The sequence below is a fragment of the Collinsella sp. CLA-SR-H006 genome (genome assembly GCF_040097075.1).
GTDB lineage: Bacteria > Actinomycetota > Coriobacteriia > Coriobacteriales > Coriobacteriaceae > Collinsella.
The window spans coordinates 1-57,671 of the sequence record NZ_JBBNPD010000015.1 but is presented as its reverse complement, the minus strand read 5'-3'; the positions used below and the strand labels follow the sequence as shown (position 1 = coordinate 57,671).

The 57,671-nt window shown below is 60.2% G+C and carries 48 protein-coding genes, 7 tRNA genes and 1 riboswitch (1 of these 56 running past the window's edge); of the genes, 10 read left to right on the top strand and 45 right to left on the bottom strand.

The window, feature by feature from the left end; all coding sequences use genetic code 11:
* From AAA069_RS08750 to AAA069_RS08740, 3 genes are all read left to right on the top strand, one after another.
* Window positions 1-686, top strand: partial view of a mechanosensitive ion channel domain-containing protein gene (locus AAA069_RS08750; protein ID WP_195239368.1) — the 3' portion only. It extends 82 nt beyond the left edge of the window; 686 of the gene's 768 nt are visible here — the last part of the coding sequence; its start codon lies off the left edge, out of view; its stop codon occupies window positions 684-686.
* Window positions 687-778: 92 nt separating this feature from the next.
* Complete coding sequence (locus tag AAA069_RS08745) at window positions 779-2,695, top strand: BMP family ABC transporter substrate-binding protein (RefSeq protein ID WP_349128132.1); 1,917 nt, start codon at window positions 779-781, stop codon at window positions 2,693-2,695.
* Entirely contained in the window at window positions 2,692-3,402 is a 711-nt protein-coding gene (locus AAA069_RS08740; protein ID WP_349128131.1) for a metallophosphoesterase, read from the top strand. The genes AAA069_RS08745 and AAA069_RS08740 overlap by 4 nt, the downstream gene beginning before the upstream one ends.
* Window positions 3,403-3,527: 125 nt before the next feature.
* Here the strand turns inward: AAA069_RS08740 and rplA are convergent, their stop codons facing one another.
* From rplA to AAA069_RS08685, 11 genes are all read right to left on the bottom strand, one after another.
* On the bottom strand, window positions 3,528-4,235 hold the full coding sequence (rplA, locus tag AAA069_RS08735) for a 50S ribosomal protein L1 (RefSeq protein ID WP_022093892.1): 708 nt from the start codon (window positions 4,233-4,235) through the stop codon (window positions 3,528-3,530).
* Between the two features lie 117 nt (window positions 4,236-4,352).
* The gene (gene rplK / locus AAA069_RS08730) at window positions 4,353-4,781 is read right to left on the bottom strand and encodes a 50S ribosomal protein L11 (RefSeq protein ID WP_022093893.1); all 429 of its coding nucleotides are present in this window, start codon (window positions 4,779-4,781) and stop codon (window positions 4,353-4,355) included.
* A 120-nt stretch (window positions 4,782-4,901) separates the two neighbouring features.
* Window positions 4,902-5,438 (bottom strand): transcription termination/antitermination protein NusG, encoded by a 537-nt coding sequence (gene nusG / locus AAA069_RS08725; protein WP_099432095.1) that lies wholly within the window; start codon window positions 5,436-5,438, stop codon window positions 4,902-4,904.
* 3 nt (window positions 5,439-5,441) lie between these two features.
* Complete coding sequence (gene secE, locus AAA069_RS08720) at window positions 5,442-5,780, bottom strand: preprotein translocase subunit SecE (RefSeq protein ID WP_022093894.1); 339 nt, start codon at window positions 5,778-5,780, stop codon at window positions 5,442-5,444.
* A 76-nt stretch (window positions 5,781-5,856) separates the two neighbouring features.
* A tRNA-Trp gene (locus AAA069_RS08715) sits at window positions 5,857-5,932 on the bottom strand.
* Window positions 5,933-5,945: 13 nt separating this feature from the next.
* Window positions 5,946-6,095, bottom strand: coding sequence for a 50S ribosomal protein L33 (gene rpmG / locus AAA069_RS08710; protein WP_022093895.1), 150 nt, complete (start codon window positions 6,093-6,095; stop codon window positions 5,946-5,948).
* Window positions 6,096-6,374: 279 nt separating this feature from the next.
* Window positions 6,375-7,565 (bottom strand): elongation factor Tu, encoded by a 1,191-nt coding sequence (gene tuf / locus AAA069_RS08705; protein WP_035137538.1) that lies wholly within the window; start codon window positions 7,563-7,565, stop codon window positions 6,375-6,377.
* A 96-nt stretch (window positions 7,566-7,661) separates the two neighbouring features.
* Window positions 7,662-7,738: transfer RNA gene (locus tag AAA069_RS08700), tRNA-Met, on the bottom strand.
* Between the two features lie 3 nt (window positions 7,739-7,741).
* Window positions 7,742-7,817 (bottom strand) — tRNA-Thr (locus AAA069_RS08695).
* A gap of 10 nt (window positions 7,818-7,827) precedes the next feature.
* Window positions 7,828-7,909, bottom strand: a tRNA-Tyr gene (locus AAA069_RS08690).
* Window positions 7,910-8,722: 813 nt separating this feature from the next.
* Window positions 8,723-8,797 (bottom strand) — tRNA-Thr (locus tag AAA069_RS08685).
* 162 nt (window positions 8,798-8,959) lie between these two features.
* On the opposite strand from AAA069_RS08685, the gene AAA069_RS08680 reads away from it, so the two are divergent.
* Window positions 8,960-10,300, top strand: coding sequence for a DNA-binding protein (locus tag AAA069_RS08680; RefSeq protein WP_349128130.1), 1,341 nt, complete (start codon window positions 8,960-8,962; stop codon window positions 10,298-10,300).
* Window positions 10,301-10,327: 27 nt separating this feature from the next.
* Here AAA069_RS08680 and AAA069_RS08675 read toward each other — a convergent pair whose 3' ends face one another.
* The 6 genes from AAA069_RS08675 to disA form a co-directional block, all read right to left on the bottom strand.
* Window positions 10,328-11,005, bottom strand: coding sequence for an NYN domain-containing protein (locus AAA069_RS08675; protein ID WP_349128129.1), 678 nt, complete (start codon window positions 11,003-11,005; stop codon window positions 10,328-10,330).
* 3 nt (window positions 11,006-11,008) lie between these two features.
* Window positions 11,009-11,923 (bottom strand): 23S rRNA (guanosine(2251)-2'-O)-methyltransferase RlmB, encoded by a 915-nt coding sequence (gene rlmB / locus AAA069_RS08670; protein WP_349128128.1) that lies wholly within the window; start codon window positions 11,921-11,923, stop codon window positions 11,009-11,011.
* Window positions 11,924-12,109: 186 nt separating this feature from the next.
* Window positions 12,110-13,576, bottom strand: coding sequence for a cysteine--tRNA ligase (gene cysS, locus AAA069_RS08665; protein ID WP_227790774.1), 1,467 nt, complete (start codon window positions 13,574-13,576; stop codon window positions 12,110-12,112).
* A 3-nt stretch (window positions 13,577-13,579) separates the two neighbouring features.
* A complete protein-coding gene (ispF, locus tag AAA069_RS08660) occupies window positions 13,580-14,074 on the bottom strand; it encodes a 2-C-methyl-D-erythritol 2,4-cyclodiphosphate synthase (RefSeq protein ID WP_006234975.1) in 495 nt (164 codons plus the stop codon).
* A complete protein-coding gene (ispD, locus tag AAA069_RS08655; RefSeq protein ID WP_349128127.1) occupies window positions 14,064-14,792 on the bottom strand; it encodes a 2-C-methyl-D-erythritol 4-phosphate cytidylyltransferase in 729 nt (242 codons plus the stop codon). Before ispD ends, ispF begins: the two co-directional genes overlap by 11 nt.
* Entirely contained in the window at window positions 14,792-15,859 is a 1,068-nt protein-coding gene (gene disA, locus AAA069_RS08650) for a DNA integrity scanning diadenylate cyclase DisA (protein WP_040359001.1), read from the bottom strand. The genes ispD and disA overlap by 1 nt, the downstream gene beginning before the upstream one ends.
* Window positions 15,860-16,080: 221 nt before the next feature.
* On the opposite strand from disA, the gene AAA069_RS08645 reads away from it, so the two are divergent.
* The 3 genes from AAA069_RS08645 to AAA069_RS08635 all read left to right on the top strand — a co-directional run bounded on the left by AAA069_RS08645 (window position 16,081) and on the right by AAA069_RS08635 (window position 18,524).
* A complete protein-coding gene (locus AAA069_RS08645) occupies window positions 16,081-16,659 on the top strand; it encodes a manganese efflux pump MntP family protein (RefSeq protein ID WP_349128126.1) in 579 nt (192 codons plus the stop codon).
* A 128-nt stretch (window positions 16,660-16,787) separates the two neighbouring features.
* Entirely contained in the window at window positions 16,788-17,219 is a 432-nt protein-coding gene (locus AAA069_RS08640; RefSeq protein WP_347479544.1) for a helix-turn-helix domain-containing protein, read from the top strand.
* Window positions 17,220-18,524, top strand: a complete 1,305-nt coding sequence (locus tag AAA069_RS08635) for a type II toxin-antitoxin system HipA family toxin (protein WP_349128125.1) — start codon at window positions 17,220-17,222, stop codon at window positions 18,522-18,524.
* Window positions 18,525-18,651: 127 nt separating this feature from the next.
* Here AAA069_RS08635 and AAA069_RS08630 read toward each other — a convergent pair whose 3' ends face one another.
* From AAA069_RS08630 to AAA069_RS08545, 18 genes are all read right to left on the bottom strand, one after another.
* Window positions 18,652-20,109: an aminoacyl-histidine dipeptidase gene (locus AAA069_RS08630; RefSeq protein ID WP_349128124.1), complete on the bottom strand. Its 1,458-nt coding sequence runs from the start codon at window positions 20,107-20,109 to the stop codon at window positions 18,652-18,654.
* A 213-nt stretch (window positions 20,110-20,322) separates the two neighbouring features.
* Entirely contained in the window at window positions 20,323-22,965 is a 2,643-nt protein-coding gene (locus AAA069_RS08625) for an ATP-dependent Clp protease ATP-binding subunit (RefSeq protein ID WP_195625121.1), read from the bottom strand.
* A gap of 192 nt (window positions 22,966-23,157) precedes the next feature.
* The gene (locus AAA069_RS08620; protein ID WP_349128123.1) at window positions 23,158-23,847 is read right to left on the bottom strand and encodes a TetR/AcrR family transcriptional regulator; all 690 of its coding nucleotides are present in this window, start codon (window positions 23,845-23,847) and stop codon (window positions 23,158-23,160) included.
* Complete coding sequence (locus tag AAA069_RS08615) at window positions 23,831-28,270, bottom strand: acyl-CoA dehydratase activase (RefSeq protein ID WP_349128122.1); 4,440 nt, start codon at window positions 28,268-28,270, stop codon at window positions 23,831-23,833. Before AAA069_RS08615 ends, AAA069_RS08620 begins: the two co-directional genes overlap by 17 nt.
* Before the next feature lie 281 nt (window positions 28,271-28,551).
* Window positions 28,552-29,100, bottom strand: a complete 549-nt coding sequence (locus AAA069_RS08610; RefSeq protein ID WP_055285230.1) for a hypothetical protein — start codon at window positions 29,098-29,100, stop codon at window positions 28,552-28,554.
* 313 nt (window positions 29,101-29,413) lie between these two features.
* Window positions 29,414-30,982: a threonine/serine exporter family protein gene (locus AAA069_RS08605; RefSeq protein WP_349128121.1), complete on the bottom strand. Its 1,569-nt coding sequence runs from the start codon at window positions 30,980-30,982 to the stop codon at window positions 29,414-29,416.
* 331 nt (window positions 30,983-31,313) lie between these two features.
* Complete coding sequence (gene lysS / locus AAA069_RS08600) at window positions 31,314-33,278, bottom strand: lysine--tRNA ligase (protein WP_349128120.1); 1,965 nt, start codon at window positions 33,276-33,278, stop codon at window positions 31,314-31,316.
* A gap of 79 nt (window positions 33,279-33,357) precedes the next feature.
* Window positions 33,358-33,828: a transcription elongation factor GreA gene (greA, locus tag AAA069_RS08595; RefSeq protein ID WP_006234960.1), complete on the bottom strand. Its 471-nt coding sequence runs from the start codon at window positions 33,826-33,828 to the stop codon at window positions 33,358-33,360.
* Window positions 33,829-33,935: 107 nt separating this feature from the next.
* On the bottom strand, window positions 33,936-34,211 hold the full coding sequence (gene tatA / locus AAA069_RS08590; RefSeq protein WP_349128119.1) for a twin-arginine translocase TatA/TatE family subunit: 276 nt from the start codon (window positions 34,209-34,211) through the stop codon (window positions 33,936-33,938).
* A gap of 112 nt (window positions 34,212-34,323) precedes the next feature.
* A tRNA-Pro gene (locus AAA069_RS08585) sits at window positions 34,324-34,400 on the bottom strand.
* Between the two features lie 49 nt (window positions 34,401-34,449).
* Window positions 34,450-35,346, bottom strand: coding sequence for a 4-(cytidine 5'-diphospho)-2-C-methyl-D-erythritol kinase (gene ispE, locus AAA069_RS08580; RefSeq protein ID WP_349128118.1), 897 nt, complete (start codon window positions 35,344-35,346; stop codon window positions 34,450-34,452).
* Window positions 35,347-35,348: 2 nt separating this feature from the next.
* On the bottom strand, window positions 35,349-35,645 hold the full coding sequence (locus tag AAA069_RS08575) for a Veg family protein (RefSeq protein WP_006234957.1): 297 nt from the start codon (window positions 35,643-35,645) through the stop codon (window positions 35,349-35,351).
* Between the two features lie 129 nt (window positions 35,646-35,774).
* The gene (dtd, locus tag AAA069_RS08570; RefSeq protein ID WP_117848025.1) at window positions 35,775-36,221 is read right to left on the bottom strand and encodes a D-aminoacyl-tRNA deacylase; all 447 of its coding nucleotides are present in this window, start codon (window positions 36,219-36,221) and stop codon (window positions 35,775-35,777) included.
* A 3-nt stretch (window positions 36,222-36,224) separates the two neighbouring features.
* The gene (gene rdgB, locus AAA069_RS08565) at window positions 36,225-36,866 is read right to left on the bottom strand and encodes an RdgB/HAM1 family non-canonical purine NTP pyrophosphatase (RefSeq protein WP_089572533.1); all 642 of its coding nucleotides are present in this window, start codon (window positions 36,864-36,866) and stop codon (window positions 36,225-36,227) included.
* A 143-nt stretch (window positions 36,867-37,009) separates the two neighbouring features.
* Window positions 37,010-37,735, bottom strand: a complete 726-nt coding sequence (gene rph, locus AAA069_RS08560) for a ribonuclease PH (protein ID WP_195232425.1) — start codon at window positions 37,733-37,735, stop codon at window positions 37,010-37,012.
* 54 nt (window positions 37,736-37,789) lie between these two features.
* A complete protein-coding gene (gene murI / locus AAA069_RS08555) occupies window positions 37,790-38,674 on the bottom strand; it encodes a glutamate racemase (protein ID WP_035137557.1) in 885 nt (294 codons plus the stop codon).
* 51 nt (window positions 38,675-38,725) lie between these two features.
* Complete coding sequence (locus tag AAA069_RS08550) at window positions 38,726-39,637, bottom strand: HAD-IIB family hydrolase (RefSeq protein WP_349128117.1); 912 nt, start codon at window positions 39,635-39,637, stop codon at window positions 38,726-38,728.
* 33 nt (window positions 39,638-39,670) lie between these two features.
* Entirely contained in the window at window positions 39,671-41,155 is a 1,485-nt protein-coding gene (locus AAA069_RS08545) for a UDP-N-acetylmuramoyl-L-alanyl-D-glutamate--2,6-diaminopimelate ligase (RefSeq protein WP_349128116.1), read from the bottom strand.
* Window positions 41,156-41,472: 317 nt separating this feature from the next.
* On the opposite strand from AAA069_RS08545, the gene AAA069_RS08540 reads away from it, so the two are divergent.
* The 3 genes from AAA069_RS08540 to AAA069_RS08530 all read left to right on the top strand — a co-directional run bounded on the left by AAA069_RS08540 (window position 41,473) and on the right by AAA069_RS08530 (window position 45,714).
* Window positions 41,473-43,521, top strand: a complete 2,049-nt coding sequence (locus AAA069_RS08540; protein ID WP_349128115.1) for an ABC transporter permease subunit — start codon at window positions 41,473-41,475, stop codon at window positions 43,519-43,521.
* A gap of 191 nt (window positions 43,522-43,712) precedes the next feature.
* Complete coding sequence (gene asnB / locus AAA069_RS08535; RefSeq protein WP_349128114.1) at window positions 43,713-45,581, top strand: asparagine synthase (glutamine-hydrolyzing); 1,869 nt, start codon at window positions 43,713-43,715, stop codon at window positions 45,579-45,581.
* Between the two features lie 57 nt (window positions 45,582-45,638).
* A tRNA-Val gene (locus AAA069_RS08530) sits at window positions 45,639-45,714 on the top strand.
* A 267-nt stretch (window positions 45,715-45,981) separates the two neighbouring features.
* On the opposite strand, the gene AAA069_RS08525 is transcribed toward AAA069_RS08530, so the two are convergent.
* The 10 genes from AAA069_RS08525 to AAA069_RS08480 all read right to left on the bottom strand — a co-directional run bounded on the left by AAA069_RS08525 (window position 45,982) and on the right by AAA069_RS08480 (window position 57,052).
* On the bottom strand, window positions 45,982-47,301 hold the full coding sequence (locus AAA069_RS08525) for an IS256 family transposase (RefSeq protein WP_349128113.1): 1,320 nt from the start codon (window positions 47,299-47,301) through the stop codon (window positions 45,982-45,984).
* Window positions 47,302-47,672: 371 nt separating this feature from the next.
* A complete protein-coding gene (locus AAA069_RS08520; protein WP_349128112.1) occupies window positions 47,673-48,956 on the bottom strand; it encodes an aminotransferase class III-fold pyridoxal phosphate-dependent enzyme in 1,284 nt (427 codons plus the stop codon).
* A 64-nt stretch (window positions 48,957-49,020) separates the two neighbouring features.
* Entirely contained in the window at window positions 49,021-50,001 is a 981-nt protein-coding gene (argB, locus tag AAA069_RS08515; RefSeq protein ID WP_349128111.1) for an acetylglutamate kinase, read from the bottom strand.
* Window positions 50,002-50,082: 81 nt separating this feature from the next.
* Window positions 50,083-51,348, bottom strand: a complete 1,266-nt coding sequence (gene argJ, locus AAA069_RS08510; protein WP_349128110.1) for a bifunctional glutamate N-acetyltransferase/amino-acid acetyltransferase ArgJ — start codon at window positions 51,346-51,348, stop codon at window positions 50,083-50,085.
* Between the two features lie 134 nt (window positions 51,349-51,482).
* The gene (gene argC, locus AAA069_RS08505) at window positions 51,483-52,553 is read right to left on the bottom strand and encodes an N-acetyl-gamma-glutamyl-phosphate reductase (protein ID WP_349128109.1); all 1,071 of its coding nucleotides are present in this window, start codon (window positions 52,551-52,553) and stop codon (window positions 51,483-51,485) included.
* Between the two features lie 265 nt (window positions 52,554-52,818).
* Window positions 52,819-53,229, bottom strand: coding sequence for a pyridoxamine 5'-phosphate oxidase family protein (locus AAA069_RS08500; RefSeq protein WP_349128108.1), 411 nt, complete (start codon window positions 53,227-53,229; stop codon window positions 52,819-52,821).
* Between the two features lie 54 nt (window positions 53,230-53,283).
* Window positions 53,284-53,730, bottom strand: a complete 447-nt coding sequence (locus AAA069_RS08495; RefSeq protein ID WP_349128107.1) for a pyridoxamine 5'-phosphate oxidase family protein — start codon at window positions 53,728-53,730, stop codon at window positions 53,284-53,286.
* 30 nt (window positions 53,731-53,760) lie between these two features.
* The gene (locus AAA069_RS08490; RefSeq protein WP_349128106.1) at window positions 53,761-54,561 is read right to left on the bottom strand and encodes an energy-coupling factor transporter transmembrane component T; all 801 of its coding nucleotides are present in this window, start codon (window positions 54,559-54,561) and stop codon (window positions 53,761-53,763) included.
* Window positions 54,561-56,465: an energy-coupling factor transporter ATPase gene (locus AAA069_RS08485; RefSeq protein ID WP_349128105.1), complete on the bottom strand. Its 1,905-nt coding sequence runs from the start codon at window positions 56,463-56,465 to the stop codon at window positions 54,561-54,563. Before AAA069_RS08485 ends, AAA069_RS08490 begins: the two co-directional genes overlap by 1 nt.
* The gene (locus AAA069_RS08480) at window positions 56,462-57,052 is read right to left on the bottom strand and encodes an ECF transporter S component (RefSeq protein WP_349128104.1); all 591 of its coding nucleotides are present in this window, start codon (window positions 57,050-57,052) and stop codon (window positions 56,462-56,464) included. The genes AAA069_RS08485 and AAA069_RS08480 overlap by 4 nt, the downstream gene beginning before the upstream one ends.
* Before the next feature lie 5 nt (window positions 57,053-57,057).
* Window positions 57,058-57,250, bottom strand: a riboswitch (FMN riboswitch).
* Window positions 57,251-57,671 lie beyond the last annotated feature (421 nt).

Here is a 57,671-nt window from a genome sequence, read left to right as displayed (position 1 = left end):
GCACCGCCGTCGCCGCCAAGGTCGTATCCAAGACCCTGAACCATCTGCTTAACCGAGACGATAACCCGCTACCGGCATCGAGTATCTTCATCAACATCGCGCGCGCCGTCATCTGGATGATCGGCGGCAGCTTTATCCTCGACAACTGTTTTGGCATTAATGCAAACGCCCTCGTCGCCGCTCTTGGCGTCGGCGGCATCGCCATCTCGCTCGGCTTTCAGGACACGCTGTCAAACCTTATCGGCGGCATGCAAGTGACCTTTATGGGCATCATCAAACCCGGCGACAATATCGAGGTCGGCGGCGTATCCGGCGTGGTCCAAGACATCACTTGGCGTCATACAACGATTGAGGATGCCTGTGGACAGACCATCATTGTGCCCAACTCCAACATCTCCAAGAACACGCTCGTGCATTTGATGCCCTTTGGACGCGTGGCCGTGCCCGTTGCCGTAAAGGACACGTCTAAGTGGGCTTCCCTTGACGTGCTGGCAGACGAGCTCACGAGCGCAACCAAAACGGCCGTCTCGCCCATCTCGGGCTTTGACAAAGAGCCCTACGTGCTCTTTAGCGAAATCGGCGACTTTGGCATCAAAGGAAAGATCATCTTTATCGTCAGCGACGACAGCACCACTTTCACCGCTGCCGACGCCTGCATCCGCGCCATCGCCCCCATCATCGCCTAAACCACCGCAAAGGGGTCAGGCATCTTTGTAGTGGTTTTCATTCGTGGTACCATGGTTCATATAGTTGTTTAAACGACTAAGGGAGCAACATTATGGAAGAGGCCTATCGTCAAGCACGCAAGCGCGGCGAGCAAGGACGTCGACGCGCCATTAGCCAAAGCGAGCATCCATACCTTACGGACCTCGATAGCTTGGTTGCTCAGCTCCCCTTAGGTCAGCGAGAGAATGTCGGCCTGCGGGATATTCCGCTCGAAATGGTCGTCGGCACGGTCACCAAGGGCCGTCAGTCCGCCTTTTCGTGTAACTTTATGCCCCTGCTTCCGTTTAGCACCGAGTTCGCCCGCAAGTGGTCCAACCTCTACGACATCCAGGTGACCGAGGGCTATCGCGACCCCGTCATCGTCACCGAGTTCATGCATCGGTTCTATGTCCAAGAAGGCAACAAACGCGTCAGTGTCCTCAAATTCCTAGACGCCCCGACGGTTTCGGCCAAGGTCACCCGTCTCTACCCCGGCACATGGGATTCCGTCGAAAGCCGCCTGTACGGCGAGTTCTGCGCGTTTTGGCGCGTCTGCCCCCTATACGAGATCGAGTTCTCGCGTGAGGGAAGCTACGAAACGCTCGCGAAGATGCTCGGTCAGAACCTTATCGAAAAATGGCCGCAGAAAAAGGTCGACTACCTGCGCCACACTTTCCTGCTCTTTAAGCGTGCCTACCTTCGCGCAGGCGGCGATCACCTGGACATTACGCCCGCCGACGCCATGCTCGTCTACCTCAATGTGTACAACCAGGACCGCCTGCTGGATACGCCAACGGATATCGTCGTAAACCGCCTGTGCAAGATCTGGCGCGAGCTGGTCATTGCCGGCAAAAATGACGAGGACAAGGTCGATCTTGTCGAAGCACCGAGCGTCGACGAGGAGGAGACGCCCGCCAAGTCCACCTCTGGCGTGCTCAACTTCTTTATGGGCAAGACCGTCTACTCGACGGCCAACCCCCTGCGCATCGCCTTTATCCATGAGTTCCCCTGTGCGACGTCGAGCTGGGACAGCCTGCACGACCAAGGGCGTCAGTATCTCGATGAGAACTTTGGCGGTATCGTGCGCACCGAGGCGTTCGAGGACTGTCACGATCCGGATGTGTTCTACGCCGCCGTGGAAACGGCTGTCAAACATGGAGCAAACGTCATCTTCTCGACCTCGCACCGCCTGATGGAATACACGCTCAGGGCTGCCGTTGAGTATCCCCGGGTTCGGTTCCTCAACTGCTCTATCGGCCTTCCCCATCAAAGCGTCCGTTCGTACTTTGGCAAGATGTACGAGGCCAAGTTTCTGCTGGGCGCCCTTGCGGCCAGCATGGCGGACAACCACCGCATCGGTTACCACGCGTCGGTCTTCGCCTCGGGCGCGCTCAGCGAGATCAACGCCTTTGCGATTGGCGCCTCGCTGCTCGACCCGCGCGCTCAGGTCATCCTCACCTGGGGCGATGTGCCCGCCGGTGGTCTTGCCGAAGCCATGTGCCGCGAAGGCGTAAGCGTCATGACCGGCGCTGACATGTCAAAGTCGCTCGAAGACCCAACGGCCTACGGGCTTCACCGCTTGGTCGACGGCAAAGTCACCGGCATCGCCATGCCCGTATGGAACTGGGGCCGTTACTACGAGCTCATCGTTCGCAGCCTTCTGCACGGCACGTGGGACGAGACCAGCGACGACAATCAAGTGCGTGCCGTCAACTACTGGTACGGCATGAGCTCCGGCGTTATCGACATCCGTTACGCTCCGGGCCTACCCTACCAGACGCGCAAACTCGTGCAGTTGCTCCGCAACGGCATTGTTGAGGGATCCATCAACCCCTTTGGCGGCGAGCTCCATAGCCAGAACGGCGTGGTACAGATCGAAGGCTTCCCTCCGCTGCCGAGCACGCAGATTGTCGAGATGAATTGGCTGGCGGACAACGTGGTAGGCACCATTCCGCAGCTCGACGATGAGCCGAAAGTCCCTGCCCTATGAAAATTCTTGCCATAGCCGATACCGAAGAACGATGCCTTTGGGAGTGCTTTCGCAAGGAACGCTTTGAGGGAGTCGACCTGATTTTGTCCGCCGGCGATCTGGACCCGGACTATCTTGAGTTTTTGGTTACGGTCATCAACAAACCGCTCATCTACGTGCGCGGCAATCACGATGACCGCTACGCACGTCATGCACCGGGTGGATGTATCTGCGTAGAGGACAGCGTGTACACGTACCAAGGGATTCGCATTGCGGGCCTTGGCGGGTCCATGCGTTATCGCGACGGCGCCAACATGTACACCGAACGCGAGATGTCCAAGCGCATGCGTAAGCTGTCGCGTAAGGTTAGGATGGTCGGCGGGTGCGACATTCTGCTTACCCATGCACCCGCCGCCGGTATGGGTGATCTGGACGATCTGCCGCATCGAGGATTCGAGTGCTTTAACACAGCACTCGAATCCTGGAATCCCGACTACATGGTGCACGGGCATGTGCACCAAAGCTACGGTTGCGATTTTCAGCGCGAACGGCAGCATGCGTGTGGAACGACGATCATCAACGCCTGCGGCTATACGCAGTTTGAGCTCGACCAGACGCGCTACCCCATCCGCGGCTGGCAGGCAGCCTGGCTCAATTCGCAAACCATGCGCCGCGAGCTCAAACGCCACGATGCCATCGAGTCCTCAACCGCCAGAACACCCTGGTAACCACCACAAAGGGGACACTGTCCCCTTTGTGGTGCTTTTGACGCGATAGCAAGAAACCCGGTCCTGCACAAGGCAGAACCGGGTTTCTTTAGCAATGCTTGCTGTACTCAGGCAGTAACTAGCAGTTACTCAGCCAGGAAGTCACGCTGGACAGCGGGATCAACCTTGACGCCAGGGCCCATGGTGGAAGACACGGAGATGGACTTGACGTACTTGCCCTTAGCAGAAGAGGGCTTGACGCGCAGAATCTCGGTGTACAGGGCAGCGTAGTTCTCGACGAGCTGCTGCTCAGAGAAGGACTTCTTGCCCAGGGGCACGTGGCAGATGCCGTAGCGGTCGGCGCGGTACTCAACGCGGCCAGCCTTGAGCTCGGAGACCATCTTGGCGACGTCCATGGTCACGGTGCCGAGCTTGGGGTTCGGCATGAGGCCACGGGGACCAAGGATCTTACCGATGCGGCCAACCTTGGCCATCATGTTCGGCGTAGCGATAGCGGCGTCGAAGTTGATCTCGCCCTTCTGAATCTGGGCGACGAGCTCGTCGGAACCGATGATATCGGCGCCGGCAGCCTCGGCCTCGCGGGCCTTCTCGCCCTCGGCGAAGACGGCAACACGAACGGTCTTGCCGGTGCCGTGGGGCAGGGAGATGGAACCACGGATGTTCTGGTCAGCCTTACGAGTATCGATGCCCAGACGGAAGTGGGCCTCGACGGTCTCGTCGAACTTGGCGGTGTCGAGCTCCTTGATGAGCTTGGCAGCCTGAAGGGGGGTGTAGAGCGTGGCGCGGTCGATCTTCTCGGCAGCGGCGTTATAGCTCTTACCATGCTTAGCCATGTGCATTACCTCCTGTGGTTAAACGGGCGTGAGCCCTCCCACATCGTATCGTGTGCCCTATTGCACACATTTAACGGGCGCCCCGGTCGGAGCACCCGTCGTTACCATAAGAAATCGCTACTCAGCGATGGTGACGCCCATGGAACGGGCGGTACCGGCGATGATCTTCTTGGCGGCGTCAATGTCGTTGGCATTGAGGTCCGGCATCTTGATCTCGGCGATCTTGGTGAGCTGCTCCTGGGAGAGCTGACCAACCTTGTCAGCCTGGGGCTTAGCGGAACCAGACTTGAGGTTCAGCTCCTTCTTGATAAGGTGAGCCGCCGGCGGGGTCTTGGTGATGAAGGAGAAGGACTTGTCCTCGTAGACAGAGATCTCAACGGGGATGATGTCACCCTTCTTGTCCTGCGTCTCGGCGTTAAAGGCCTGGCAGAACTGCATGATGTTCACGCCAGCAGCGCCCAGGGCGGGGCCGACGGGAGGAGCGGGGTTTGCTGCACCAGCAGGAATCTGGAGCTTAATGACGTTGGCAACCTTCTTCTCAGCCATGGTCATTCCTTTCGAATCACGAGTGTGAAGTACTTGCTATATCGTAAGCACGCACGTGTTAGAAGCACTCCTGAGATGAGCAGTCACAGAAGAAGCACGCTCGCGCGAACGGACGAAAACTTAAGCGATGACAGCGACCTGGTTAAAGTCGAGCTCGACCGGCGTCTCGCGGCCAAAGATCATCAGCGTGACCTTGAGCTTGCCAGCCTCGGTGTTAACCTCGGAGACCTTGCCATCAAAGTCGGTAAGCGGGCCATCGGTGACGCGGACGGACGTACCGACCTCAATATCAACCGAGGTGCGCTTGGGCGAATCGCCCTTACCGGGACGACGAGTCATCTTGTTGTACTCGTCGCGGGAAAGCGGAGCGGGCTTGCCGTTGCCGCCTAGGAAACCGGTGACGCCAGGCGTGTTACGAACACACGTCCAAGCATCGTCATCCATCTCCATGCGGACCAGGACATAACCCGGGAAGATCTTGGAATCCTTGGTCTCACGCTTGCCACCCTCTTTAATCTCGGTGACGCGCTCCATAGGAATCTCGATATCAAAGATACGGTCCTGCATGCCCATAGTCTCGATGCGATGCTCGAGATCGGACTTAACGCGGTTCTCGTATCCAGAGTAAGTGTGAACGACGTACCAACGCTTAGACATGGTTTAGCCCCTCAATCCAGAGAACAGAGCAAGAGCCTCGCCAAAGCCAGCATCGAGCAGAGCGATGACGACGCCGACGACGACCAGAGAAGCGCAAACGACGACCGAGTAGTTCACGAGTTCCTTCTTATCGGGCCACGTGACACGCTTCATCTCGGACTTGACCGAAGCGAAATACTTCTTGGTGCGGGCGAAGAAACCAGGCTTCTCGTTCTTCTTGGACTTCGCAGCCTTCTCGTTCTTCTTGGCAACGGCCTTCTTGGCCTCAACCTTGGAGTTGGCGGCAGCGCTGTTGGCAGGTGCCGGCTGCTGAGCCTTCTTCTTGTTCTTCTTGTTGGCCATTTGGGTTACCTCCGCGCAATGCGCTTATACATGAGTAAACCGTAAGCCCCCAAGTGGGAGCTTACGGAATAATGACTGGCACGCCAGGAAGGACTCGAACCCTCAACACTCGGTTTTGGAGACCGATGCTCTACCAATTGAACTACTGGCGTATGTGACTAGAGACTAGCGAGTCTCTTTGTGCAGCGTGTGGTGACGGCACCAGGGGCAATACTTCTTGATCTCCATACGATCAGGCATGGTCGACTTGTTCTTGGTGGTCGTATAGTTGCGGCGCTTGCACTCAGTGCACGCAAGAGTAACTAGAGTACGCATGTATCCTGAACCTTTCATTTCCGCCCCGTACGGGCACGAGTTGTTACTTTATCAGCTCCACGTAAGTGCTGTCAATGAAAACCTCGAGTCAATTGGTTCTCGGTGGATCCATTCATATTTGGAACACATCAATGAAGCCATCGAGAGCTAATCGACGGTGCATCCAGGACCATTATCGATCCTCTCGACACCAGCAACGGCTCAATATCCATTGCAGAAAAGAACCCGGCACCCATATAAGTGCCGGGTTCTCTAAGTCAGCTATATCAAAGAGCTAATTTACTCAATGATCGTGGAGACGATGCCCGAACCGACGGTGTGGCCACCCTCGCGGATAGCGAAGCGCAGGCCCTCCTCCATGGCGATCGGGTGGATGAGGTCGCCCTCGATGGTGATGTGGTCACCAGGCATAGCCATCTCGGTGCCCTCGGGGAGCTTGACCGTACCGGTAACGTCGGTGGTACGGAAGTAGAACTGAGGACGATAACCATCGAAGAACGGGGTGTGACGGCCGCCCTCCTCCTTGGTCAGAACGTAGATCTCGCCGGTGAACTTGGTGTGCGGGGTAACCGAACCGGGCTTGCAGAGAACCTGGCCGCGCTCGATGTCCTCACGCTTGATGCCGCGGAGCAGCAGACCGACGTTGTCGCCAGCCTCGCAGAAGTCCATGGACTTACGGAACATCTCGATACCGGTAACGACAGTGTTCTGGGTATCCTTGATGCCGACGATCTCGACGGGCTCGTTGAGCTTGAGCTCACCGCGCTCGACACGGCCGGTAGCAACGGTACCACGGCCGGAGATGGTCATAACGTCCTCAACGGCCATCAGGAACGGGAGGTCGTTGTTACGAGCAGGCGTCGGGATGTACTCGTCGACAGCCTTCATGAGCTCGCGGATGGCGTCCATCCACTTGGCGTCGCCCTCGAGAGCGCCCAGAGCGGAGCCACGGATGACGGGGATGTCGTCGCCGGGGAAATCGTACTCGGAGAGGAGCTCACGGGTCTCCATCTCGACGAGGTCGATGAGCTCGTCATCGTCGACCATGTCGCACTTGTTCAGGAAGACGACGATGTAGGGAACGCCGACCTGACGGGCGAGCAGGATGTGCTCGCGGGTCTGAGCCATGGGGCCGTCGGTAGCAGCGATGACCAGGATAGCGCCGTCCATCTGAGCAGCGCCGGAGATCATGTTCTTGACGTAGTCAGCGTGGCCCGGGCAGTCAACGTGAGCGTAGTGACGGGCAGCAGTCTCGTACTCGACGTGGGAGACGGAGATCGTGATGCCGCGCTCGCGCTCCTCCGGAGCCTTGTCGATGTTCTCGAACGCAGTGAAGTCAGCCTTGCAGCCCTCGGTCTCGGAGAGAACCTTGGTGATGGCAGCGGTCAGCGTGGTCTTGCCGTGGTCGACGTGACCAATGGTGCCGATGTTAACATGCGGCTTAGTGCGCTCAAACTTCTCTTTGGCCATAAAGCCCTCCTCTAAACAGGTCGTCCCCGGACGGGACTTTGCCTTTATACCATAGTGGCCTCTCAACATACTATTGAGAAGCCACCGTGTTACCTATGGTAGCGGTGACTGGATTCGAACCAGTGACGCCACGGGTATGAACCGTGTGCTCTAACCAACTGAGCTACACCGCCGGATGGAGCCTGCAACCAGACTTGAACTGGTGACCTCTTCGTTACCAACGAAGTGCTCTACCGACTGAGCTATACAGGCACTTGACGGGTGGGAGCTATAGGATTCGAACCTATGTAGGCAGAGCCAACGGGTTTACAGCCCGTCCCCATTAACCACTCGGGCAAACTCCCAATCGTTCAAGTATCCGCAGGTCCTTTGGTCTTTTGGACCGCCGCCCCCGCGAACGAAGAAGATAATACGATGCCACCTTGGGGGCTGTCAACGAAAACCTCTAGATACACGGCCCCGGGCGTATCTATATATCTTTGACCTGCGGTTTTACTGAGTTTGGATATGAAGGACAGTGGTTTTGGATACTGAGGTGACGTTTCCCAAGGTAACACTTTGCTGTAGTGGAGTACACCTTCAGTATCGAACTTCGATACCAGCTTATTTGCACCTATATATAGGTCGAGATCGGGGCTGCCCAGACAGAAGATTGCTCTTCCCAGGCAAAATCGAGCGTGGATTTTCTTCCGTTTGAAATCGAGCGTGGATAATCTCCCACTTTGCCGTGCCATCGAATCCAAAGTGGCAGATTATCCACGCTCATTCACTAGGCGGAAGATTTTCCACGCTCGTGTGTCCGATAATCCACGCTCGATGACGATGGCCAACCTCGCCCCGGCCTATGTCTCGACCTGTAACAGTAAGAGGGTTATTCCTCCCCTATCTGTTACAGATCGAGATGTTTCGCAGAAACCCCCGCTTACGTCTCATTCTGTAACAGTAAGAACGGTTTTCAGCCTCTTCGTGTTACGGATCGAGATGTTATCGGCCTTCCCTTGGCAATGTTTCGATCTGTAACTATAAGGAGGGTCTTCAGCCCACTCGTGTTACAGATTGAGACAAACCTGAAGCTTGGTTGGCACCACACCCGCTGACTTATAGACATAAATAGAAACGGGCCCTGTCCCACAAGGGAACAGAGCCCGAAACTCTCATGGAGCCAGTGACAGGAATCGAACCTGCAACCCACTGATTACAAATCAGTTGCGCTACCGTTGCGCCACACTGGCACACTTGGCGCTTTCGCGCGAAGCCAATTAAGAATAAAGGAATTGCCGACGAGGCGCAACAGGCCCTTCACCCGACCACATCTCAAAACCATTCGTCAGAACGAATAGTTTTAATTACAATTGCTATATATAAAACTATTCGTTCTGGCGAAGGGTTTCGCGATGCTTACTACCAAAGAAGCCGCCGAGCTGCTCGGCATCACTCCGCGCAGGGTGCAGGAGCTCATAAAAAACGAAGCACTTGAGGCCCGCAAGGCTTCTGGTGTATGGCTCATCGACAAAGACAGCGTCGACACGCGACTCCGCTCTGTGACCAAAACGGGGGGACGCCCCCGCCGCGGCCACGGTAAGAGCGAGATCGCGTTCACCCTCATGAACCGCACGTACGAAGTCGCTCAGCTGGTCTACAGCACATCGCGAAAAGACTTCACCCACATCGGCGCCGACGTCGATTACGCCCACGCCCCTATTGGAGTATTTGGCCCTAATAGCCCCATATCGCTCGACTCCTTCCGCATCTGGTGGCGCGGCCGCGGTATCCCGCTCGCACGCATTGGGCTAGCCTCCCTGCTTGCAGAAGCCGCAGTCGATGTTCCCGATGAACTCGTACAGCGAAATCTTGGTCTCTCCTTATCCGACCAGTATTGGATCAGGCCCCAAGACTCCGGTCTCGCGTGGGAAGATATCAATTTCTTCAATAATGCTTTTGACGACGTCTCTCTCAGCATCGCGCCCTTCGCCCCAGAGGGCAAGGCAGCTGCCGCAAAGCCCGATAACACCTCGGACGGCAATCTTCAAAAGTACTGGACATGCGAGGATGACCGTCGAATCCTCCACAAGGCAGGTGCACATCTAAACCAGGAACCTTATAACGAGCTGGTGGCGACTGCACTTCACCGTCGCATCCTAAACGCTTGCGATTATGTGCCTTACTCGCTCGAGGGCACGGGCACTTCCGCCCTGAGCATATGCGATGTCTTCTTAACTGATGAAGAAGAGTATGTCCCTGCGTTCTATGTAAACCAGCATGCAAATGCAGACAAGCGACTAACCGATTACGAACGGTATGTAGCAAACTGCGAGGAGCTTGGAGCGACGGATATAAAAGACGCCCTTGACCGCATGATCGTGTGCGACGACATCATCGCCAACTACGATCGTCATTGGCGTAACTTTGGCCTTGTGCGAAACGTAAACACGCTAGCCTGCAGACCTGCCCCTATCTTCGATTCGGGCTCATCACTCTGGTGCAACATATCACTAGAGGAGCTTAGGGCGGGAGAGCACAGTTTTACCAGCGCACAATTTCATTCAAGCCCCGCCAAACAAATGTTGCTCGTCGAGGACATGGGCTGGTTTGACGGCGACAAACTCGAGGGTTTCGTTGACGAGGCAATCGAAATCCTATCCAAAAACGACGCTCTTACAGCGAGACTGCCTTATCTAAAAGAGGCGCTAACATGGCGCCTCGAAAGAATGATCGACATCGCTGAATGGAGTTAGCGAGACAGCATCGCCCCGCCAACTCCCCTACCTCCCGCGCAGAGCTTTGAGCTTGGCCATGGCCTCGGGGCTTAGACGGCTGCCCAGGGTCATCTTGATCTGCGGGGCCTCCTCGGCCTCGTGCACGTCGTTGTCGATCTGTTTGATCTCGTCCACCAGCATACGGCTCGAGATGCGCGTGACGCCCTTGCCCATGACGACGGCCTGGATCGTGCCGTCGCTCGATACCACGGAGCACGCGCGGCCTTCCTCGCGCGCCTCGATGCAGAGCTTTTGCACCACGGTATCGGCAGAAACGCCCGTCGGCGAAAACTCGATGCGCACGCCGCGGGCCGGCAGGTTGGGGCGCTCGTTGGAGATATTGCCCGCGCCGTCGAACACGATCACGGCCTCGTAGCGGCCCTGGGCAAAGGCGGCGACGTCGTTGATGAGGGCGGTGCGTGCCATATCGTGAACGTCGCTGGAATACGGATCGTCTGAATGGTCGTACACGAGCTTTTCGTAGCGCGGCGTGCAGTGGATCACGTTGTAGCCGTCGACCACCAGCAGCTCGGGCTTATTGGAGTGCACCGTCGAGACCGGGTCGGCGATGGCCTGCGCAAACGCATTGCCGCCCACGCCGTAGGTCGCGGCCGAAACAATCGGCTTGGCCGAGCCCTCGCCAAAGCGCTTGGCCTTGGACTTGGCACGGTTCTTTTTGGACATGCGCTACTCCTCCCCCATGAGCTCGCCGACGTTGCAGCGCAGCCACTCAAAGCACAGCGCCGTGGTCGCCTGGGCAACATTGAGGCTCTCGGTCATGCCGCGCTGGGGAAGCTTGGTCAAAAAGTCGCATTTCTCGAGCACCAGGCGCGAGATGCCGTCGCCCTCGGAGCCCATGACGAGCGCCACGCGGCCCTCGAAGGGAGCATCCCAGCAGCTGCCCTCGGCGTGCTCGGAGGCGCCGCCCACCCAAAAACCAGCGGCCTTGAGGTCATCGAGTGCACGGGCAATATTGGGAACCTGCGCGATAGGCAGATGCATGACAGCACCGGCCGAGGTCTTGTAGCTGCCCACGGTCACGCCGGCGGCACGCTTGTTGGCGATGACGACGCCGGCCGCGCCCACGACCTCGGCGGAGCGCACAATGGCGCCAAAGTTACCGTCGTCGGTCACATGGTCGAGCACGACGACAAGCGCCGGACCGTCGCCTGCGCGGTCGAGAATATCGGCGACATCAGCATAGGGGAAGTTGCCAACCTCGAGTGCGATGCCCTGATGAGCGCCATGGCTCGACAGCGCGTCGAGCTGCGCACGCGGCACATACTTAATGCGGACGCCCGCGGCGTTGAGGTCGTCGACCAGGCGCGACAAGGCGGCATCGCGCTCTCCACCCTCGACAATGAGCGCGCACTTGATGGGAAAACCAGTGCGTAGCGCCTCGGCGGCAGCACGACGACCTTCGATAAACTCGCCCTTGGGAGCCTGGACAGCGTCGCGGTTGCGATCGCGCTGCGGACGTGCGGCCTGGGCGCGATCGCGCTGGCCCTTGGGAGCGGCAGCGCGGTCATTGCGGCGAATCGGACGCGAGCCAGAAGCAGCCTGCTTGCCGCCACGAGGCGCACGCTTGCGATTGTCGGCCATAAAGCGACCTCCTAAATACAACTATCAAACGAAACAAAATAAACGACCGCCCATGAATATTAATTCGGGCGGTCGGTACGGGTTTTCCAAGTGCCCGAGATTGCCGTGAAAGAGGAGCGACGCGTACTTGAGTACGCGAGCGACGGTTTGAACGGCAAGGTCGGGTGCTTGGGAAACCCGCGGGGATTAGAGAGATTTGATACGAGTGCCGGCGGCGGTATCTTCAATCGTCAGGCCCAGGTCCTTGAGCTGGTCGCGGATGGCGTCGGCCAGATCCCAGTTCTTGGCGGCACGGGCCTCGGCGCGGGCCTCGAGAATCTTGGCAGCAGCCTCGTCCACGTCGTCGCCCGTGTAGGCGACCAGGCCGGCGGCAACGCCCAGCAGGCCCAGCGGCAGCTCGACCTTGGGCTCGGGAAGCTCGACGCCAAACGTATCGAGCAGCTCGACCAGCGTATCGGCGGCGGCCAGGGCAGCGGCCTTGTCGGCAGCATCGCCCGCCTGCTCCAGGTACTGGTTGCACTCGGTCACAAAGCCAAAGACAGCACCCATGGCACCGGCGGTGTTAAAGTCGTCATCCATGCACTCCTTAAAGGTGGTGCGGGTCTCGGCGGCCTTGGCGGCAAACGCCTCGGCAGCCGCTTCGTCGGCATCGGCCGTCGCGTGGTTCGCGGCCCAACGCAGGTTCTCGACCGTACCGGCGATACGCGTGAGCGAGTTCTCGGCACCCTCCAGGCGCTCCCAAGAAAAGTCGAGCGGCGAGCGATAGCTCGTCTGCAGCATCAGCAGGCGCAGGGCGGCAGCGGAGTGCTGCTCGAGGACCTCGGCCAGCGTAAAGAAGTTGCCGAGCGACTTGGACATCTTCTCGCCGTCTACCAGCAGCATGCCCGTGTGCATCCAGGTGTTGGAGAAGCCCTGGTGCCAGGCGCAGGTGGCCTGGGCGCACTCGTTCTCGTGATGCGGGAAGGCAAGGTCGGAGCCGCCGCCGTGGATGTCGATCGGAGTGCCCAGGTAGCGATGCACCATGGCGGCGCACTCGGTGTGCCAACCGGGACGGCCCTCGCCCCAGGGGCTCGGCCAGCTGGGCTCGCCGGGCTTGGCGGCCTTCCACAGGGCAAAGTCGAGCGGGTCGTTCTTGTCCTCGTTCTCCTCGATGCGCGCGCCAACCATAAGGTCGTCGATGTTGCGGCCCGAGACCTGACCATAGTTGGGATCGCTGCGCACGGCAAAGTACACGTCGCCGTTATCGGCTGCGTAAGCGTGGCCCTGCTCGATAAGCGTCTTGATCATGGCGATCATGGGGCCGATCTCCTTGGTGGCGCGGGGGCGCACATCGGGATCGAGCACGTTGGCGGCGCGCATGACGCCGATGAACTTGTCGGAGAACTCCGTCGCGACCTCGGCGGCCGTACGGCCCTGCTCGTTGGCGCGCTTGATGATCTTGTCGTCGACATCGGTGAGGTTCTGGGCGAACGTGACCTCGTAACCGCTCGCGATGAGCCAGCGGCGAATCACGTCAAAGCTGATGAACGTACGGGCGTTGCCGATGTGGATGTTGTCGTAGACCGTGGGGCCGCACACGTACATGCGGACCTTGCCGGACTCGATGGGCTGGAACTCTTCCTTTTTATGGGTAGCGCTGTTGTAGATACGCATTCGTTACTCCTTAACGGTTTTCTGTAGCAGGCAGACGGCCCAGGCGCCGATTCCCTCGCCCTGGCCTTCCCAACCGAGCTTTTCGGTCGTAGTGGCGGCGACGCCCACGTTTTCGACGTCAACGCCCAGGGCATGGGCAAGGTTGGCGCGCATGGCATCGCGATGCGGGGTGATCTTAGGCTGCTGGCAGGCAATGGTGCAATCGGCATCGACAAACTCAAAGCCCAGCTCACGCGCATAGTCCATCACGCGGGCAAGCAGCACCATCGAATCGGCACCCTCGTAGGCGGGATCGGTGTCGGGGAATAGCTTGCCGATGTCTCCCCCACGGCAGGCGCCCAGAATGGCGTCGGCCAAGGCGTGCGCGAGCACATCGGCATCCGAGTGGCCCAGCAGGCCGCGCTCGTAGGGAATGTCGACACCGCCGATGATACATCGACGCCCCTCCACCAGACGGTGAACGTCGTAGCCATGGCCAATGCGCAGGTTACTGAACATGGGGAAGGTCCTCTCCCTCGGCCATGCGGCCAAGCAGAATCGCGGTTACGGGACGCAGGTCCTCGGGCACCGTCACCTTAAGGTTATCGCGTGGGCTCTGGACGCAGCGGACGCGCCCGCCCATGCGCTCGACCAGCGACGAATCATCGGTGCCGATAAAGCCCTCGGCAATGGCTGCAGCGTGGGCGCGCTTCATAGCATCGACGCTAAAGATCTGCGGCGTCTGCGCAGCCCAGTAGAGCTCACGCGGCGGCGTCTCGACGATATTATCGCCGTCAACGATCTTGAGCGTGTCGATCGCGGGCTGACCGCACACGACACCGTCGAGGGCGCGGTCGCCCACAAGCACGTCGATCGCGTGGTCGATGGCCTCGGTCGTAATGAGCGGACGAGCACCATCGTGAATGGCGACGTATTCAAAGCCCGCCGGCACCGCGTGCACGCCGGCGCGGGTGGAATCCTGGCGGGTCGCGCCGGCATCGGCAAAGCTGATGGGCGTGTCATAGTCAAACGGGTCGATGGCCAGGCGGCGCATCTCGGCACGACGCTCGGCAGGGCAAACCACGACGATGTGGCCGACCTTATCGCTCCGATCGAACGCGCGGATGGACCAGCTCATGAGCGGACGGCCCGCCACGTTAACGAGCTGCTTGCCACCGGGGTTACCAAAGCGCTGGCCGCTGCCACCGGCAACGACCACGGCGCATACGGGCGCCATTATGCGTTCCCCTGTTTGGTGCCCTTCATGCGGTACAGCGAGTCCGCAAGAATGGCAGGGTTGTTGACGCCAAAGTCGCCCAGGCGCTCCGGATCCTCGCTGATGTCGTCCATGAGCTCCTGCAGCGAGCCGTACTCGTCGACGATCTTCTCGGCCACGCCGTCGCGTACGACGGACACTCGCGAAAGCGTGCGCAGGCCCAGCGGCGTCATGACGGAGTCCTCGTCCAGGTCGTCATAGCCCAGAACTGCCGCCACATGCTGCGGGTCGGACAGGTCCTTAGGCGTCATGCGAGCGAGCTCTGCACGAATCTTCTCGGCGTTTGCCTCGGAGGAATCGCTCGCGTAGTCGCGGATCATCAGGTCGTATTCGGTATCCATGCTGGAACCGGCGAGCTGCTCGAGCTGCATCTGCACGAGCTTGCCCTGGTTGCCCAGCTTGACGATGCAATCCTTAAGCTCGGTCTTTGCCTGCTGCATGATCTCGAAGCTCGAGAAAATACCGGTAATGTCGGCGAGCGTGACGTAGTCGTCGAGCTCGAGGGCCGTCAGGCGCAGCAGGGAGCGGTCGAGCGACTGACGGGTAGTCTGAAGCGTGGCGACGAGCTGGTTGACCGAGCTCATGATGGTGGTGACGGGCTGGATCTCGTAGCTCTTGCCGTGAACGTACACGTTGACGACGGCACGACGGGCCGAGACCGAGATCACGATGGCATCGGTGAGCACCGACATGCGAGCGGCGGTGCGGTGACGCATGCCCGTCTCGCTCGTGGCAAGCGAGGGATCGGGATTGAGGTGGAAGTTGGCGCGCAGGATCTGGGTGAGGTCGCCGTCGATGACGATGGCACCGTCCATCTTGGAGAGCTCGAACAGACGGTTCGAGGTGAACGAAATGTTGAGCGGGAAGCCGTCGTTACCGGCAGCGAGCACGTTTTCGGTGTCGCCGACGCAGATAAGGGCGCCCAGGTGACCGGCGATGATCATGTCGAGGGCGGTGCGGATCGGCTGACCAGGTGCCGTCAGGCGGATGGCCTGTTCCATACGCTTTTGCAGCTCGTTCTTATCCAAGGCATCGCTCCCATCGTATACGCTCCATAAACGCTAAATAGTTTCTCACGGTTTGTCCCTGCGGCGCTTGCGAAATACGATGCTTACAGAATGAGCGAACACCGCTTAGGTAGCTCATTTGGGACGGGGCTCCTTTGACTGCTCATGTGGTAGCATCGGGTCTCATATAAATGAGGGAGTAGTCGCGTAATCGGGCTCGCCCGCAGAGAGGGAGCCAGACTATGGGACTCGCAGAGCTCGTGTTGCTCGCCGTTGGCCTTTCGATGGACGCCTTTGCCGTATCCATCTGCAAGGGTCTCGGCATGAAAAAGATCAACCTTAAGGTCGCCGTGGTGCTTGGCCTGTTCTTTGGCGGTTTTCAGGCCGCCATGCCCGTAATCGGATGGGCGCTTGGCAGCCAGTTTATGGGCATCATCGGCCCCATCGACCACTGGATCGCCTTTATCCTGCTCGCCTTCATCGGCGGCAAAATGCTGTGGGAGGCCTTTACCGAGGACGAGGATGAAGGTGACGGCAAGGATGCCGAAAAGATTGACCTGGTAGAATACCTGATTCTTGCCATTGCCACCTCGATTGACGCCCTAGCCGTAGGTATCTCGTTTGCGGCGCTCTCGGTTGACATCGTTCCCGCTGTATCGCTTATCGGCGTCACAACGTTTATCTTCTCCGTCGCCGGCGTAGCAATCGGCCACACCTTTGGCGCGCGCTACGAAAAACCCGCCACCATCGTGGGTGGCGTCGTGCTCATCCTCATCGGGCTTAAGATCTTGCTTGAGCATCTGGGGATTTTGGTGCTGTAACGCCAAACACAATCGCTCAAAACTCAACGCTCGTACAAGACCTCATGCAGAGTTTTGCATGAGGTCTTTTCGTGCAGACTTTTGCATGTCATACTGATATGCAAAAGTCTGCACGTTAGGAGATCGCCGTGGATACCCTTCCCATCACCACACCGCGCCAAGCTGGCATCTACGTGCGCCAGTCACGCGAGTCGCAGGGAATCACCCGTGCGACCCTCGCTAAAAAGGCCGGTGTTTCGGAGCGCCTGCTCGCATCGCTCGAGCTAGGAGACGCCACCGGCATTCGACTCGACAAGTTGCTGACCGTCTTTAACGCACTCGGCATAGGCCTCTTCGCGCAAAGCGATAACGATTCCATCGCATCGCCCTCCGAACATCCGACAACGATAGTGAACCTCCCTATCGCGAACTCGAATACCCTGCCAAAGCCAAGCGTAGGCAGACGACCCACTCGACAAGGAACGCCATCTTCCTATGGTGCCTTGCTGGCCCAAATCGCAGCCGAGCAAGGCCTTTCCGGCACTTCAAACCTCTCCTTTGGCTGCAAGGTTGTGAAATAAATGGCAGAGATGGAGCTCGCGACCCTCATTTGTGGCGAAATCGCCGGCATTCTCCGGCAAGACGAGCATGGACTCTGCAGCTTTGCATACGCCCCAACCTATCGCGGAGCACCGTTATCGCTAACAATGCCGCTTTCCAATCGCACGTATGGCCATAACATCGTCCGCCCGTTCCTATTTGGCCTTTTGCCCGACAGTCAAGAGCAGCGTCGCGCTATTGCCACCGAGCATGATGTTGCATCCAACAACCCCGTCGCCCTCTTGTGCCATATCGGTCTTGACTGCGCGGGGGCCGTTCAGTTTTGTCGAGCCGATCAATTAGACGCCGCCCGCGGCAGGGTCTCGGCATACCGCCCGCTTACCAATTCTCAAATCGCTCACAAGCTCAAAGCAATTCGCGATGACGAAAGAGAGACATGGATGGGCTCCAACGAAAGCTGGTCCCTGGGCGGCAACCAAGGCAAATTTGCACTAGCTTGGCATGATGGACAATGGTGCGAATGTCTAGGGTCATCCCCCACTACCCATATCTTCAAAAATGGTGTCGTTGGGTTCAAACATCAGGCCTTAAACGAATTCGTCTGCATGAAAACAGCTCGGCGTGTTGGCATTCCAACTGCCAACGTCTCCTATTGCACATTTGAAGACGAAGCTGCGCTCGTCGTTGAACGGTACGACAGAATGGTCAATAGCAGCGGAAATATCGAAAGGCTGCATCAGGAGGACTTTTGCCAGGCACTCGGTGTATTGCCAACCCAGAAATACACCGCCGACGGAGGACCAACTACACGAGACATCCAAGAACGACTGATTAACACAGTCCCCCACCACATGAATCTTGTGCTTTTTACCTATATGTTGTTCTATAACGCCATTATCGGAGCGCCTGACGCACACGCTAAAAACTACTCGCTCATCCTAGGCAAAGGCACAAACGCGGCGCTCGCACCCATGTACGATGTCGCATCGGGCTTAGCATACGAACGTATGCGGCGAAAAGCGCGCCTTGCCATGAGCGTTGGCGGCGAAAATCGTGTGGGGCGCATCGGTCCAGGCGCTATCCGCCGATACCACGGTATGGGAGACCCCGCGCTGGAGGCGACGCTCACCGATGCCGGGCTATCCGAGAAGTTTTGCTTTGCGACCATGATGGACCTCGCCTACGAGGTGCCCATTTGCATGGAAGAGGTCATGGACGAATACGCCGACCTGCCCGGCATGGCGGACCTGCGCGAGCATATGCTCGGCCCCGTCCGCGAAAACTGCCAGCGCACCCTCGACCTCATCAGGGCAGAAATGGACTAGACACCAGACTATTTCCCATTTTTCAAACAAAAAAGAGGGGCACCCGTCGCAAAAGACCGGGTGCCCCCTCTCGTAATGTCATTTGCAATCTGCTAGCACGTGACTCGGACTGCTGCTAGCGCAACCTTTACGCGGCAAGGCGCTTGAGGACGTCGATGAGCAGCTCGTAGAAGCGCTCGGCAGAAGCGAGCTCCATGCTCTCGTCCGGGGTGTGGACATCGGAGAGCGTCGGGCCCACGGCGATGGCATCCAGGCCGTGCAGGGCCTCGGCAAACAGGCCGCACTCAAGGCCGGCGTGAATGGACTCGATGCGCAGCTCGGAGCCAAAGAGCTCTCGATAGCTCTCGACAAAGACTTCGCGGACCGGCGAATGCTCGGCATAGCTCCAGCCGGGATACTCAAACTCAAACTTGGCGTCGAAGCCCAGGACATCGGCCAGCGTCTGCAGACGGTCCTTGAACTCGTTCTGCAGCGAGGTGATCGAGGAGCGCGGGGACAGCATGATCTTAACCTCGTCGTCAGAAGTGGCAACCACACCGATGTTGGAGGAAACCTCGACGGAGCCGTCGGTGGCGACGTTGCGGCGAATCACGCCGTTAGGGGCAAGACGCAGGGCGCGGATGAGGGCAAGCGCGGACTTCTGGTCCATGGCCTCGACCTCGGCGTCGTCGGCAATCTCGACGGTGCAGGTAAAGCCGGGGTCGAAGACCTCGAGCTCGGCAGTGACGTCGGCGATGATGTCCCTTGCGATCTGGGCCGCCGCCTCGGCGGCAGCATGGCCGGCGTAGACCAGAACAGCCTTGCACTCACGGTTGATGGCGTTGTCCTTGGTGCCACCGTTAAAGCTGACGATGGCGGGCTCGCCGGCGACCATCAGGCGGTCGATGATGCGGGCCATGATGAGGTTGCCGTTGCCGCGCTCCAGATTGATATCGCTGCCGGAGTGGCCGCCCAGCAGGCCGGAGATGTCGAGCGTGAGGGTGCTACCGGTCTTGTGCTCGCGCGCGATCGGGCAGGTGTAGGTAACGACGACACCGCCGGCACAGCTGACGGTGGCAACGCCCTCTTCCTCGGAGTCAAGGTTAATCATGGTGCGGGCGCTAATCTGGGACTTGTCGAGCGTCTCGGCGCCGACCAGGCCAGTCTCCTCGTCGGTGGTGAACACGCACTCGAGGGCCGGATGGGCAATCGAATCGTCGTTGAGCACGGTAAGCATAAGCGCGACGGCGATACCATTGTCGGCGCCCAGAGTGGTGCCGTTAGCGGTGAGGACACCGTCCTTGACGACCAAGTCGATACCGTCGGTCGTAAAGTCGTGCTCGACGGAACCCAGCTTGTCACACACCATGTCGATGTGACCCTGCAGCATTACGGTCGGGGCATTCTCGGCACCGGCAGATGCGGGCTTGCGAATGATAACGTTGTAGACCTCATCCTGATACACATCGAGGCCACGCTCCTTGGCAAACGCAACCAGAAAATCGCTGATGCCCTTCTCGTTGCCAGACCCACGGGGGATCGCGCTGACCTCCTCAAAGAAATGGAACAGCTGGGCGGGCTCGTAGCCGGTAATCTTGTAGTCCATGGTGCCTCCTTGGCGCAACTGGTTAGACAATAAGACATGCGCCTTGTATATTCCCAGACTTTACGTGCATAAACCAGTCGAAAACGCCGAGCGCCCTCGCATCATCGGCTAACGGTGGACCGCATAGCGTAACGGTCACAACTTCGCAGTTCTACAAATCGAGGCGCCCTTGCCAGAGCGCCTCGATTGCGCGTATCAAATTGTCGCCACGCCCTACAGCGCGCCAGAGCCGGCTTGCATCATGCCGCCGGGGCCCGAGGTCACGCCGCCGCTCACGGGCGCGGCGTTGCCGGTGTGCGGTGCCGCCGGAGCGGTATCGCCACCGAGCGTGCCCGCCGGACGCGGTGCCGGGATCTCGCCCGTGCCGTGGCTAAAGACAAACTTGCCATCGGCCACGTCGCACAGGACGGTATCGCCCTCGCCCCACTCGCCGGCCAGAAGCTCCTCGGACAGCGGGTCCTCGATGAGCTTTTGGATGGCACGGCGCAGCGGACGCGCACCGTTGGTGAGGTCGGTGCCCTCGGCCACGATCTTGTCATAGGCCGCATCGGTGAGCTTGATGTTCATGCCGTTGGCAATCAAACGCTGACGCAGGTCGTCCACCAGCAGGTGAGCGATCTTGGTGAGATTCTCGCCCGAGAGCTTCTGGAACACCACGATGTCGTCGATACGGTTGAGCAGCTCGGGGCGGAACAGGCGCTTGAGCTCGCCCATCGCGCGACCACGGATCTCACTCGACGTGAGACCCTGCTCGCCGGTGGTGCCAAAGCCAACGCTCGCATCCTGCGCAATCTCGCGGGCGCCCACGTTGGACGTCATGATGATCACGGTGTTGCGGAAGTCAACCGTCTTGCCCTGGCTATCGGTCAGACGACCCTCCTCCAGCACCTGCAGCAGGATGTTGAAGATGTCGGGATGCGCCTTCTCGATCTCGTCGAACAGCACGACCGAGTACGGGTGGCGACGAACGGCCTTGGTAAGCTGGCCACCCTCGTCGTGACCGACGTAACCAGGAGGGCTACCGATGAGCTTGGAGACCTCGAACTCGCTACCGAACTCGGACATGTCGAAGCTGATGAGCGCATCCTTGCTGCCAAAGAGGTACTCGGCGAGCGTCTTGGCGAGCTCGGTCTTGCCCGTGCCGGTGGGACCCAGGAAGATAAAGCTGCCGCCGGGGCGACGCGGATCCTTGAGCGGCGAGCGGCTGCGGCGCACGGCCTTGGCAACTGCCTCGACAGCCTCATCCTGACCGATGATGCGCGTCTTGAGCACGCTTTCGGCCTGCAGCAGGCGACGGCTCTCGCTCTCGGTAAGCGAGGACACCGGCACGCCCGAGGTCACGGACACGATATCGGCGATCTGACTCACATCGATGGTGAGCGGACTGGCGTCGAGCTCGGCGGTCCAGGCAGCCTTGGCCTCGGCGAGCTCAATCTCGGCAGCCTTCTGCTGCTCGGTGATCTCGGCGGCCTTGTTCATGTCGTCGCTCTCGGTGGCCTCCTGCGCGGCGGCCTTAAGCTCCTCCACGCGATGCTCGGCCTCACGCACCGGCTCGGGCGCGCGATTCGCGGCGATGCGAGCGCGGGCGCCGGCCTCGTCGATGAGGTCGATGGCCTTATCGGGCAGGAAGCGATCCTGGATGTAGCGGTTGGAAAGGTTCGCGGCAGCCTCGATAGCACCCTGCGTATAGCGCACATGGTGGTGCTCCTCGTAGCGCGGCTTGAGCGCGGTCAGGATCTTGACCGTGTCCTCGACGCTCGGCTCCTCGACATCGATGGTCTGGAAGCGACGCTCGAAGGCCGGGTCCTTGGTGAGGTACTTGCGGAATTCCTCGGCCGTGGTGGCGCCGATAATCTGGAAGGCACCGCGCGCGAGCACGGGCTTGAGCATGGAGCTCGCGTCGATGGAGCCCTCGGCAGAACCGGCACCGATGATGGTGTGCATCTCGTCGATAAACAGGATGACGTCGTCGGCTTCGGTGGCCTCCTGGATCACGTTCTTGAGGCGCTCCTCAAACTCGCCGCGATACTTGGCACCCGCCACGAGGCCCGGCAGGTCGAGCGTCCAGATATTCTGGTTCATGAGGTTCTCGGGCACGTTGCCGGCTGCAATCTGCTGAGCCAGGCCCTCGACGATGGCCGTCTTGCCCACGCCGGGGTCGCCCAGAATAAGCGGATTGTTCTTGGTACGGCGCGAAAGAATTTCCATCATACGCTGGACTTCCTTTTCGCGACCAATTACAGGGTCGAGCTCGCCGTCGCGCGCCTTCTGCGTGAGGTTGGTCGCGAACTGCTTAAGCGTATCGGTGCCACTCCCCTTTTGCTGAGAGGCATCCGAGCCGCTAAAGAACGGCAGGCCCGCACCGGGACGACCAGCACCGGCGCCGGCGAGCGGACGCTTCTTGTCCTGGTCCTTGGCGGTGAGTTTCTCGATAGCCTTTTTGATGGAGGCGGACGACACACCCAGGCGCATGAGGATGTCCATGGCCATGCCGTTGCCCTCTTCGACGATGCCGATCAGCAAGTGCTCGGTCGACACGTAGGTCTGGTTGTTCTCACGCGCCACGCGGAATGAACGCTCCATCACGCTAATGACGAGCGGCGTAAAGGCGAGCTTGGCCGCCTCGGTCTCCTCACTGGGCTCGGGAACCGTGGTCTGGACCTCTTTGAGAGTATCCATGATGTCATCGTAGGAGATGTCGAGCGAGCGCAGCGCCTCGGCGGCAATGCCCTCGTCCTCCTTGGCAAGCGCGAGCAGCAGGTGCTCGGTGCCCACCTTATTTGAATGAAGATCGAGCGCCTCTTGCTTGGCCATGGACATGACCTTACGCGCGCGATCGGTAAATCTATCTAACATGCTCGTTTCCTTACATGAGTTCATCGAAATCAAAACGCCCGCCCGTCGGCGGCGCTTTTGTCTCTTTACCCACAGGTTGTCTATGTTAACAGCTGGAGGAATATCTATAAACCCGGCTCACATGAATGCAGGTTATGACCGCATCGCGGGACTCACCGCGCGATGCGCGACAGGCGCCCCGCAAGAGAAACCCTAGGCGTCTTTCACCACGTCGGGACTCGTCGCACGCGATGCGCGATAGGCATCGGCCTCCTTGGAGACGCGTTCGAGCAGCTCGGATGTATCGACGCCCTCGACTTGCGCGACCGTTTCCACCGTCTGCATGGCGACCGCCCTCAGGTACGCGCACGCGCTGTCCCCCAGCTGCTCGAGGTCCATCTCCTCGCCGCCCTCCCGGGCAAAGCCGACCGCCATCACAAAGCCCATGATGCCCGAGACCAGAAAGCCCACCGCAAAGCTCGAATCTGCCTTGAGCTCTTCTCCGTCGGGGTGGACGATCTCTCTCACGCGGTCGATGATGATCGTATGGATGCCCTGCACGACCTGCTCGGCGGCACCCGCCCTCATGGTGATGACGATGCGCCGCAGCAGGCAGCGGACGTCGCGCCGGTCGAACGCCGAAAGGTCGCCCTCGCTCGAAAAATGCCAGAGGGCATCGGTGATGAGCTCGTTATCCTGCAGCAGCTGGGCTATGGCGATGGCGACGAGTTCATCGAAATCGTGAAAATAGTAGTAAAACGTTCCGCGATTGCACTGGGCGGCGCGGGTCACCTCGCCAACCGACAGCTCGAAGATGCTGTTGTTCTCGATGAGCTCCCAAAACGCCTCGATGATACGGGTGCGTGCATCGGGCGCATCGGCGTCCTTACGCGGTCTCGCCATGCGCCTCACCGCACCCCTGCGCCTTGGCGTTCATGATGAGCATCTGAAGACGGTTCTCCACGTTGGCGAAGCTCACGTCGGGATCGTAGTCGAGCGGCAGGAACTGCGCCGTGGGATACTGCTCCTTGAGCGCATGGATGAGCCCGCGCCCCACGACATGGTTGGGCAGACACCCGAACGGCTGCAGGATCACGAAGTTGCGGCAGCCGCGCTTGGCGTGCTCGAGGATCTCCGCCGGAATCAGCACGCCCTCGCCCGCATCGAACGTATGGTGCAGGATCTTATCGCTCGCGCGCACGAGCTCGGGCATGCGCGTCGGCGGCTCGTAGAGCGGGCTCGCCGCGCCCAGGCGGTCGCAACGGTCGTGCGCGAGCTCGAACAGGTTGTCCGCCGTGGCGTACCAGGCCTTTTCGGGCAGCGACAGGTCGACGTGGAACTCGCGCGACTGCGCATGCTTGTAGAAATAGGTCTTGCGGATCACGTCGGTCATGCGCGCCTCGATGACCTCGAGCCCGTTGTCCTCGAGGTAGCGCTCGATCTCGTGGTTGGCGCCGAGATGGAAATTGAGCAGGTACTCGCCCACGATGAGAACGGTCGGATGCGGGTTCGAGCGGTCGTACGGAACGGCGTCCATGATCGCAAGCGCGCGTTTGAAGCCCGTCGCCTGGCCTCTCAGCCCGGAGCGCTCCATGCCCTCGATAACCTCATCGAGCGCGCGGTCGAACGCAGCGTCCGCCGCGCCCTTCTCGAGCTCGTAGGGACGGATGCGCCTAAGTATGGCCTCGAGGGCATCGATCATGGGAAGACCGTAGGCGATCTGGATGCTCGGGCCAAGGCCGAGCTTGAAGCCCGGATGCGCATTGTGGGCATCGACGTCGTCGTTGGTGAGCACCGGGACATAGTCGTATCCCGCGTCGTCGAGCGCGCGGCGCAGCAGGGGCATGTAGTGCGTCAGGCGGCAGTCGCCGATATACTTGCCAGTCACCACGGCGACGTCGTGCGGGTCGTACTTACCGCTCTCGAGTGCCGCGAGCGCCTCGCCGATCACGATTTGCGCGGGGAAGCAGATGTCGTTGTGCACATAGCGTTTGCCCAGGCGGATGGCATCCTCGCGCCCGATATCAAGGGCCTCGGCGCGCACGCCCTGATTGCGCATCGCCGCGGTCATGAGCCTGCAGAACGCATGGGAGGTGTTGGGGACCAGCGCGATCTTGTCGTGCCGGTCGCGCTTGGTGTACTTGACCTTATACGGGTCGTCGAGCGGATGGACCGCGTGCACCCGGGCGCCCTCGGCACGCTCCTCCGCGCGACGACGGTTGACCGACTCGATAAACGAACGCACGCGAATGCCCATGGGACCGGCGACGTCGCTCTCATCGAGCTTGATCATCATCGGAACCTTGGAGCCCATCTCGCCCATCATGCGCGCGATCTCGTCGGTGAGATACGCATCGTGGCCGCAGCCGAAGCTGCCCATCTGCACGAGCTCGAGCTCGGGCGTCGATGCGACGATGACCGCGCACGACAGCATGCGCGCATGGTAGTTGTTCACGATGTCGATGCGGCTGTTGGAAAGATCGACGTTGCAGACCCCCGGCACCGCATCGGGCGTCAGCACGGGGATGCCGCGCTCAGAAAAGAGCTTGGGCAGCCCGTGGTTGACCAGCTGGTCGTTGTGGTACGGGCGCGAAGCGATCACCACCGCGTAGCCGCCGTCCTCGCGCACGTTCTCGAGCACCTGCCTGCCGCGCAGCTGCAGCTGGTTCTCAAACGTCTGCTGCGCGCGGTCCGCCTGCTCGGTCGCCTTGGCAACCAGGTCGGCATCGATATCGAAGGTCTCCTTGCACCACGCCTTGAGCTGGCGGTTTCGGTCGCCCTCGTCGTACCAGTGGAACAGCGGCGTATCGAACGGAACGCCGAAACGCTCCTCCGGGTTATCGGAATTGCGCATCACGTAGGGGTATCCCTTTACGACGGCGCACATCCACTCGCTGGTAGAGGCGGTGTTTTCGGTGGGCACCGTCGTGATGATGGGCATGAAGATGCGGTCGACGCCGGCGTCGACGAGATTGCGGATGTGCCCGTGGACGAGCTTGGCCGGGAAGCACACGGTGTCGGATGTGACGTGCGCCAGACCGCGCTCGTACATCGCCTTGGTGCTGCGTCCCGAGACGCGCACCTTAAAGCCGAGCGTGCTGAAGAACGTCGACCAGAACGGCATGGTGTCCCAGAACTCGAGCACACGGGGAATGCCGATCGTGACATCGCGCCCCCCGCAGACGGGAACCGTGGGGTACGACTCGAACAGCAGCTTCTCGCGGTCGACAAAGAGATTGGGGGCAGCCGCGGTCCGGTCGCGCCCCGTGCCGGGTGCCTGTGCCTCGCAAGCACCCTGCGGACGCAGCTCCTCCGCCGCGGGAACCTCGCGCACGAGCTCATCCCATGAGATGGCGCCGCCGCGCGGGCAGCGATTGCCCGTGACGTAAAGCGAGCCGTCGCCAAATGCCACGACCGCGCGCTGGCAGCGGTTGTTGCACCGACGGCAGGTAACGCCGCCGAACTCGCGATGCTCGAAGCGCTCCACGGCATCGAGCCCGATAAACGACGTGCCGGCGTCGCCCTTGCGGCATTCCTCGCGCGCGAGCAGGGCGATACCGATAGCGCCCATCAGCCCCGGGTGGGGCGCACGCGTGACGGGTTTGCCCAGATACTGCTCGAATGCGCGCAGCACCGCGTCGTTTCGGAATGTGCCGCCCTGGACGACGACTTTGTCGCCCAGACGGTTGAGATTTGAAACGCGAATGACCTTGGTGAACACGTTCTCGATAATCGAACGGCAGAGACCGGCCATGATGTCGCCCGGACCCTTACCGCGCCGCTGCTCGGAAACGACGCTGCTGTTCATGAACACCGTGCAGCGGCTGCCGAGAACGGCGGGGGCTTTGGACGAAAATGCCTCGGTCGCGATATCCTCAACGGCTATTCCGAGGTTTTTGGCAAAACCCTCGAGGAACGAGCCGCAGCCCGCAGAGCACGCCTCGTTGACGACGATATCGGTCAGCACGCCGTGGTTGAGCCAGATGGCCTTCATATCCTGTCCGCCGATGTCGAGCACGAAGGTCGCATCGGGAACGCATGCGCACGCGGCGCGGGCGTGCGCGACCGTCTCGACCGTATGGTAGTCGGCGTGGAACGCACGCGCGAAAAGCTCCTCGCCGTATCCCGTGGTGCCCACGGCATCGATCGCAAGCGTGACTCCCGCTGTCTCCCAGCGGTTCTTCAAGCTGACAAGACCCTGTTGGGCGACGTCGAGCGGTCTGCCGTTATTAGACGCGTAGAACGAATCGACAAGCTCACCCGCCTCATCGACCAGGGCGAACTTGGTCGTCGTGCTCCCCGAATCGATACCGAGCGCCACACGCACCGTCTCTCCGGGCGCATACGCATCCGGACCCTTTGCCGGCGTCTCATTGCCATGGCGTGCCGTAAAATCCGCCTGCTCGGCAGGTGTGGCAAAAAAGGGCTGGGCAAGACGTCCCTCCCCGCTTGCGGGCGCGACCGTCTCGAGCTTATCCAGCCGGACAAAAGCGTCGGGAAGGTCGATCGGTTGGGACGATGCGAACATGTCGGTCAGCGACAGGGCGGCACCGCGCGCGACCATGATCTGCGGATCGCGCGGGACGATAACCTGATCGTCCGATAGATTCAGTTGCTCCCGGAACACGCGGACCAGCGTGGGGTTGTAGGCGAGCGTACCGCCCTCGAAGATTACCGGCGGCTCGATGTCGATACCCTGGGCCAGACCGCCGATCGTTTGGCGGGCGACCGCGTGAAGCGCCGAAAGCGCCAGGTCGGTGGTAGGAATGCCCTCGTTGAGCAGCGGCTGGATATCGGTCTTTGCGTACACGCCGCAGCGGCCCGAGACCTCGTGGACGGTCGTTCCCCGGCTTGCGAGCTGCTCGAACTCGCCCGATTCGGTGCCGACCCCCATGAGCTTTGCCATCTCGTCGATAAATGCACCGGTACCGCCTGCGCACGAGCCGTTCATGCGCATGTCGGCAACCTCGATGTCTCCCTTATCGTTGGTGCGGAAGAAGATCATCTTGGCGTCTTGGCCGCCCAGCTCGATGGCGCAGCGCGTCTGCGGATAGAACCTGCTGATCGCGAGCGCGTTGGCGACCACCTCCTGAACGTACGAGGCGCCCAGCGCGGTCGCGATATCGCGCGCACCCGAGCCGGTCACCGCAACGCGCAGCGACTCATGGGGAAAGCGCTCGGCGAGCTCGCCGAGCATGGCGCGCACGCTTGCTGTCTGACACGCCCCGTGGCGGCGATATCCCCACCACGCCTCGGTCATATCCTCGTGCATCGCGTAAACTTTGGTCGTCGTCGACCCTACGTCCAGTCCTACTAGCAACGCCATAATGCTCCGTCTCTCGCATTTTTCCTGCTAGAGATATACCACTCTACGTAATACAACAGACTGTTGTATTTAAACTCCGTATAAATAGCGGCTGCCGAAACGCTTCAGCAGCCGCCGAATGCACCAACAGATTGTTCTGCGCGCTAGCACGTCGGGCAACGGAGCAGCACGGGCCCTCCGGTCATGTGCACCGCTCACGCCCGCGATGTCGCCGAGAGAGCTATCCACGCTTAGGGCTCCAACCAAGCAAGTCGCCCGCGCTCAGCAGATCCCTAAGCGAGCTACTCGCACTCAGGAGCCATAGCCTGCTCCAAGAGCTCGGCATGCTCCTCCTCGAAAACCGTCCCCACAGGGAAGGCGCGACGGAAGACGAAGTGGGAAATCGGACCGGCTACCAAAAGGTTCCACGGCAGCGCCATCACAAAATTATGCGGGATGTTGATCATCCAGATCGCGGGCACGGAATACAGGTTCGCAAGGATGCCGCCGGGCATGTGCGTCAGACCCTCGCAGGCACCGTACAGCGACATGATGATGACCATGGGAACGACCATGCAGGAGCTGACGGCAAGCGTCATGGCAAGCGGCGAGCTCTTACCCGGCGTGACCAAGTACTTAAAGGCGAAACCCTTGGCGAGCGGGCTGGCGACGAACCAGTCGCAGCACATGGCAAAAATGTAGGCAACGGGGAAGCCGAGCCACGCAGCGGCAACGACCTCGCCGTTGATGGCCCCGTGCTGCAGGGCAACGTTGTAGATGCTCATCCAGAGCACCATGCAAAAGCACATGATAAAGGTGAACAGCAGGCTCTCTCGTTTGTTGATAGGCATATAGGGCAGATTCCTCTCTGTGTTGTACCGCGGCGCCACGCAACAAAAACGGGCGGGCAAGATGGAGCTGTTGGAACTTCATCTCGTCCGCCCGTGGTACGCGCGTCTGCGACTACTTATGGGGTGGAACCAGCCTAGCACGAAACGCATGCGCTTCGTAAGCGTTGAGTTTATGAAGATGCAGGGCATCAATAATCCCCCGACCCCATAAGTTGCGGTGGAATACGGACTGTTTTGACCCTTTAAGCAGCAATTCAGTCCCTATTTCACCGCAACTCATTTGGTGCAAAGTGACCTGTCCCCCTTGTACTAATTAGCTGGTGTGGCGCCAGCGAGGGTCGGTGAGCGTACGCGCCACACCCAGACCAACGGGCAAAAACGCCACGATGAGCACCGCACGCACAAACCAGCCGAGCATATTGACCGTGTCGAAGGTGCACATGTAATACATCGAGCGATACAGATACAAGCCAGGCACCATAATGACAATCGATGGCACCGTGAGGGCGATACGCGGGTAGGTGAGCTTGATTTCGGCTAAGCTCGCGAGCAACCCCGATACCAGTGCGCCGATAAACGCTGCTGCCTCGGGAGGCATACCTGCGCTCAGGCCCAGGAAAGGAAGTATCGTCGGCGCATCGACGAGCGTAAGGCGCAAGGTATTGGACACGGCGCCGATGAGCCCTGCCGCCGCTGCCATCTTTACCGGGCTGTTGAACATAACCGAGAAGCCAAATACACCGATAAAGCTCATCAGTATGCGCAAGAGCGTAAGAGCCAACGGTGAGAGGCCGAGCGGGGCGAAGTCATCCGGCGCCAGTCCCACACACTCAGCAACCATCCAACCTACGAGGGTCGCCATCACAATAATCGACACAGCATACGAAAGACGCTCGATACCGCTTCGCATGTCAAGCTTAGCGATGTCGAGGCCTGCCGTAATGAGGGGAAAGCCGGGAATCACAAAGAGCATGGCGCCGATATAGCCTTCTTGGTGCGACATTGCCCCTGGAATGACCTGGCTAAGGCCGAGCAATGCCAGCAGATACGAAACGCAAGCGAGCGCAACGCCAGTCGTCAGCGCGCTGAACTGGCCAAGACCCTGCTTGAGAATATGGGAGCGAGCAAAGTTGCCGACACCAGCGCCTACGAACGCGCAGGCCATCTCGATAGGGCCGCCGCCGAGCAAAAAGACGAAGGCGCCACAAGCACAGGCCGCCGCAAGACCCTGTTGCCAGGGAGCGTAATCGGGCTTTGATCTCTCAACGGTCTTGAGCATCTCGTGGTACTCGTGCACGGTAAACCGGCGCCCATAAATCTCGATTTCCTTTAAGAAGCTCTCCATCATCCAAATGCGATGAGTATTGACTCCCGTTGTGGGCAGGCTGACAACCTCGTTAAAGCAGTGGCCATCTTCGATGCAGGTGCACTCAAACGACAGAAGACTCAGGTCGACGTGAATCGTAACGCCGAGCACGGCGGCAACACGATTCATGGTATCGCGCACGCGCCAGGCACCTGTTCCGCTCGCCAGCATAAGCATGCCGGTGCGGCAGATGATGGATGACTTATCGGTGAGCGGCGCATCGACAGCAAGCTCATCGCCTGCCGTCACGATCTGGTGCCAGTCAGTTTTCATATGGAGCGCGCCGGCACGAACGCCGTGGTGCATGGGAGCTCTCGAAAGCAGCGAGTCAAGGCGCGAAGGCTGTGGGGGCTCCGTTGATTCGCCCTCGTCCTCGTCGGGCTCTTCATCGACCAAATCAAATGAGTCAAGCGGTGCCGGCTCGCGACGATCGATCAGCTCCTCATCCTCATCGTCAAAGTAATTGAACTGATCGAGCATGTCCTCTTCGATTGCACGCTCGCTCGCGTCGTCCATATAGACACTCCCTTCCTACCGACTAACCCCCATCCTAAGCAGCAACGGCTAAAGGAAACATAAAAGAGACGGCTGTCATGCGAGCCATGCGCGCAATAGCCATTGAGTAGTCATTGGGGACGTTCTTGAATGACTAGTCGTTTAAGAACGTCCCCAATGACTACATCGATGTTTTGGCAACGCCAGCGAGCGGGTCGCATTTGTGACAAGGTGACGTGAAACGAAAGGGCGCTGACCTTCTGGTCGCGCCCTTGAAGTTGAACGTCAGATTGTCCAAATGCGGCCCGCGCAGCGTCGAGCCGTTACGCGGTTCGTAGAACCGCGTAACTAGTTAGTACATCTTTGCGCCGGCGGGGATGGAAGCGTCGAGCTGGATCAGGTTGAGACGCTCCTCGCCCTCCTCCTCGTGGATGGCACTGATGAGCATGCCACAGCTGGGAATGCCCATCATCTTGCGCGGAGGCAGGTTGGTGATGGCGAGCAGGGTCTTACCGACCAGGTCCTCGGGCTCATAGTATCCATGGATGCCGGAGAGGATGGTGCGGTCGGTGCCGGTGCCGTCGTCGAGCGTAAAGTTCAGCAGCTTCTTGGACTTCTTGACGGCCTCGCATGCCTTGACCTTCACAGCGCGGAAATCGCTCTTGGAGAAGGTATCAAAGTCGACGAACTCCTCAAACAGCGGCTCAACGGCGATCTTGGAGTAATCGAGCGTGGGCTTAAGCGACTTAACGAATGGGCTCGCGGCGTTGCCGGCCTCGGCAGCCTTGGCGGCAGCGGCACCGGACTGGAAACCCTTCTCGGGCTTCATGTGCGGGAACAGCAGCACGTCGCGGATGGAAGCCTGGTTGGTAAGCAGCATGACCACGCGATCGATGCCGATGCCGATGCCGCCCGCGGGAGGCATGCCGTACTCGAGAGCGCGCACGTAATCCTCGTCGTACTCCATGGCCTCATCGTCGCCGCCGGCCTTCTCGGCCATCTGGGCAGCGAAGCGCTCGGCCTGGTCGACCGGGTCGTTGAGCTCGGAGAACGCGTTGGCGTACTCGTGGCCGGCAATAACCAGCTCAAAGCGATGCGTCAGGCGCGGGTCGTCCTCAAAGCGCTTGGCAAGCGGGCTGACCTCGATGGGGTAATCGCACACGAAGGTCGGGTTGACGATGGTGTCCTCGCCCAGCTCATCGTAGATCTCGGCGATGATCTTGCCGGCGGTCCACTCGGGCTTAATCTCCAGGCCCTTCTCGCGCGCGGCGGCAGCAAGCTCCTCGACCGGCGTGTCGATGGTAACCTGCTTGCCGAGCACATCGGAGACGATGTCGGTCATGGGACGGCTGGCCCACTCACCAGAAAGGTCGATGGTCTGGCCCTGGTACTCGATGACCTCGGGGTTGCCGATGGCCTTGTTAGCCGCCTTAATGACACCCTGGGCGAGCGCCTTCATGCCCTCGAGGTCGGAGAAGGCACGGTAGGCCTCCATCGTGGTGAACTCGGGGTTGTGGGTGAGGTCCATGCCCTCGTTACGGAAGATGCGGCCGATCTCGAACACGCGCTCAAAACCACCGACGATACAGCGCTTGAGGTGCAGCTCGGTGGCAATACGCAGGTAGCACTCCTGATCGAGCGCGTTGAAGTGGGTAATGAACGGCTTGGCCGTGGCACCGCCCTGGATGGTCTGCAGGATGGGGGTCTCGACCTCCATGTAGCCGTCGGACTCCATAAAGCGACGGAAGGTGGAGAGAATCTGCGAACGTTTACGGAAGGTCTCGCGAACGTCGTCGTTGGCGATCAGGTCGACATAGCGCTGGCGATAGCGGGTCTCCTTGTCGGAAAGACCGTGGAACTTCTCGGGCAGCGGACGAACGGCTTTGGCAAGCAGGGTCGCGCTCTTAGGGGCAACGGAAAGCTGGCCGCGCTGGGTGCGCACGACCACGCCGGTCACGCCCAGGATGTCGCCCAGGTCGAGGGCCTTGAGCGTATTCCAGGCAGCCTCGTCCATGTCGTTGATGCGGCAGAACAGCTGAATCTCGGCAGTCGCATCGCGCACGACGATGAACATGATCTTGCCCTGACCGCGCTTGGCGACCACACGGCCGGCAATCTTCACGACATCCTCGGTGTCCTCACCATCGGCAAGATCGGCGTACTTAGTCTCGATATCGGCGACGTAGTCCTCAAGCTCAGAGTGCTCAGGATAGGGGTTCTGGCCCGCCTCGAACAGGGCGGCGCGCTTGGCCAGGCGGGTGGCGCGCTCATCGTTGAGCGTCGATGCCTGATCGGCGGCGTTCTGGTTCTCTGCCATAAGTTAGCTCCTCAAACTAAAACGCTCCCCAGGATTCGGTCCCAGGGAGCGAAAACATACCTTTACGCGGGACCGTGGTCTAGCGTGCGATCTTGGCGATGGTGTAGACGCGAGTCTTGCCGGAAGGCGTAACGACCTCGACGGAATCACCCTCGCCGTGACCGATGATGGCATGGCCGACCGGAGACTCGTTGGAGATCTTGTGCTCGAGCGAGTTGGTCTCGGTGGTACCAACGAGCGTGACTTCCATGACCTCGCCGTTGGGATCAATCAGCGAAACGGTGGAACCGATGGAGACGGTCAGATCGCCCGTGGTGGCAGCAACCTGAGCGTTGGCAAGAATGGCCTGGATCTCGGCGATACGAGCAGCATTCTGGGCCTGCTTGTCCTTGGCGGCATCGTACTCGGAGTTCTCCGAAAGGTCGCCGAACGCGCGGGCTTCCTTGATGTCCTCGACGATCTCCTTGGCGTAATCGCCCTCACGCCAGGCGAGCTCCTCGACGAGCTTCTGGCGGCCCTCAGCGGTCAGTACGATCTGGCTTGCGTCCATACGGATATCTCCCCAACTATGATGTAACGATCAACTGTCAACAAAAACGAAAAAGACCGGCTAGCCTGCGGGCAAGCCGGTCAGGTGCTCACCCCAAAGGGATGGGACTACTCTGCGTCCGCGTCGCTGTCCTCTGCCTGCTTCTTCTTGGCAGCAGCGAGCTTGGCCTCGAGCTCAGCGATCTCCTTGTCCTCCTCGGACTGCTCGACCACGACCTCCTCGGCCTGCTTGGTCTCGGCCTTATCGTCGCCCTCCATACCCTCGCGGATATTCTTGACGGTAGAGCCGAGAGACTTGCCGAGCTTCGGCAGGTTCTTGGGCCCGAAGATAATCAGGACAACGACGAGAATAATGATGAGCTCAGGAACCCTCAGTCCAAACATGTAGACCTCCACAATACAGCGAGACAAGCTCGAATGAGTATACCGCGGGTATCGCGGTATCACAACAATAGCTAAAAAAAGGGACCGCAAGAAGCGGTCCCTCCTCATGCTCTGGTCGGGTTGACTGGATTTGAACCAGCGACCCCTGCGTCCCGAACGCAGTGCTCTACCAAACTGAGCCACAACCCGTTAGCTCGACTATAGTAACAAAGATTTCCGTCGTGTGCCAGAGAAATTTTTACTTCTTTGGCGCTTCAATGCGAACCGTGTCGGAAACGAGCTCCGTTGCATAAGCCCACCAGCCGTTTTGTTGAGCGTCTGCCGCAAGATTGACTGCCGTGGCGGCGGTATCACAGAGAGCAAACGAGCAGGCACCCGAACCGCACACGTTTACGGCAATGGTACCGTCCTGTGAACGAAGCCAGTCAAGCACCGTTTGAATCCGCGGCTCCATCTGCGCGGAAATGACACCCAGGTTGTTGTGGACGAGCGCGTAGGCCGCCTCTGCGTCTCCCGAGCGAAGGGCAGATGCAATCGCTCCGGGCTTGTCCGCAGGCGCTGGGGTCTCGTCAAAACGTCGATAGGCTTCAATTGTTGAAACGCTTGCCTCGCGCGGCTTGACCAGCACGACGGGTGTCGCGGGTAGTGCGGGGTACTCGGTTGCCAGCACGTCTCCCCCACCCACGTAAAATGCAGGGCTGGCATGCAAAAAGAAGGGAACGTCGGCGCCAATGCCGCGCGCGATGTTGTCCAGCGCGGAATCGGCACGGTCGATACCCCACAGCTCTGCCAAGGCGACAATGACCGCCGCGGCATCCGTCGAAGGACCGCCCAGGCCGGCACACAACGGGATGCGCTTCTCGATCGTGATGCAGACGTTGGCTTCGCGACCATAATGCTCGGCCATAGCAGCGGCCGCACGATACGCCGTATTCTTTTGCATGGGAAAATCGGATGCCGGAATCGTCTGAACGGTCAGCGCCTGTGCCGGCGTAACCGTCACGGTATCGACAAGGCCGACGGCTGCCATCAGGGAATCGACCTTATGGTAGCCGCGGTCGTCACGCTCGGTATGAACCCCCAGATAGAGGTTGATCTTTGCCGGCGCGGAAAGGGTCAGGGACCAATCGGTCACCGCTAGTGCTCCTCGAGCTGATTGCCGAGCGGGGTAAAAATGTGCTCGCCGCTCTCGGGGTCGAACAGCTCGACCTGGCCGGTGAGAACATCAATATACTGGTAGGACTGACGCGACTTGCGGCCACGGCGCTCGTCGACCTCGACGATAAAGACTGCCGGATGGACGCTCTTGATGGTGCCCATGCGCTCGACGACGCGGGTGCGGCCCATGTTGGCCTTCACCTTAACGCGATCGCCCACCATATCGGTCAGCTTCTCGTGGATGTCGTCGACGTGATTGACTTCCATCTCTTCCATGAACAGGGCCTCCAGAAGGTGCAATTCAAAAAGGGGATAATACCCCTAAGATAGACAAAACTCTAATACTATAGCACCCTGCTGCAGTCATATGCAAGCAGCTAAAAAGCCCCGTCCCAAATTGACTACTTACAGGCTATCGGTGTCCAGGACTATGGTGAATGGGCCGTCGTTGACGAGGTCGACCTTCATGTCGGCACCGAAGATGCCATGCGCTACGTGCTCGACGTCCTCGCGCACAAGCGTCAGGAAGTACTCGTAGAGCTCGTTGGCGACATCGGGGGCACCGGCATCCGTAAACGATGGGCGGCGACCGTGGCGGCAGTCGGCGAACAGCGTGAACTGCGACACCACGAGCACCTCGCCGTCGACATCGGCAAGCGCCAAGTTGGTCTTGCCGTTCTCGTCCTCGTTGATACGCAGCCCGCGGAGCTTGCCCCACAGCTTGTCGGCCTCGGCACGCGTATCGCCATGGCCCACACCCAGCAGCACCAGGTAGCCGCGTCCAATGCGGCCCACGCACTCGCCGTCGACCGTCACGCCGGCGTTGAGCACGCGCTGCACCACCGCACGCACGGTCTACTCCTCGCCCGTCAGCTTGGCGGACAGATGCTCGAGCGCGTGGAAACGATGGCTGATGGCGTTCTTCTCGTCAGCCGTCAGCTCGGCCATGGTCTTGCCCGGCGTGTCGACCGGCAGGAACAGCGGGTCGTAGCCAAAGCCGTGATCGCCGCGGCCCTCGTGCGCGATAGCGCCCTCGCAGGCGCCCTCGCCATAGGTGACCAAACCGTCCGTGTCGATGAGCGCGACGACGCTCATAAAGCGCGCAGTGCGGTCCTCGTCGGCCACGCCCTCCAGATTCACGAGAAGCTTGGCGTTGTTGGCGGCATCGTCGCCGTGCACGCCCGCATAGCGCGCGCTATACACACCGGGCTCACCGTCCAGCGCGTCGACGACCAAGCCCGAATCGTCGGCGATGGCCATAAGGCCCGTCTCCTCAACCGCGGCTTGGGCCTTGATGATGGCGTTCTCCAAAAACGTCGTGCCGTTTTCCTCGGGATCCTCAAAATCACCCAGCTGGCCGAGCGCCACAAAGCGCACCTCGGGCATGACCTTGCCCAAAATGGCCTCGATCTCGGTGAGCTTATGGGCGTTGCCCGTTGCCACGACGATGGTCGCCGCCGGGTCGAGGGTGTCGATGTCAATCTTCTCAAGTGCCATGACTGGCCTCCTTGTCTCTAAAGCAATGCCGAGCCGAGGGCAACGAGGGACTCCGCCTCTCCCCTCTCAATCAACGGCAGTCTTGTGTCCAGACGTCTCCACAGGTAAAACCTACCAAAATAAACCTGTCCCTTTTTGGCAGGTTAGGCGATGGCTTGGCGCTGAAGCTCGATGAGCTCGGCGATACCCTTGTCGCCCAGGTCGAGCAGGGCGTTGAGGCGTTTGCGGTCGAAGGGCGCCTGCTCGCCGGTGCCCTGGAGCTCGATCATCTCACCGGTGTCGGTGGCGACGAGGTTCATGTCGACCTCGGCATGGCTGTCCTCGGAATAATCGAGGTCAAGCAGCGTATTGCCGTCGACAACGCCCATGGAGATGGCAGCCACCTGACCGATAAGCGGGATGCGCTCGATCTTGCCCGCCTCGACCCACATGGCGAGGGCGTCGTGCAGCGCCACCCAGGCGCCGGTGATGCTCGCTGTACGCGTGCCGCCATCGGCCTGAATCACATCGCAGTCGACGGTGACGGTGTACTCGCCGAGCGCCTTCATGTTGACGACGGTACGCAGGCTGCGGCCAATGAGGCGCTCGATCTCCATGGAGCGACCCTTGCGGTTGGCGTGCTCGCGCTTGCAGCGCTTGCCGGTCGACGCCGGCAGCATGGCGTATTCCGCGGTCACCCAGCCGGCCTTAGCTCCCTTTCGCCAGCCCGGCACGCCCTCCTCGATAGTGGCGGCGCACAGCACGCGCGTGTCACCGAACTCGGCCAAACACGAGCCGTGGGCGTGCTTCATGACGCCACGGGTGAGCTTAACGGGGCGCAACTCGTTGGCGGCGCGGCCGTTGGCGCGGTTGACCTGCATGTACTCCATAGAAATATCCTTTCGGCAAAATATGTGGCGAAGGCTTTGGCGGCTGCCTTACATCTATTTCAGCTCATCGATATCGATATGTTCGATGCTCTTGAGCGGCTGACCAAAGATAAAGCTGCCCGCCACCGCAAACTCGGCAATGTTATCGGCCGTCGTGGCAAAACGATGCTGCGGCTCGGCGGCGTCGCCCGCCAGCTGCTCGCGGCGCGTGAGGATATCGGTCAGCTCGCGTGTGGTCTCCTCGGCGGAACTCACGACGCGCACCCCAGGCCCCAGCGCATGCCGGATAGGTCCCACCAACAGCGGGAAATGCGTACAGCCGAGCACCACGGTATCGATACCGTGGTCGCGCAGCGGCTCAACCGTGGCACCCACCAGCGCACGCACGGCAGGCGTATCGAAGATGTCCTCGTTCTCAAGCCACTGTTCCTGCAGATGTGCACCCGAGGCGAGTTCGTGTTCGACAACCTCGACAAAGCTCGAGGCAGGACAGCCGTATACATCGACGCCGGCATCCAGATCCTGAATGGCGCGCGTGTAGGCGCCCGAGCGAATGGTGAGGTTGGTGGCGAGCACGCCCACGCGACGCGTACGCGTGCTGTTGATTGCTGCACGGGCACCCGGCGCGATCACACCGATCACGGGAACGTCGAGCACCTGCTGGGCCAGACGCAAGGCCGCAGCGGTCGCCGTGTTGCAGGCGATGACCATAATCTTGACGTCGTGCTTCGAAAGCCAACGACCCGCCTGCAACGCAAACGAGCGCACCTCATCCTCGGTGCGGGTGCCGTAGGGGCAGCGCTTGGTGTCGCCAAAGTAGTAGACGGACTCGTGCGGCAGCGCCGTCGCAATCGCGCGCGCAACCGTCAGACCGCCCAAACCAGAATCGAACACGCCAATCGGGCGCGTGTCGCCTGCCGGATTCTCGATATCGGACATTACCTCACCAGTCTCTCTCGAAAAGACATGTCCAAGTGCAGCGACGCCGCGCTACGAACGCGCCGCGACCAGCAGCTCTGCCGTCGCCGCCCAACCGTCGACAATTTTGCCGCGCGTAACGAAAGCGTTCTCGCAAGCAGCCAGGAACTCGGGCGCGCCGGCGCTCGTCAGGCCATTCTCGACCAGGCAGAACGTGCCCACGTGATCGGCCATGTAGAAGTCGGACTCGGAATCGCCGAGCGCCAACGTCTCCTCGCGCTCGATCCCTAGGTGCTCGCAGAAGCGCGCAATGGCAACGCCCTTGTTGAGGCCGGCGGGATTGATATTAAACGCGCGGCCATCCTCGACGCGTTCGAGCTCGAGCGTCGTCGGTTTGGACAGATGGGTCAGATGGCCGTTGCAGGCCCAGACCAGGCCGCAGCCAGCCTCATCAAGAATGGCCTGGACCTCGTCGTCGGGCACATCGCCGCGCATGCCGACGGTGACCTCGCGGTACTTGTAGCCAGTCGACATGTCGTTGTGATACTCGATCTTGTGCGGCCAGCGGGCGAAGATCTTCTCGCACACGCCGGTCTGCTCGATCACCTGGTGCGGCGTGAGGCCGCAAGAGGAGTCGTAGGGCATGTCGCCGGTCAGATACTCCCAATCGTTGGCTTTGAGGTCGTACATGACCAGGCCGCCCATCTCGCCGATGTAGGAGTTGAGGCCGAGCACGCGCGCGTCCTCGTGGATCATGGTACGGTTGCGGCCCGAGGTGGGAACCACCTGAATACCAGCGCGAGCGAGCGCCACGACGGCCTCGACGAGTTTGGTCGAAGGGTTGCCGTCGTTGTCGCGCAGCACGCACGAGCCGGGCGCGAGCATGGTGGCGTCCAGGTCGGTAAAGACGTACTTAACCTTGGCAAGACGCTCGCGCATCTCGCCCGAAAGCTCAGCGACGGTCGGCAGGGTATTGTGGGACATGGTCACTCCATTACGTAGAAGGGGCTTCTGGTCTTAGGCGTCGTACGCCGCAAGGGTGCGCTTGAGAATCGAACCGTCGCGCTCACAAGGCTCGGGTCCGTTCTTCCGCAGCATACGCTCTTCCTCGCCCTTACCGGTCACGATGACCACGGCAGGACGGACGGTTTCGCGCACGGCAGTCTCGATAGCGGCAACGCGATCAGTCACGATTTGCCAGTTATCATTTCCCTGCGCTTGAACGTTGCGCGCGATCTCGGCGCAAATATCCTCGACATCCTCGGGGCCGGGGTCATCCTCGGTAATCACGATTCGGTCGGCATACTTGCCAGCGGCGATGCCCATCGTGGTGCGTCGATCGACACCCTTACCACCCGTAGCGCCAAATACAACCGCTAGCTCGCGCTCGGGATAGTTCTCGCGCAAGTCACGCAGGAGCGTCTCGAGGCTCATGCCGTTATGTGCAAAATCGACGATTCCCAGGATTTTGCCCGATACAGACGGATAGAGCTCCATGCGGCCGGGAACGAAGACACCCTCAAAGCCGTGGACGATACCCTCTTCGGAAATGCCCAGGGCCTCGGCGCAGGCAATAGCAGCAAGCGCATTGGAGACATTGAACTTAACCGGCGTGGGAATCACAATGTCGCGCGTAAAGCGGGGCGTGCGCACCGTTGCCACCACGCCGCAGTCGCCATTACGAATCGCCAACGCAAGCACGTCGGCACGCTCGTCGGTCAGGGAGAACGTCACCGTACGTTCGCAACGAGATGCCGCCTCGAGCACGCGATCGACCTTATCCATATCGAGATTGACCACGGCAAAACGGCTCTGCGAGAAGATTTTGAGCTTGCTGGCAAAGTAATCCTCGAGCGTCGGATGCTCAATCGGCGAAATGTGATCCTCGCCGATATTGGTAAAGGCGCCGACTTCAAAGGCGGTCTTGCCCGTGCGCTCGTATTTGAGGCCCTGGCTCGATGCCTCCATAACCAGCCACGGGGCACCCGCCTCCGCAGCATGTGCGATGCGAGACTGCAGCAGGAAGGATTCGGGGGTCGTCAGCTTGGAAGGGCCTGCCTCGATGCCGTCGTCGAACTCAATGCCCGTATTAAGAGCGGGCCGATGACAGCCCGTAAGCTTGGCCTCGTTGGCGAGAATGCCGCGCAGATAAAAGCTACAGGTCGACTTGCCCTTGGTGCCTGTAAAGGCGCAGACCTTCACCTTACCCGACGGGTGCCCATAAAAGGCATCTGCCACCACGGCGAGCGTGCGACGAATATCACTCACAATCACCGCGGGAACATCAACATCGTAATCGACCTCGGAAACGTAGGCCACGGCGCCATCGGCGATTGCCGAAAGCAGGTACTCGCGCTTAAACGCACGGCCCTTGCAGACGAACAACGTGCCCGGACGCACCTGGCGCGAGTCATCAGTTGCAAACTCAATGCGCTGGTCGCACGAAGCGCTCGGTCTGGAAACAACAAGGTCATCTTCCTCGAGCAACTCTATATAGCGCATCAGAGTTAGCTTCTCTTGTGTCGGACTCGACATACAAAGACCTCTCTCGCTAAATTCAGCCTTAAAGGGCAAAAGACGTCCCGCGGCAGAAACGATGAAACATTCTGTATTATCAACCATCCTAATATGCCACCTGGCCTTGCGCGCATTGCAGCCTTCTAAAAAATTGCATGGACTGTGCCGTGGGTTAATAAATGACAACAGTGTCCACCCCGTGTAAAAACGAGGAAATCTGGGTGCTATTCTTTATCCAAATGTCTTGATGTGCCTCATTGACCCACAATGCCGACCCATCATGCCCAAGCAAAGGATTCCAGATGAAACGACACTTCGAACGTCGCTACCACTCGGCACATGTCCAGTTGACCCGGCGCATCGTCTGCGCCTTCGCGACGATCGTTGTGGCCCTTGCCACCATCATCGGCGCGAGCGGCTGCTCGTCCTCCCAGAACGCCTCGAGCACCTACACACTCGTCGAGAATGGCAAGCTCACCGTCGCAAGTGACTTGGCCACGCCCCCGTTTGAATACGTCAACGATTCCGGCGAAGACCAGGGCTTTACCTATGAACTCATGGGCATGATCGCGGACGAGCTCGGTCTGGAGCTCAACTACTTGCCGGCGCAAAAGTTCGACGGCATTATCCCCATGGTCAAACAGGGTGTAAAGACCGATGTCGGCGCATGTAACATCACGATTACCGATGAGCGCAAGAAAGAGGTCGACTTCACCGACCCCTATATCGACTCCAACCAGGGCGTCGCAGTTGCAAAGAACACTGGATACGACACGGTCGATAGCCTCAACGCACCGGGCGTCAAAATTGCCGTGCAGTCGGGTACCACGTCCGAGGAGTGGGCAATCGAGAACCTGCCGCAGGCAACCACCGTCAACTTTGACGACTGGACGGCAGCCTTCACCGCCGTCATGAGCGGTCAGTGCCAGGCGGTCGTATGCGATCTTCCCGTTGAGCAGTGGATGGTTTCGAATTCCTTTACCGGTATGGAGATCATCAAAGAGGTTCCGACGGGCGAGCAGTTTGGCATTGCCGTCTCTAAAGACAACCCCGAGCTGACACAGGCCATCAACGATGCCCTTGCCAAGATCAAGAGCTCCGGCGCCTATGACAAACTGTACGAGAAGTGGTTTGGCATGGCACCCACGAGCGGGTCCGATAACGAGGATGCCTCGAGCTCAGAGGACGCGACGGGCGCTTCACTCGCCGTCACCTCGGCGACCGCCAAGTCAAACGAAGACGGCGGCAACGGCGTACTCGGCGGCATCGCAACCCGCCTGACCTGGGAAGCGACAACGGGTAGCGACGAGAGCGACGTTTCGCAAATTGAGCTTGAGCTGCCCGAGGGCGGATCGTTTGAGAGCACCGATGCTAAGGTCACGCTGCTCGACGGACTGAACCAGACGGGTGTCAAGGCATCGTGCTCGCTGGACGGCTCAAAGCTCGTCATCAAGTTCGCCGATCCCGTCGCTGCCGGCTCGCAGATTCGCGTTGTCGTCCCCGACGTCGTATTCCCGAGCAACGCGGGTGCCTATGCCGTCACCGGCAGCTATGTCGCCGACGGCGACAAGCGAGATCTTCCCGAGAGCCCCACCATCAGCGTCTCGGAGAGCACCATGGTGCAAGCAATCGTCGCCTGGCTCGATGCCCAGCCTTGGGTTGCCACGTGGAACTCCAACCCGTTTTTGGGCATGTTCTGCAAGCCGCAGATTATCGTCACCTCAATCGCCTCGCTCTTTAAGGGCTGGGGCATAGCACTTGCCGTGACCGCCATCGGTTTTCCGCTCGCCATCCCCATCGGCTTGCTGTTTGCCTTTATGAAAATCAGTCATAGTCGTATGCTGCGCGGCATCGCCGTGACATACATCAACGTCCTGCGCGGAACCCCGCTCTTCCTGCAGATCTACATTGCGTTCTTTGGGTTCCCTATGATCGGTCTCAACGTGCCCAATCTGCCGCTCGGCGTTGGCGTGCTCGCCATCAACTGTTCGGCCTATCTTGCCGAGATTTTCCGTGCCGGCATCGAGAGCGTACCGCACGGTCAAGCGGAAGCTGCCTACTCGCTTGGCATGACTTGGTCCCAAGTTATGTCGCGCATCGTGATCCCGCAGGCTGTACGTTACGTTATACCGACTATGACCAGCGAGTTCGTTATGCTGTACAAGGACACGTCACTGCTTTCGAGCGTTGGCGTCATGGAGCTCATGCTGTTCTCCAAAAACCTCACGGCCACCACGGGCAACATTACGCCCTACATTTGCGCCGCACTTTACTATCTGGTCGTGACGATTCCGCTCATCCACATCGTCACCAAGGTGGAGCATCGTCTCGCCGAGCGCAGCAAGCGCTAACCGCTCATACATAGCGTTCACAACCACGACCCGCCGCTTCGTCTGAAGATCGGGCCGTGGTTTTTTCGGTTCGCTCGGCGCTTATGCCCTATCACGAAACAAAAGATTGGCATGATAGTAAAGATTATTTGACATCAGCTGCCGCGATCCTTGCGGCAGTACACCTGAGCCGTCAGCAGAAAGGATCTTGCATGTGCGGTTTTGTCGGTTTTACCGGTACAGATGAACAGAGTGAGCTGGTTCTCACGGCCATGATGAATCGCATCATCCACCGTGGTCCCGATATGGGCGGCCAGCATATCGTCGACAACGTTGCCCTTGGCTTCCGTCGTCTTTCGATTCTTGATCTTTCCGAAGCTGGAGCTCAGCCCATGTCGAGCGACGACGGCAAGGTCACGATTGTCTTCAACGGAGAGATCTACAACTTCCAGGAGCTTCGCGCCGAGCTGGAGGCAGCCGGCTACGCCTTCCACTGCAACGCCGATACCGAGGTCCTGGTACACGGCTACGAGGAGTGGGGCGAGGACCTGGTCAACCGCCTGCGCGGCATGTACGCGTTCGTGATTCACGACCAGAACAAGAACAAGCTCTTTGGCGCTCGTGACATCTTTGGTATCAAGCCGTTCTATTACTACCAGGCATCCGATGGCTCGCTGCTGTTTGGCTCCGAGATCAAGAGCTTCCTGGACCATCCCAAGTTCGAGAAGGCTGTCAACCACGACGCGCTGCGCCCCTACCTGACGCTGCAATTCCCCGCCACGGAGGAGACCTTCTTTAAGGGCGTGTTCAAGCTTGCCCCGGCGCATTGCTTTACGTATGACCTGACGACCAACACCATGGACATCAAGCGTTACTGGAGCTGTGACTTCACCGACGACAACTCCAAGACCTTCGAGGAGTACGTGGACGAGTGCGACAAGGTCGTGCACGAAAGCGTCGCCGCGCACCGTATCGCCGATGTTAAGGTGGGCTCGTTCCTTTCTGGCGGCGTTGACTCCAGCTACATTGCCGCCTGCCTCATGCCCGACACCACGTATTCTGTCGGCTTCGATTACAAGAACTTCAACGAGACCAACTACGCTGCCGAGCTTTCCGACAAGCTGGGCATCAAGAACGTGCGTAAGATGATTACCGCCGACGAGTTCTTCGATGCACTGCCAGATATCCAGTACCACATGGACGAGCCGCAATCGAACCTGTCCAGCGTGCCGCTGTACTATCTGGCGCAAATGGCTTCCGAGGAGGTCACCGTCGTCCTTTCGGGCGAGGGTGCCGACGAGCTGTTTGCCGGCTATGAGTGGTACGAGGACACCCCCGAGATGCGCTCCTTTAAGAAGCACGTTCCGCTCGGCGTACGTCGCGCCCTGGGCTCACTCGTTCAGCATCTCCCCTACTTTAAGGGCCACAACTTCCTGACAAAATGCGCCGAGGTTCCCGAGCGCTGGTATGTGGGTCAGGCAAAGGTGTTCGACCCGTCCGAGGTCGACGAGGTGCTCAAGCCTGCTTATGACACCGGCAAGAACGCCGCCGAAATGTGCGCCGAGTACTACAAGCAGGTTCCCAACTGCTGCGAGCTTTCCAAGAAACAGTATCTGGATATGAACATGTGGCTGCCGGGCGACATTCTGCTCAAGGCCGACAAGATGTGTATGGCGCATTCTCTGGAGCTTCGCGTCCCGTTCCTGGACAAGAAGGTCATGGAGTTTGCCGAGCACATTCCCGCCAACTACCGTGTTAACGAAGAAGGCTGCAAGCTCGTCCTGCGTCACGCCGCCAACCGCACGCTGCCCGACGAGTGGGCAACGCGCAAGAAGGTGGGCTTCCCCGTACCGGTCAAGTTCTGGCTGCGCGAGCAAAAGTACTACGACTACGTAAAGGAATACTTCACCGCACCGTGGGCTGCTGATTTCTTTGACACCGATGCGCTCATGAAACTGCTTGACGATCACTTTGAGGGTCGCGCGCTCAACCAGCGCAAGATCTATACCACGCTGACGTTCCTCATCTGGTACAAGCGCTTCTTTATCGATGAGGACAAGGGCGCCGAAGTCGCCGCGTAAGTTTCGTTATGAATTAGCGGTGAACAGCACGGGGTTTCCGCTATACTCAATCCCTGCGGGCGATTGGCGCAACGGTTAGCGCAGGTGCTTTACACGCACAAGGCTGGGGGTTCGAATCCCTCATCGCCCACCACTTGATTGAAAAGGCTCCCAGCGATGGGGGCCTTTCGTTTTTGTGCCCAGCGCAGCACGCGAGGAGCGAAGCGGGGCTCGGGCGGCGAAATGGACCCTTGGCGAATACCCGTGTGCAAAAAATGCCAAATATGAGTACTGCTACCTTTTTAGTAGCAGCGTTTTCGAAGTCATAAAAGGCAAATCCGGCATTAGAACGACGATCGATGGTGGCGCGCGCAGACGTGGTGTAAGAGTGTCCTGAGGTCCGTCGCTGCAAGCCCCGATGTTACTCCTTCTTGAGGCCGCGCTTCTCGACTATCTCGTCCACTATCTCCCTGGCGCGCCGCCCGAGCGCGCGGCGCCTCCCCTCTGTCGGGGCCGGCCTGTCCGCGGGCTCGGCGAAGCCCTCGGCGGCCGAGGCCTCGGAGAACACGCGCTGCTGGGACCACTGCCCCTCGGTCTCCATGAGGCTCGCGCACGTCAGGCGCAGCATCGACTCCCTCGAGGGGAAGGACTGCACGACCCTGTAGCGGCGCTTGATCTCGCGGTTGGCGCGCTCCTGGACGTTGTTGGTGCGGAGCTTGGCCCAGTGCGCCCTGGGGAAGGCCGTGAACGCCAGCGCGGAGTCCTCGGCCTGCTCGAAGACCTCGCCGGCCCTGGCGGACACCGACGCCACCCAGGGCGCCGCCTCGGCCCACACGCAGCGCGCGAGGTCGGGGTCGTCCTGGTAGACCGCGGCGTGCACGAGGTCCCTGACGGCCGCCTTGGAGTCCTCGGGCCTGCCCGAGCAGGCGCTCTGGAGGTTGCGCTGCAGGTGCGTCACGCAGCGCTGCCAGGCGCAGCCCTGGAACAGGCGCGAGACGGCGGCCACGAGCCCGGCGTGGCTGTCGGAGACCACGAGGCGAACGCCGGCCAGCCCGCGCTCGCGCAGCCCGCCGAGGAACGCCGCCCAGGAGTCCTCGCTCTCGGTGTCGACCACGTCGCAGCCCAGGAAGTGCTTGCGCCCGTCGGCGCCCAGCCCGATCGCGGTCACGACGCCCTGCGAGACGACCGACGAGCCGACCCTGCAGCTCATGTAGGTGGCGTCGAGCCACAGGTAGCAGCACGGCGTGCCCGACAGGTCGCGGCGGCGGAACTCCGCCACCTCGGCGTCGAGGTCGGAGCAGAGGCTCGAGACCTCCGAGCTCGACAGCGAGGATATGCCCAGCCTGGACGCCACGCGCTCGACCTTGCGGGTGGACACGCCGCACACGTACATCTCCTGCACGATGGCGGCCACCGAGGTGTCGACGCGCGACCATCGCGCGAGCATGCCCTCGGGGTAGTAGGTGCCGTGCCTGAGCTTGGGTATCTCGAGCTCCACGTCGCCCACGGCGGTCTTGAGCGACCTGGGGCGGTAGCCGTTGCGGCTGTTCTCCCTGCCGTCGCTGCGCTCGTTGCGGCTCGCGCCGCACATCTGCTGGGCCTCGGAGTCCATCAGTGCGTTCATCACGCCGCCCAGCACCCTGCACGCGAACTCGCGCGCGTCGCCGCACTCCTGCCAAAGCCTCGCCGCCTCGAGGGCCTCGTCGCGACCGAGGCGCAGTACACTCTCTTCTTGGGGCATCGCCTTTCCTTCCATTCGTCACCTTCATTACTCCAACGACGAATTCTAGGCGGTGTCCCCTCCCTTTCAAGAAAGGGCGGAGGCGGGGCATGCCCCGCCTCTTACACCACATCTCTGTGCGCTACCCGATCGATAGTCCAGTTAAGCCAATTTGCTAACTACAAAACTGGACATATGTGGCCCAACTCATCTAAAAGTGCCGAATTTATATGTTACGAAGTTAGTGCCCGTACTCATATTTGCCACTTTTTGCACACGGCCTATCCCAGCCATGGTAAATCGATAGCAAAACGGGCTCCAGTTCGCCCAATCGTGCGCCGACCGGCACGTGACGGTCTGGAACCCGTCCCAAATTGCTATGCCTGATGGCGCTAAGCCAAAACGTCCGACAAAATCTCGATCAGGCTGTCCACGTCGGCTTCCTCGCAGACAAGCGGCGGCAGGAAACGCAGCGTGTGGGCACCTGTAGCGTTAATCACGGCGCCGGCGGCCAGCGCGCGGACAACAATATCATGCGCATCGCCCGCAGCGTCATCCAGATCACAGCCGAGCATTAAGCCGCGACCGCGTACCTCGGTAACGTGCGGTAACGTGGCGAGCTTTGCCTCCATATAGGCACCCACCTTGGCGGCATGCTCAGCGTAGTCGCCGCGCACGAGCGCGGAGAGCGTCGCGGCGCACGCCGCGACAGCCAAGCAGCTACCGCCAAAGGTCGAGCCGTGGTCGCCCGGCTTAAACACGTCGGCGATCTCCTTCTTTGCCACCACGGCACCCATGGGCACGCCATCGGCGATGCCCTTGGCAAGGCTCATAATGTCAGGCTCCACGCCATAGGTCTGGAATGCAAACGGCTTGCCGGAACGGAAGATGCCACACTGGACCTCGTCGGCGATAAGAACGGCACCCACCTCGTGCGCCAAGTCGCGCGCTGCCGCCATAAACTCCTCGGTCATGGGGTGCACACCGCTCTCGCCCTGAATCGGCTCGAGCATGACGGCGCAAATCTCGCTTCCCAGCTGCTTAAAGATTGCACGCAGCTCATCGACATCGTTGGGCGTGCAGGCCACAAAGCCACCCGGCAGCGGACGGAAACTGTCCTGTAGCCAATCCTGCATGGTGGCGGCAATGGTCTCGAGCGTACGGCCGTGGAAGCCTCCGCGCATGCATACGATGGTGTTGCCACCGTTACCGGCACGCTTGGCGTACAGACGAGCAAGCTTCATCGAACCCTCATTGGCCTCGGCACCGGAGTTGGCAAAGAACGTCTTCCATACCTGCTCGCCCGCCGTCGGAGCGCCGAGCGCAGCTGCCGTGGTCTCATCGCCGGCGGCGATGGCATCGGCAATCACACGTGCACTGTCCACGTCGTCGTTAGCGAGCTTGGACAGCAGCGCCGCGACCTGGCCACGCTGCTCGATGTAGAAGTAGTTAGACACGTGCAGAAGCTTTTTGGTCTGAGCCTCGAGCGCCGAAAGCACTGCAGGATTTCCGTGACCTAGACTACACACGCCAATACCAGCGAGAAAGTCGAGATACTCACGACCATCGTCACCGATGAGCTTCATGCCGTGACCTTCGACAAACTCAACTGGTGAGCGGCCAAAGGTATGCATAACGTAGTGGGATTCGAGCGATTGTTGAGCAGCAAGTGACATGGGATGCCTTTCGTCGAGCGCCGGGCGGCGCGGGCTATGGGTGTTAGGATGCGGCACCAGGACGTTAAACCGTCTGGAGCTTCTCGACCTCGTCGAGGTTCTCGGTCAGGCGCGCCGCAAACGTCGAAAGCGGGTGCGGATGCGTATCGAACTCATAGGCCGTCTCGGTGGAGTGGATCACGGTACCGACGCCAGCATCGGTCAGCAGCTCCAGCAGCAGCGAGTGCGGCGTCGTGCCGTTGATGATGTGGGCCCGGAAAACGCCAGCGGTAAGCGCATCGACGGCGGCGCGCAGCTTGGGGATCATGCCCTTGTCGACTTCGCCGCCGTAGAGCATCTCATTGACCTCATCGAGCGTCAGGTTGGAGATAAGCGAATCCTTGTCGCTAAAGTCCTTGTACAGGCCGTCGACGTCGGTCAAGAAAATCGCCTTGTGCGCATGAAGCGCCGCCGCGACGGCACCGGCGGCGGTATCGGCGTTGATGTTGAAGAAGCCGCCGTCCTCCCCCGCCGCGACCGTGGCGATAACGGGAATATACTCGCTGTCGAGCAAACGCTCGATATAGTCGGTGTTGACGTGCGTGACCTTGCCTACGCGGCCGAGCTCTGGGTCGAGTGGCTCGGCGATAAGGGTGCCGGCGTCGCTGCCGGACACGCCCACGGCCAGGTTGCCGTGGTGGTTGAGCGCCGCGACCAGCTCCTGATTGACCTTGCCACCCAGTACCTCGCGCACGATGTCCATGGTGGCAGGCGTAGTCACGCGCTGGCCGTTCTTAAACTCGACGGGGATGTCGTAGTGGCTGAGCGCCTCGTTGATGGCCTTGCCGCCACCGTGGACGATAACAGGACGCATGCCGATAATCTTGAGCAAGACGATGTCGCTCATCACGTCACGACGCAGTTGCTCGTCGACCATGGCGGCACCGCCGTACTTGATAACGACCGTCTTACCGGTCAGGTTCTTAATCCATGGCAGCGCCTCGAACAGCAGCTGCGCGGTAACTTCGTTGGATTCGTTCGAGCGGCAATCGCGTGCGAACTTCATAGTCTGCCTCGTCTTTCGTGTAGCTATCGCGCCGCACCTCGTTGCCCGCGATTGCAGCGGGACGCGCGGCACATCGGGACTCTAGGAACGGTAATCACCGTTAATGGAGATGTACTCGTGCGTGAGGTCGCAAGTCCACACGGTGGTCGCCGTGTCCCCTGCGCCCAGGTCTGCTGAGATCACGATCTCGGGCGCCTCAAAGCGACGCAGCGCCTCGTCCTCGTCAAAGGGAACGGTCAGGCCATCACGGCAGACGGGCATACCCATCATGTCGATGGACACATCTTCTTGGTTAAACTGCACGCCGCACTTGCCGAGCGCCATGGCAACGCGGCCCCAGTTGCAGTCGTGGCCGGCGATGCAGGTCTTAACGAGCGGCGAGTTGGCGACAGCACGAGCGGCGATATCGGCCTCCTCGTCGTTCGCGGCACCGGTGACGTTAACCGTCACGAGCTTGGATGCGCCCTCGCCATCTGCGGCGATATTGCGCGCCAGGCTCTCGCACACCTCATGTACGGCAAAGGCCAGCTCGTCGAAGGCGTCAGATCCCTCGACAATAGGCTCGGCATCTGCGGCAGCGCCGGAAGCAAGCATGATGCAGGTGTCGTTAGTCGAGGTGTCGGAGTCGACCGTTACCTTATTAAAGGTCTGCTTGACGGTAGAGAGCAACAAGGCATGGAGCGCCGCCGGCTCGACGGGGGCATCGGTAGTTATGACCGCGATCATGGTTGCCATGTTGGGCATGATCATGCCCGAGCCCTTGCACATACCACCCACCGTATAGGCATTGCCTGCGTGCCCCGCGGCCTCGCTGCGGTAACACACGGCATACTCCTTGGAGTGCGTGTCGGTCGTCATAATAGCGCGGGCGGCATCGGCGCCACCGTGGTCGGAGAGCGCCTCGTAGGCGGCGGGAACGGCAGTCTCAAACGTGTCGATCGGCAGAATCTGACCAATTACGCCCGTGGAGGCAACCAGAATCTGCTGGGGCTCGCAGCCGATGACCTGCGAGGCGATGTTGCAGGTCTCGCGCGCGCAGGCAAGGCCGGTCTCGCCCGTGGCGGCGTTCGCGTTGCCGGAGTTGATAGAAACACCGGCGATGATGCCATAGCCCTTGTCGGCGCCGCCCAGGTTGGCACGACTCACCTGCACGGGCGCCGCACAAAAGCGGTTAGTCGTAAACACGCCGGCCCCGGGACAGGGTTTATCGGGCACGACGAGCGCGTAATCCAGGCGCTCGGGATTCTTGCGGAATCCGGCATGGATGCCCGCCGCCTTAAAGCCCGCTGCCGCCGTTACGCCGCCCTCTACGGCACGAATCTTGATATCGAACTGCTCAGCATTCATCGTCTTTATGACTCCTTATGTCAAACAAAAAATGGGCATCGGTTGGTGCGCCATGCCAGTCACAATCATGAGACCAGCTTAAGAGTGGCGCCCCACTCGATGCCCGACTACCAAATCGTTAACAATCGAATGTGCTACACCGGGCACGCCACTGTGGGCAAGCCTCGTCGCTCGTCAAAACCAAAGACGATGTTGGCGCACTGGACCGCCTGGCCCGCTGCACCCTTGCACAGATTGTCGATGGCGCCCGTAGCCACCAGAACGCCCGCGCGCTTGTTGAGCGCGAGGCCGATCTGGGCGGCGTTGGTGCCGACGACCGAAGCCGTCTTGGGCTGCTGGCCGGCATCGAGTACGCGCACGAAGGTGCGACCGGCGTAGAACTGCTTGTAATGGTCGACAACGTCCTCAAGGGTCAAGGTATCGATAGCCTGCGGCGTAAGCGGCATCGTCACCGTAGAGAGCAGACCGCGCTTGAGCGGTGCCAGGTGCGGGGTAAAGACGACGCGATCGGTTAGGCCCAAGATCTGCTCGATTTCGGGCGTGTGACGATGCTTGCCCACGCCATAGGCCTCCAGGTTCTCGTCCGCGCTGCAAAAATGCGTACGGGCGTTACAGGACTTACCGGCACCCGTCACGCCGCTGATAGCGTCGACGATCACGGGACCGCTCTCGGCCACCCAGCCAGCGCGTACGGCAGGCGCGGCGGCAAGGCTCGTTGCGGTGGGATAGCAACCGGCGCAGGCGACCAATACGGGCTTGCCGTCGGCGTGGTCGGATGCAGCGGTCTCCAAATCCTGGCAGAACAACTCGGGCAGACCAAAGGCGCGGGTCTTGAGCAACTCGGGGCTCGTGTGCTCGGCGGCATGCCAGGCCTCAAAGGTGGCCGGATCGCTCAGGCGATAGTCGGCCGAGAGGTCAATGCAGGAGACTCCCGCGGCAAGCAGGGCGGGCACCTGCGCCATGGCAGCCGTGTGCGGCACGGCCAAAAAGACAGCGTCGCAGGATTTAAGCTCGGGAGCATCGTGCGTCGTGAAGACAAGATCGCTCACGCCGGCGAAACTCGGATACACCGCGGACAGCGACTGGCCGGCATCGGCGTTGGACGTGATGGCGACAAGTTCAAACTCGGGATGGCCGAGTACGAGGCGAATGAGGTCGGCACCGGCATATCCTGCCGCACCGACGATTCCAACCTTTAAAGACATATCAGACTCCTTGTCTGCAGTTATGCACCAATGCGCATCCCGCAGCCGTCGTTATGAAGTGGGTTGAAACTTTAGCACCAAAAGATGCATATCTACGCAAATCTTTTACATATTCATGCATTGAAACAGTCCCGACACATTCACTCGAAGGAATTGACAAATGAATACGGGCCCCACATTGCCCAGTGCACCTTACGGTGACGTTGCAATGTGGGGCCCGCTACATGCGAGAATTTGAATTGTCGAAGCTTGCTGAGAGACTCGTTTAGAGCTCGACCGGCACCCATTCGTCATGGTTGCAGATAAAGGCCTCGGGTTCCTCCACGCTAAAGAAGACGAGCGTGGGATCGTCTGCGCCCTCGTAGTGCTCGCCTAGGCGCTCCAGGTGCTTCCAGCCTACCTCGCGCATATCGGGAGCGGCCAGGTCATCCAGACCCGCACGCCCGCGCAAGATGAGCCAGCCATGGCCCGGCCACCAACTCGTGGCCTCAAAGCGTTGATTTTGCAGCAACTCTTGCCACACGTCTTTGGTGCGCGCCGTTACAAACCACAGCTTGCCGTCCTGGATCTGCGCAAACGAAAACGGACGCACATGCGGCTGTCCGTCAACACTCGTCGCCAAATACCATGCCGGTACCGACGTCAGATACTCCAACACCGTATTCAATCCGTTCATGTGTCCTCCTGGCACTCGTCTTTTTGGGTCGGGGCTGTTTTAGCTGCCCTAGGGTTAAAGCTCCAGGCACTCCTCGCTGCCGTCGATATCACAGAAGCGGGCGGCGATATTGCGCACCGAGAAAAACGCAAGGCGGCCGTCGTTGGCACTATCGTGTTGCTCGCCAATGCCCACCATGTGCTTAAAGCCCGCCTGGCGCACCCGGTCACTCACGACCGCGTCGTCCTCGAGCGCGGCCTCACCGGTCAGCACAATCCAACACTCCCCCGGTTTCCAACCCGAAACCTCAAACTTGGGGTTCGCGCTAAGCTCGGCCCACACATCCTTATCGCGCGAGGTGCAAAACCACAGCTTGCCATCATCGACCATGGCAAACGAGAACGGCCTCACGCGCGGCTGATGTCCGTCCGTCACGTCGATCGTGGCGAGATACCACGCCGGAATACGCCTAAGATACGAACAGGCGCGCTCGAGCTGCGCCGTGCGGTCGTTGTCGGTCATAGGGACCCCTTTCCTGCGCTCGAATCGCGCCTAAACAAGTTGAAGATTGATGACGATGACGCAGATGAGCAGCAACGCCGTCACCACCACCGCCAACGCATCGCCGCGGCCAAATGCAAGCGCATGCAGACGCGTGCGGCCCTGCTCGCCATGATAGCAACGGGCATCCATGGCGGCAGACAGCGTTTCGGCATGACGAAACACGCCCGTAAACAGCGGAATCGCCACACTGCCGAGCATACGCACGCCGCCGAGCGGGCCTCCCGTCACGCGCGCACCGCGGCTCGCCTGCGCATCGGCCGTCTGCTTCATCTCAGTGGCAAACTGCGGCATAAAGCGCAGCGCGATACCCATGATCATGCCGAGCTCGTGCGCAGGAAGTCCCACACGCGCAAACGGCGCGAGCAGACGCTCAAAGCCCGCGGTGAGGTCGAGCGTCGGTGTGGTGAGCGTGATAGCGCTCATACCGGCCATCATCAAGGTCAGGCGGCACGCCATAAAGGCGGCGGAATGCAGCGAGCCCTCGCTTATCTGCAAAAAGCCGAGCTGCCACAGAATGCGCCCGCTCTGGTCGGAAAACAGGTTGAGCACCGCGACCACCGCGACAATCGCCAGCAGCGGCGCCATCGATGACAGGACGCGACGAGCCGGCACCCGGGACACGGCATAGATCAGGACAACGAAGATTGCGATCGGGACCAGTCCGCGGAAGCTGCTGACCGTGAGTGTCGTGATCAGAAACACAAAGCCCAAGAGCAACTTAGTTCGCGGGTCCAGGCGGTGGATTGCACTATCGCCGGGATAGTAGCTACCAAACGAAAACGCCTCCATTAACAGCCCTCCTCTCGCGTGACCGTCTTGGATTTAGCCTTGTCCGCGACGTTAGAAGGACCGTCCGAGCGACCGATTAGCAGGTCCACCAACTCGTCTGCCAGCGACTCAACCGTATAGAGGCCGTCAAAGCGCAGCGGCACGCCTGCCTTCGCAAGCGCCAGCGCCATGCGCTGAGCGGCAGGTACGCCCAAGCCGATTGATTTAAGCTCATCCGCATGCGCAAACACCTGAGCGGGCGTGCCCTCGGCAAACACCGCACCTTTGTTCATTACGACGATACGGTCGCAGCAATTGGCCAGGTCATCCATGCTGTGCGAAACCATGACGACGGTCAGGCCCTCGTCATGAAGATGGCCGATGAGCTCCAGGAAATCCCTGCGGGCTGCCGGATCGAGCCCCGCCATGGGCTCATCGAGTACCAGGACCTCGGGCTCCATGGCAAGCACGCCAGCAAACGCCACGCGCCGCTGCTGCCCGCCCGAGAGCTCAAAGGGGCTCTTGTCGCCCACCGTGGCCAGGTCGAGGCCCACGCGCGCGAGCGATGACGCAACGCGGCGGGCAACCTCGGCCTGCGACAACCCAAGGTTATGCGGACCAAATGCCACGTCCTGTCCCACGGTCTCGGCAAACAGCTGACGCTCTGGATACTGAAACACCACGCCGACCTTTGCCTTAACCGCGGCGGCATCTTTCTTGTTTACCAGGTCGAGCCCCAATGCGTAAACGGAACCCTCCTGGGGACGAATCAGACCGTTGAGATGCTGAACCAGCGTCGATTTACCCGAACCGGTATGGCCCGCAAGGCCCAGGAACTCGCCACGACGCACCGTTAGCGACACATTTCGCAACGCCCAGGGGCTGCTAGGGTCGTTGCCCCAGAGGGCCTGCTTGTTCGATGTGCCCTCGGCGGCTGAGCGCTTGTGCCAACGGCGACGCTCACGGGCGCTCAGCGAATAGCTATACGAAAGGTGCGAAATCTCGATGACGGGCTCCGGCGCGTCTGCGCCATCGAGCGCAGAGGAAACGTTGTCGGGAATACGAAGATCGGACGCAAAAGGCCGCCCGACGATGCCTGTCCTACTCCGCTCGGCATAAGCCTGCGCTATATCGGCGACCATATCCGCCTCGCGCACCTGTGCGCAAATGGGCACGCCCTTCGCGCGAAGCGCCTTGCCAAGACAGCACGATGCCGGCATATCCAGGTTCAGCCGTGCAAGTTCGTCCGCCCGCGTCAAGATCTCCTCGGGCGTACCGAGCATGGCAACGCGGCCCGCCTGGAAGACAGCAACGCGATCGGCCTCAGCGGCCTCTTCCATAAAGTGCGTAATCATCACGATGGTCATGCCGCGTTCGTGCAGCGCGTGACAGGCCTTCATAAGGCCCTTGCGCCCGCGCGGATCGAGCATCGAGGACGCCTCGTCCAAAATGAGCACACGCGGCTCCATGGCGAGCACGCCGGCAAGCGCCACGCGCTGCTTTTGTCCGCCCGAGAGAGCGTGGGTCTCGTGGCGCTCAAAGCCCACCAGACCCACGGCCTTCAGCGCCTCGCGCACGCGCTGCGCGATCTGGGCCGATTCGACCCCTAAGTTCTCGGGACCAAACGCAACATCGTCCTCGACAAGCGTCGCCACAAGCTGGTCGTCGGGATTCTGGAACACCATGCCCGCAGTCGAGCGGATGTCGTAGACCAGCTCGGGATCGGACGCGTCCATGCCGTTGACGCACACCGTTCCCGCATCGGGCTGCAGCAGCGCGTTCAAATGCTTGGCAAACGTAGACTTGCCCGACCCGTTTCCGCCAAGGATGCAGAAAAACTCGCCATCCTCGATGTTCAGATCGATGCCATCGAGCGCCGGTACAGCACCGTCATAGCTAAAGGAAACGCCCCGACACTCAATCATGCGCGGCCTTTGACCTGGTCCTTCTTGGGCGTGATGAGATTAGAGACCGCCTTGTACACCGCCAGCGTCAACACCGAGTTGAGCACGGTCTTGATGAGGTTGAACGGCAGCACGGCGGGAATCATGAGCGGGGCGATCACATCGACCGAGCCATACCAGAACCAAACGCCGATGGTCAGGTTCGCGACCATGGACAGCGCCGTAGCGGCAATGACGCCGAGCGCCAGGCCAATCACGGCACCCTTGTAGGTGTGCATCTTTTGGTAGACGATCGCCGCAGGCAGAATATAGCCCAGCGTAGCGACCAGGTTCATAAGCGCGCCGACCCAGTCACCCGTAGTGAGTGCATGGATAACGATCGCCATGGCGGCAACAGCAGTACCGGCACCGGGGCCATACGCAAACCCGCACACCATCGCCGGCACCAGCGACGGGTCATACGTCAAAAACGGCGCCGAGGGAAGAATGGGTAGCTGTACATACATAAACAACGCGCTCAAGGCACACATCAACGCCATGGTAACGAGCTGTTTGGTGCTCCACCTATTCGTGTTCTCAAAATGGATATGCTGCGACTGTTCAGACATAAGATCACCTGCCTCTTTCATCCGGACTCTAACCGTTGGTACTGGGATCTCACCAGTTCAGCCGGCATGCGAACCAACACACGCACGGGTCGCGGACTCATCGGCTCGGCCGCAGACGCCTCGCCTGCGCCACGGCACCCCTTTGGCACCGCCCGATTTACCGCCAGTGGGGAATTTCACCCCGCCCTGAAACAGCACTTGCAAGTGTAGCACCAGTAGGCTTTCGCGCAAGTATGCCAAGGGTAATTTGTGGCGGGGGAAACGCTCTAGAAATGCGGCCGGGACAGAGCGGCGCGACAATAACGTACCCGCCCATCCCAAAGTGCTGCGTTTTTCGCGGCAAAGCCGCGAAACAGCAAAAGGGAAAAGCCACCGCAACAACCACGTTCCCCATCCATCCCAAAGTAGCGCGCCTTTCGCGCAAAGCGCGAAACAGCGAAGGGGACACGTATCCCTATCGACCACGTCCTTTTCCGCCCGCCGACCTCAAGGCCGTGAACGTAGGGGATCCGGGGCGGGACGGGGGCTTCTCTCCGGAACATTCCGCACTGATATCTTCTGTATTGAAGACGTCGATGATGCACCCGTATACCATTGACGTCGACACCATCAGATGCGG

What these genes read in the sequence shown, in the direction of transcription:
- AAA069_RS08745 (WP_349128132.1), top strand. Translation starts at nt 779, where the DNA reads ATGGAAGAGGCCTATCGTCAAGCACGCAAGCGCGGCGAGCAAGGACGT.
- AAA069_RS08740 (WP_349128131.1), top strand. Translation starts at nt 2,692, where the DNA reads ATGAAAATTCTTGCCATAGCCGATACCGAAGAACGATGCCTTTGGGAG.
- rplA (WP_022093892.1), bottom strand. Translation starts at nt 4,235, where the DNA reads ATGGCTAAGCATGGTAAGAGCTATAACGCCGCTGCCGAGAAGATCGAC.
- rplK (WP_022093893.1), bottom strand. Translation starts at nt 4,781, where the DNA reads ATGGCTGAGAAGAAGGTTGCCAACGTCATTAAGCTCCAGATTCCTGCT.
- nusG (WP_099432095.1), bottom strand. Translation starts at nt 5,438, where the DNA reads ATGTCTAAGCGTTGGTACGTCGTTCACACTTACTCTGGATACGAGAAC.
- secE (WP_022093894.1), bottom strand. Translation starts at nt 5,780, where the DNA reads ATGGCCAACAAGAAGAACAAGAAGAAGGCTCAGCAGCCGGCACCTGCC.
- rpmG (WP_022093895.1), bottom strand. Translation starts at nt 6,095, where the DNA reads ATGCGTACTCTAGTTACTCTTGCGTGCACTGAGTGCAAGCGCCGCAAC.
- tuf (WP_035137538.1), bottom strand. Translation starts at nt 7,565, where the DNA reads ATGGCCAAAGAGAAGTTTGAGCGCACTAAGCCGCATGTTAACATCGGC.
- AAA069_RS08680 (WP_349128130.1), top strand. Translation starts at nt 8,960, where the DNA reads ATGCTTACTACCAAAGAAGCCGCCGAGCTGCTCGGCATCACTCCGCGC.
- AAA069_RS08675 (WP_349128129.1), bottom strand. Translation starts at nt 11,005, where the DNA reads ATGTCCAAAAAGAACCGTGCCAAGTCCAAGGCCAAGCGCTTTGGCGAG.
- rlmB (WP_349128128.1), bottom strand. Translation starts at nt 11,923, where the DNA reads ATGGCCGACAATCGCAAGCGTGCGCCTCGTGGCGGCAAGCAGGCTGCT.
- cysS (WP_227790774.1), bottom strand. Translation starts at nt 13,576, where the DNA reads ATGCGTATCTACAACAGCGCTACCCATAAAAAGGAAGAGTTCCAGCCC.
- ispF (WP_006234975.1), bottom strand. Translation starts at nt 14,074, where the DNA reads ATGTTCAGTAACCTGCGCATTGGCCATGGCTACGACGTTCACCGTCTG.
- ispD (WP_349128127.1), bottom strand. Translation starts at nt 14,792, where the DNA reads ATGGCGCCCGTATGCGCCGTGGTCGTTGCCGGTGGCAGCGGCCAGCGC.
- AAA069_RS08645 (WP_349128126.1), top strand. Translation starts at nt 16,081, where the DNA reads ATGGGACTCGCAGAGCTCGTGTTGCTCGCCGTTGGCCTTTCGATGGAC.
- AAA069_RS08635 (WP_349128125.1), top strand. Translation starts at nt 17,220, where the DNA reads ATGGCAGAGATGGAGCTCGCGACCCTCATTTGTGGCGAAATCGCCGGC.
- AAA069_RS08630 (WP_349128124.1), bottom strand. Translation starts at nt 20,109, where the DNA reads ATGGACTACAAGATTACCGGCTACGAGCCCGCCCAGCTGTTCCATTTC.
- AAA069_RS08625 (WP_195625121.1), bottom strand. Translation starts at nt 22,965, where the DNA reads ATGTTAGATAGATTTACCGATCGCGCGCGTAAGGTCATGTCCATGGCC.
- AAA069_RS08620 (WP_349128123.1), bottom strand. Translation starts at nt 23,847, where the DNA reads ATGGCGAGACCGCGTAAGGACGCCGATGCGCCCGATGCACGCACCCGT.
- AAA069_RS08615 (WP_349128122.1), bottom strand. Translation starts at nt 28,270, where the DNA reads ATGGCGTTGCTAGTAGGACTGGACGTAGGGTCGACGACGACCAAAGTT.
- AAA069_RS08610 (WP_055285230.1), bottom strand. Translation starts at nt 29,100, where the DNA reads ATGCCTATCAACAAACGAGAGAGCCTGCTGTTCACCTTTATCATGTGC.
- AAA069_RS08605 (WP_349128121.1), bottom strand. Translation starts at nt 30,982, where the DNA reads ATGGACGACGCGAGCGAGCGTGCAATCGAAGAGGACATGCTCGATCAG.
- lysS (WP_349128120.1), bottom strand. Translation starts at nt 33,278, where the DNA reads ATGGCAGAGAACCAGAACGCCGCCGATCAGGCATCGACGCTCAACGAT.
- greA (WP_006234960.1), bottom strand. Translation starts at nt 33,828, where the DNA reads ATGGACGCAAGCCAGATCGTACTGACCGCTGAGGGCCGCCAGAAGCTC.
- tatA (WP_349128119.1), bottom strand. Translation starts at nt 34,211, where the DNA reads ATGTTTGGACTGAGGGTTCCTGAGCTCATCATTATTCTCGTCGTTGTC.
- AAA069_RS08575 (WP_006234957.1), bottom strand. Translation starts at nt 35,645, where the DNA reads ATGGAAGAGATGGAAGTCAATCACGTCGACGACATCCACGAGAAGCTG.
- rdgB (WP_089572533.1), bottom strand. Translation starts at nt 36,866, where the DNA reads ATGGCACTTGAGAAGATTGACATCGACACCCTCGACCCGGCGGCGACC.
- rph (WP_195232425.1), bottom strand. Translation starts at nt 37,735, where the DNA reads ATGGAGTACATGCAGGTCAACCGCGCCAACGGCCGCGCCGCCAACGAG.
- murI (WP_035137557.1), bottom strand. Translation starts at nt 38,674, where the DNA reads ATGTCCGATATCGAGAATCCGGCAGGCGACACGCGCCCGATTGGCGTG.
- AAA069_RS08550 (WP_349128117.1), bottom strand. Translation starts at nt 39,637, where the DNA reads ATGTCCCACAATACCCTGCCGACCGTCGCTGAGCTTTCGGGCGAGATG.
- AAA069_RS08545 (WP_349128116.1), bottom strand. Translation starts at nt 41,155, where the DNA reads ATGCGCTATATAGAGTTGCTCGAGGAAGATGACCTTGTTGTTTCCAGA.
- AAA069_RS08540 (WP_349128115.1), top strand. Translation starts at nt 41,473, where the DNA reads ATGAAACGACACTTCGAACGTCGCTACCACTCGGCACATGTCCAGTTG.
- asnB (WP_349128114.1), top strand. Translation starts at nt 43,713, where the DNA reads ATGTGCGGTTTTGTCGGTTTTACCGGTACAGATGAACAGAGTGAGCTG.
- AAA069_RS08525 (WP_349128113.1), bottom strand. Translation starts at nt 47,301, where the DNA reads ATGCCCCAAGAAGAGAGTGTACTGCGCCTCGGTCGCGACGAGGCCCTC.
- AAA069_RS08520 (WP_349128112.1), bottom strand. Translation starts at nt 48,956, where the DNA reads ATGTCACTTGCTGCTCAACAATCGCTCGAATCCCACTACGTTATGCAT.
- argB (WP_349128111.1), bottom strand. Translation starts at nt 50,001, where the DNA reads ATGAAGTTCGCACGCGATTGCCGCTCGAACGAATCCAACGAAGTTACC.
- argJ (WP_349128110.1), bottom strand. Translation starts at nt 51,348, where the DNA reads ATGAATGCTGAGCAGTTCGATATCAAGATTCGTGCCGTAGAGGGCGGC.
- argC (WP_349128109.1), bottom strand. Translation starts at nt 52,553, where the DNA reads ATGTCTTTAAAGGTTGGAATCGTCGGTGCGGCAGGATATGCCGGTGCC.
- AAA069_RS08500 (WP_349128108.1), bottom strand. Translation starts at nt 53,229, where the DNA reads ATGAACGGATTGAATACGGTGTTGGAGTATCTGACGTCGGTACCGGCA.
- AAA069_RS08495 (WP_349128107.1), bottom strand. Translation starts at nt 53,730, where the DNA reads ATGACCGACAACGACCGCACGGCGCAGCTCGAGCGCGCCTGTTCGTAT.
- AAA069_RS08490 (WP_349128106.1), bottom strand. Translation starts at nt 54,561, where the DNA reads ATGGAGGCGTTTTCGTTTGGTAGCTACTATCCCGGCGATAGTGCAATC.
- AAA069_RS08485 (WP_349128105.1), bottom strand. Translation starts at nt 56,465, where the DNA reads ATGATTGAGTGTCGGGGCGTTTCCTTTAGCTATGACGGTGCTGTACCG.
- AAA069_RS08480 (WP_349128104.1), bottom strand. Translation starts at nt 57,052, where the DNA reads ATGTCTGAACAGTCGCAGCATATCCATTTTGAGAACACGAATAGGTGG.